Source organism: Micromonospora sp. WMMD737, assembly GCF_049179055.1.
In the GTDB taxonomy this organism is placed as follows: Bacteria; Actinomycetota; Actinomycetes; order Mycobacteriales; family Micromonosporaceae; genus Micromonospora; species Micromonospora reichwaldensis.
The window spans coordinates 1542271-1599781 of the sequence record NZ_JBMHMH010000001.1 but is presented as its reverse complement, the minus strand read 5'-3'; the positions used below and the strand labels follow the sequence as shown (position 1 = coordinate 1599781).

At 74.3% G+C, this 57511-nt stretch carries 50 protein-coding genes (2 of these 50 running past the window's edge); 26 read left to right on the top strand and 24 right to left on the bottom strand.

All coding sequences use genetic code 11. The annotated features are described in order from the left end of the window. Positions 1–272, bottom strand: partial view of an FxsB family cyclophane-forming radical SAM/SPASM peptide maturase gene (locus tag ACN27A_RS06320; protein WP_421450323.1) — the start only. The gene continues 1027 nt to the left of window position 1, outside the view; only the first 272 of its 1299 coding nucleotides appear in the window; the start codon lies at positions 270–272; its stop codon lies off the left edge, out of view. Between the two features lies 1 nt (position 273). Continuing rightward, positions 274–465 (bottom strand): FxSxx-COOH cyclophane-containing RiPP peptide, encoded by a 192-nt coding sequence (gene fxsA, locus ACN27A_RS06315; RefSeq protein ID WP_421450322.1) that lies wholly within the window; start codon positions 463–465, stop codon positions 274–276. A 456-nt stretch (positions 466–921) separates the two neighbouring features. On the opposite strand from fxsA, the gene ACN27A_RS06310 reads away from it, so the two are divergent. From ACN27A_RS06310 to ACN27A_RS06275, 8 genes are all read left to right on the top strand, one after another. After that, positions 922–1428: a hypothetical protein gene (locus ACN27A_RS06310; RefSeq protein ID WP_132234858.1), complete on the top strand. Its 507-nt coding sequence runs from the start codon at positions 922–924 to the stop codon at positions 1426–1428. Next, positions 1428–2834 carry a hypothetical protein gene (locus ACN27A_RS06305; protein ID WP_421450321.1) on the top strand — a complete coding sequence of 469 codons (1407 nt, stop codon included), beginning with the start codon at positions 1428–1430 and terminating at the stop codon, positions 2832–2834. The genes ACN27A_RS06310 and ACN27A_RS06305 overlap by 1 nt, the downstream gene beginning before the upstream one ends. Then, a complete protein-coding gene (locus ACN27A_RS06300; protein ID WP_421450320.1) occupies positions 2831–4198 on the top strand; it encodes a VWA domain-containing protein in 1368 nt (455 codons plus the stop codon). The genes ACN27A_RS06305 and ACN27A_RS06300 overlap by 4 nt, the downstream gene beginning before the upstream one ends. 14 nt (positions 4199–4212) lie before the next feature. After that, on the top strand, positions 4213–5322 hold the full coding sequence (locus ACN27A_RS06295) for an ATP-binding protein (protein WP_121398790.1): 1110 nt from the start codon (positions 4213–4215) through the stop codon (positions 5320–5322). After that, entirely contained in the window at positions 5319–8153 is a 2835-nt protein-coding gene (locus tag ACN27A_RS06290; RefSeq protein WP_421450318.1) for a hypothetical protein, read from the top strand. The genes ACN27A_RS06295 and ACN27A_RS06290 overlap by 4 nt, the downstream gene beginning before the upstream one ends. A 116-nt stretch (positions 8154–8269) precedes the next feature. Beyond that, positions 8270–8620, top strand: coding sequence for a YciI family protein (locus ACN27A_RS06285; RefSeq protein ID WP_421450317.1), 351 nt, complete (start codon positions 8270–8272; stop codon positions 8618–8620). Positions 8621–8622: 2 nt separating this feature from the next. Further along, positions 8623–9834: an RNA polymerase sigma factor gene (locus ACN27A_RS06280; protein WP_421450315.1), complete on the top strand. Its 1212-nt coding sequence runs from the start codon at positions 8623–8625 to the stop codon at positions 9832–9834. A 101-nt stretch (positions 9835–9935) separates the two neighbouring features. After that, positions 9936–11069, top strand: a complete 1134-nt coding sequence (locus ACN27A_RS06275; RefSeq protein ID WP_421450314.1) for a carboxylate-amine ligase — start codon at positions 9936–9938, stop codon at positions 11067–11069. A gap of 10 nt (positions 11070–11079) precedes the next feature. On the opposite strand, the gene ACN27A_RS06270 is transcribed toward ACN27A_RS06275, so the two are convergent. Next, on the bottom strand, positions 11080–12864 hold the full coding sequence (locus tag ACN27A_RS06270) for an N-acetylglutaminylglutamine amidotransferase (RefSeq protein ID WP_421450313.1): 1785 nt from the start codon (positions 12862–12864) through the stop codon (positions 11080–11082). Positions 12865–13044: 180 nt separating this feature from the next. Next, positions 13045–13470: a MarR family winged helix-turn-helix transcriptional regulator gene (locus ACN27A_RS06265; RefSeq protein ID WP_421450312.1), complete on the bottom strand. Its 426-nt coding sequence runs from the start codon at positions 13468–13470 to the stop codon at positions 13045–13047. A gap of 78 nt (positions 13471–13548) precedes the next feature. Between ACN27A_RS06265 and ACN27A_RS06260 the strand changes: the two genes are divergently transcribed. Next, a complete protein-coding gene (locus ACN27A_RS06260; protein WP_421458384.1) occupies positions 13549–15342 on the top strand; it encodes an ABC transporter ATP-binding protein in 1794 nt (597 codons plus the stop codon). Between the two features lie 68 nt (positions 15343–15410). Here the strand turns inward: ACN27A_RS06260 and ACN27A_RS06255 are convergent, their stop codons facing one another. Together ACN27A_RS06255 and ACN27A_RS06250 are read right to left on the bottom strand one after the other, a co-directional pair. Further along, entirely contained in the window at positions 15411–16241 is an 831-nt protein-coding gene (locus tag ACN27A_RS06255; RefSeq protein WP_421450311.1) for an RNA methyltransferase, read from the bottom strand. A gap of 73 nt (positions 16242–16314) precedes the next feature. Continuing rightward, positions 16315–17148, bottom strand: a complete 834-nt coding sequence (locus tag ACN27A_RS06250) for a phytanoyl-CoA dioxygenase family protein (RefSeq protein WP_421450310.1) — start codon at positions 17146–17148, stop codon at positions 16315–16317. Between the two features lie 293 nt (positions 17149–17441). Between ACN27A_RS06250 and ACN27A_RS06245 the strand changes: the two genes are divergently transcribed. After that, the gene (locus ACN27A_RS06245; protein WP_421458383.1) at positions 17442–18770 is read left to right on the top strand and encodes an NAD(P)/FAD-dependent oxidoreductase; all 1329 of its coding nucleotides are present in this window, start codon (positions 17442–17444) and stop codon (positions 18768–18770) included. 23 nt (positions 18771–18793) lie between these two features. Beyond that, on the top strand, positions 18794–20347 hold the full coding sequence (locus ACN27A_RS06240; RefSeq protein ID WP_421450309.1) for an aminotransferase class I/II-fold pyridoxal phosphate-dependent enzyme: 1554 nt from the start codon (positions 18794–18796) through the stop codon (positions 20345–20347). 158 nt (positions 20348–20505) lie between these two features. On the opposite strand, the gene ACN27A_RS06235 is transcribed toward ACN27A_RS06240, so the two are convergent. Further along, the gene (locus ACN27A_RS06235; RefSeq protein ID WP_421450307.1) at positions 20506–21417 is read right to left on the bottom strand and encodes a TetR family transcriptional regulator; all 912 of its coding nucleotides are present in this window, start codon (positions 21415–21417) and stop codon (positions 20506–20508) included. A gap of 107 nt (positions 21418–21524) precedes the next feature. Here ACN27A_RS06235 and ACN27A_RS06230 point away from each other — a divergent pair, with 107 nt between their 5' ends. Continuing rightward, entirely contained in the window at positions 21525–22496 is a 972-nt protein-coding gene (locus ACN27A_RS06230; RefSeq protein ID WP_421450306.1) for an ATP-binding cassette domain-containing protein, read from the top strand. Continuing rightward, complete coding sequence (locus ACN27A_RS06225) at positions 22493–24118, top strand: ABC transporter permease (protein ID WP_421450305.1); 1626 nt, start codon at positions 22493–22495, stop codon at positions 24116–24118. The genes ACN27A_RS06230 and ACN27A_RS06225 overlap by 4 nt, the downstream gene beginning before the upstream one ends. 221 nt (positions 24119–24339) lie before the next feature. On the opposite strand, the gene ACN27A_RS06220 is transcribed toward ACN27A_RS06225, so the two are convergent. The 8 genes from ACN27A_RS06220 to ACN27A_RS06185 all read right to left on the bottom strand — a co-directional run bounded on the left by ACN27A_RS06220 (position 24340) and on the right by ACN27A_RS06185 (position 29806). Then, complete coding sequence (locus ACN27A_RS06220) at positions 24340–24882, bottom strand: hypothetical protein (RefSeq protein ID WP_421450304.1); 543 nt, start codon at positions 24880–24882, stop codon at positions 24340–24342. Positions 24883–25072: 190 nt separating this feature from the next. Next, positions 25073–25201: a hypothetical protein gene (locus ACN27A_RS06215; protein ID WP_421450303.1), complete on the bottom strand. Its 129-nt coding sequence runs from the start codon at positions 25199–25201 to the stop codon at positions 25073–25075. Between the two features lie 88 nt (positions 25202–25289). After that, a complete protein-coding gene (locus ACN27A_RS06210; protein ID WP_421450302.1) occupies positions 25290–26198 on the bottom strand; it encodes a hypothetical protein in 909 nt (302 codons plus the stop codon). 50 nt (positions 26199–26248) lie between these two features. Then, positions 26249–26851, bottom strand: coding sequence for a hypothetical protein (locus ACN27A_RS06205; RefSeq protein ID WP_421450301.1), 603 nt, complete (start codon positions 26849–26851; stop codon positions 26249–26251). Next, positions 26851–28023: a hypothetical protein gene (locus ACN27A_RS06200; protein ID WP_421450300.1), complete on the bottom strand. Its 1173-nt coding sequence runs from the start codon at positions 28021–28023 to the stop codon at positions 26851–26853. The genes ACN27A_RS06205 and ACN27A_RS06200 overlap by 1 nt, the downstream gene beginning before the upstream one ends. Positions 28024–28030: 7 nt before the next feature. Next, complete coding sequence (locus ACN27A_RS06195) at positions 28031–28459, bottom strand: hypothetical protein (protein WP_421450299.1); 429 nt, start codon at positions 28457–28459, stop codon at positions 28031–28033. Positions 28460–29306: 847 nt separating this feature from the next. Continuing rightward, positions 29307–29570 (bottom strand): hypothetical protein, encoded by a 264-nt coding sequence (locus ACN27A_RS06190; RefSeq protein ID WP_421450298.1) that lies wholly within the window; start codon positions 29568–29570, stop codon positions 29307–29309. Further along, complete coding sequence (locus ACN27A_RS06185; RefSeq protein ID WP_421450297.1) at positions 29567–29806, bottom strand: DivIVA domain-containing protein; 240 nt, start codon at positions 29804–29806, stop codon at positions 29567–29569. The genes ACN27A_RS06190 and ACN27A_RS06185 overlap by 4 nt, the downstream gene beginning before the upstream one ends. Positions 29807–30179: 373 nt before the next feature. Between ACN27A_RS06185 and ACN27A_RS06180 the strand changes: the two genes are divergently transcribed. The 3 genes from ACN27A_RS06180 (at position 30180) to ACN27A_RS06170 (ending at position 32056) form a co-directional block, all read left to right on the top strand. Further along, on the top strand, positions 30180–30419 hold the full coding sequence (locus ACN27A_RS06180; protein ID WP_421450296.1) for a winged helix-turn-helix domain-containing protein: 240 nt from the start codon (positions 30180–30182) through the stop codon (positions 30417–30419). A gap of 47 nt (positions 30420–30466) precedes the next feature. After that, positions 30467–31042, top strand: a complete 576-nt coding sequence (locus ACN27A_RS06175; RefSeq protein ID WP_421450295.1) for a hypothetical protein — start codon at positions 30467–30469, stop codon at positions 31040–31042. Positions 31043–31123: 81 nt separating this feature from the next. After that, a complete protein-coding gene (locus tag ACN27A_RS06170; RefSeq protein WP_421450294.1) occupies positions 31124–32056 on the top strand; it encodes an HNH endonuclease in 933 nt (310 codons plus the stop codon). Between the two features lie 43 nt (positions 32057–32099). On the opposite strand, the gene ACN27A_RS06165 is transcribed toward ACN27A_RS06170, so the two are convergent. From ACN27A_RS06165 to ACN27A_RS06150, 4 genes are all read right to left on the bottom strand, one after another. Beyond that, entirely contained in the window at positions 32100–32828 is a 729-nt protein-coding gene (locus ACN27A_RS06165) for an HD domain-containing protein (protein WP_421450293.1), read from the bottom strand. Positions 32829–32936: 108 nt separating this feature from the next. After that, positions 32937–37124 carry a SpoIIE family protein phosphatase gene (locus tag ACN27A_RS06160; protein WP_421450292.1) on the bottom strand — a complete coding sequence of 1396 codons (4188 nt, stop codon included), beginning with the start codon at positions 37122–37124 and terminating at the stop codon, positions 32937–32939. 381 nt (positions 37125–37505) lie between these two features. Beyond that, a complete protein-coding gene (locus ACN27A_RS06155) occupies positions 37506–38207 on the bottom strand; it encodes an alpha/beta hydrolase (RefSeq protein WP_421450291.1) in 702 nt (233 codons plus the stop codon). Positions 38208–38394: 187 nt separating this feature from the next. Beyond that, on the bottom strand, positions 38395–39381 hold the full coding sequence (locus tag ACN27A_RS06150) for a LacI family DNA-binding transcriptional regulator (RefSeq protein WP_421450290.1): 987 nt from the start codon (positions 39379–39381) through the stop codon (positions 38395–38397). Between the two features lie 157 nt (positions 39382–39538). Here ACN27A_RS06150 and ACN27A_RS06145 point away from each other — a divergent pair, with 157 nt between their 5' ends. Together ACN27A_RS06145 and ACN27A_RS06140 are read left to right on the top strand one after the other, a co-directional pair. Further along, complete coding sequence (locus tag ACN27A_RS06145; RefSeq protein WP_421450289.1) at positions 39539–40759, top strand: MFS transporter; 1221 nt, start codon at positions 39539–39541, stop codon at positions 40757–40759. A 188-nt stretch (positions 40760–40947) separates the two neighbouring features. Continuing rightward, positions 40948–41283, top strand: coding sequence for a hypothetical protein (locus tag ACN27A_RS06140; protein ID WP_210835071.1), 336 nt, complete (start codon positions 40948–40950; stop codon positions 41281–41283). Positions 41284–41305: 22 nt separating this feature from the next. On the opposite strand, the gene crcB is transcribed toward ACN27A_RS06140, so the two are convergent. Further along, positions 41306–41668 (bottom strand): fluoride efflux transporter CrcB, encoded by a 363-nt coding sequence (gene crcB / locus ACN27A_RS06135; protein ID WP_132234770.1) that lies wholly within the window; start codon positions 41666–41668, stop codon positions 41306–41308. Further along, positions 41665–42162 carry a fluoride efflux transporter FluC gene (locus ACN27A_RS06130; RefSeq protein ID WP_421450288.1) on the bottom strand — a complete coding sequence of 166 codons (498 nt, stop codon included), beginning with the start codon at positions 42160–42162 and terminating at the stop codon, positions 41665–41667. Before ACN27A_RS06130 ends, crcB begins: the two co-directional genes overlap by 4 nt. 147 nt (positions 42163–42309) lie before the next feature. On the opposite strand from ACN27A_RS06130, the gene paaI reads away from it, so the two are divergent. The 3 genes from paaI to ACN27A_RS06115 all read left to right on the top strand — a co-directional run bounded on the left by paaI (position 42310) and on the right by ACN27A_RS06115 (position 44578). Then, the gene (gene paaI, locus ACN27A_RS06125) at positions 42310–42762 is read left to right on the top strand and encodes a hydroxyphenylacetyl-CoA thioesterase PaaI (RefSeq protein ID WP_421450287.1); all 453 of its coding nucleotides are present in this window, start codon (positions 42310–42312) and stop codon (positions 42760–42762) included. 70 nt (positions 42763–42832) lie between these two features. Then, a complete protein-coding gene (locus ACN27A_RS06120; protein WP_421450286.1) occupies positions 42833–43939 on the top strand; it encodes a nucleotide disphospho-sugar-binding domain-containing protein in 1107 nt (368 codons plus the stop codon). Between the two features lie 72 nt (positions 43940–44011). Continuing rightward, positions 44012–44578, top strand: coding sequence for a dienelactone hydrolase family protein (locus ACN27A_RS06115; protein WP_421450285.1), 567 nt, complete (start codon positions 44012–44014; stop codon positions 44576–44578). A gap of 35 nt (positions 44579–44613) precedes the next feature. Here ACN27A_RS06115 and ACN27A_RS06110 read toward each other — a convergent pair whose 3' ends face one another. Both ACN27A_RS06110 and ACN27A_RS06105 read right to left on the bottom strand, forming a co-directional pair. Beyond that, on the bottom strand, positions 44614–45507 hold the full coding sequence (locus ACN27A_RS06110) for an aldo/keto reductase (protein WP_421450284.1): 894 nt from the start codon (positions 45505–45507) through the stop codon (positions 44614–44616). 140 nt (positions 45508–45647) lie between these two features. Then, positions 45648–47909: an AAA family ATPase gene (locus tag ACN27A_RS06105; protein ID WP_421450283.1), complete on the bottom strand. Its 2262-nt coding sequence runs from the start codon at positions 47907–47909 to the stop codon at positions 45648–45650. 184 nt (positions 47910–48093) lie between these two features. Here ACN27A_RS06105 and ACN27A_RS06100 point away from each other — a divergent pair, with 184 nt between their 5' ends. From ACN27A_RS06100 to ACN27A_RS06080, 5 genes are all read left to right on the top strand, one after another. Continuing rightward, positions 48094–50988, top strand: coding sequence for a helix-turn-helix transcriptional regulator (locus ACN27A_RS06100; protein ID WP_421450282.1), 2895 nt, complete (start codon positions 48094–48096; stop codon positions 50986–50988). 111 nt (positions 50989–51099) lie between these two features. Further along, positions 51100–51870: a DUF5995 family protein gene (locus ACN27A_RS06095; protein ID WP_421450281.1), complete on the top strand. Its 771-nt coding sequence runs from the start codon at positions 51100–51102 to the stop codon at positions 51868–51870. 328 nt (positions 51871–52198) lie between these two features. After that, positions 52199–52600 (top strand): hypothetical protein, encoded by a 402-nt coding sequence (locus ACN27A_RS06090; protein WP_421450280.1) that lies wholly within the window; start codon positions 52199–52201, stop codon positions 52598–52600. Between the two features lie 84 nt (positions 52601–52684). Next, positions 52685–54778: an amino acid transporter gene (locus ACN27A_RS06085; protein WP_421450279.1), complete on the top strand. Its 2094-nt coding sequence runs from the start codon at positions 52685–52687 to the stop codon at positions 54776–54778. A gap of 172 nt (positions 54779–54950) precedes the next feature. Beyond that, complete coding sequence (locus ACN27A_RS06080; protein ID WP_421450278.1) at positions 54951–56495, top strand: hypothetical protein; 1545 nt, start codon at positions 54951–54953, stop codon at positions 56493–56495. Between the two features lie 117 nt (positions 56496–56612). Here the strand turns inward: ACN27A_RS06080 and ACN27A_RS06075 are convergent, their stop codons facing one another. Continuing rightward, positions 56613–57511 carry the 3' portion of a TIGR03557 family F420-dependent LLM class oxidoreductase gene (locus tag ACN27A_RS06075; RefSeq protein WP_421450277.1) on the bottom strand. Its footprint extends 61 nt past the window's final position, so only the last 899 of its 960 coding nucleotides appear in the window; its start codon lies off the right edge, out of view; its stop codon occupies positions 56613–56615.

Genomic DNA, 57511 nt, shown 5'->3' with positions numbered 1-57511 from the left:
CCGAGGCGCCGCGCGACCTGGGCCACGGTGCCCGGCGCGATTACCCGGGGCCGCTCCCGCCACCGCTGGTCGGCGCTGCGGTAGACGTAGCAGTGGTCGCACGCCAGGTTGCAGCGGCTGTGCACCTTGAGCACGAGTTGCCGGACCCGGGCCGGCGGCGCCGGTCCGGGCCCGCAGGACCCCGCCGCCGGCGCCAAATGGTCGTGCCGGGCCGGCGGACGGGCGTGGTCAGGGTGGGGCGGGGCGGCCGACGTCGGGGCGTCGGCGGACACGTCAGAAGCTCGACTCGAACGCCGACACGTCGAGCTGCCGGCCCGGCTCGTCGCCGGCCACGAGCGTGCCGAGCACGTGGGCCAGGACGCCGTCGCCGGCGCCGGCGAGCAGGTCGGCCAGCGGTACGTCCCCCAGCCGCACCAGGGCGGCCCCCGCGTTCACCGACGGTGGCGGCAGCTCGGTCTCAGCCACGGTGGACCGTCCGGCGACCGTGTGTCCTGCCGCGCGTCATCGCTGCGCTCACCCCGCCTTTTCTACACCATCGGGTGCCTGCCCCGACGGCCCGACACCGCACCCCGGGGTGGGCGTCGGCGGCACCCCGACGGCCAGGGCCGAGCGACCCGCCGCCGGTGTGTCCGGCGACCCGGACGCGTCCGGCGGCGCGCGGTGGCAGGTGGTGGACCCGGGTGGCACCGGCACTGCCCGGGACCGCGATGACCGGTGACATCCCGCCTCCCGTCGGCGTCGGTGTCGGTGTCCGAAGCATAGGGGCGTGGCGGCCTCCGCAGCGACCACCGTCCGTAAACCCGACTCAGGGTCTGTCGTACCCGTGGTCCATGATCCTTGTCGTCACAGCGACGCCGGCGACCCCTCCGGCGTGCGGATGGTCATGGGCGGCGCCGGGAGCGGCGGACGGGAGGTCGGACAGTGGCTGACGCGGAACGGACCGCGTGGCGACGGCGCAGCACGGTGCGGGTGGTGCCGCCCGCGCGGCCCCGCAAGCTGGCCAAGGTGCCCTTCCTGGAGTTGGCCGACGGGCGGTTGCAGGGCGTGGTCTCCAGCGGGTCGGACGTCGACCGGGTCTACGTCTCGTCGATCGCCTCCGGCACCCACGCCTACCACTGCAGCACCAACAACAACCGCCCCTGCGGCGGGCTGCGCGGCGCGCCGTGCAAGCACCTGCACGCCCTGGCCGACGAGGCACTGCTCCAGTACGGCGCCGACCGCGTCGCCCGCTACCTGCGGGTCGACGTCGGCGCGGGGGTGGACACCGCCCGGGAGCTGCTGGCCGCCCTCGCCGGGCGGCACGAGCCGACCCCCGCCGCCGTCGTGTTCAGTCGCTTCCTGCGCCACCTGTCCTACCTGGAACTGCCCGGCAGCGCGGTCCCCCTGCCCGAGCTGCACTGGTTCCCGGCCACCGGGGCGGGGCGCTGATGCTCGGCACGCAGCTCACCGTCCTGCGCGACGGCACCCCGACCGGCCTGACCGACGCCCTCGACCTGGTCGCCGGCCTCGACGACGCCCTGCTGCGCGGCCTCGCCCGGGTGGGTGAGGACGACGCCGCCGCGCTGGCCGCCCTGGCCGGCGCGCTGAGCGCCACCCCGCTCGGCGACCGGCTCGCCGAGGCGGTGGCCAAGGTGACCGCCGGCTCGGTGGCCGAGGAGCACCTGCTCGCCCTCGCCGGCGCCCGGTGCGCGCTGCTCGGCGCCGCCCACGACGCGCTGCTCGGGCAGCTCGACACCGCGCTGGGCCGGGCCCGCGCCCCCTGGGCTGCCGGCCCGGCCGAGTCCCCGGGCACCGGGTCCGGGGCCCGCGCCGGCGCCCGCGCCTGGCTGCACGAGGTGGCGGTGACCGGGTGGGGCGGCGTCGACCACGAGCTGGTGGCCGCCGCGGGGGCACCGGTCGAGGCCGCCCTCGCCGAGCCCGGCCTGCGCCGGCTGGCGGTGCTGCTCGACGGGCTCGCCGCCGAGCTGCGCGCCAACGTGCCGGTCGCCACGATGGCGCAGCCGCCGCTGCGGCGCTGGGCCGACCTCTGGGCCCGGGGCGTGCTGCTCGCCCAGGACGCCGCGGCCGGGTCCGCCCCGACCGTCGTCGAGGAGGTCTCCGGGCGGCTGCTCGTGCTCGGCGTCGACGTGCACGAGCACGACACCGCCGTGCAGGCGCAGGTGCACGCGATCCTCGAACCGGCCGACGGCGGGCCGCCGCGGCTGGTCCGCTGCGCGGTCGGCGCGGTCAAGGTGGAGACGATCGTCGGGCCCGCGCTGTGGCGGCTGCTGGACGCCCATCCCGTGCTGCTGGCCGCGCTGGCCGAGCGGCGCAGCCTCACGGTCACCGGGCTGCCACTGCACGGGGCGGACCTGCTCTGGCACGACGACCGGGTGCGACCCGGCGAGCCGGCCGACCCGTTCGCCACCGCCCGGGTCCTGTTGCCGACAGCCGTCGCGGCGGCGTCGGCGCCCCTGGAGCGGCACCCCGTCGGGATCGCCGAGCCCGTGCTGGTGGAGGGCTACACCGTACGCGACGACGACGGCACGACGACCTTCGACATCGGCGGCCAGCCGATCGCCGTCGAGGTCGACCGGCTGCCGTCCTGCGGCCCGCTCACCCCCGGACTGGTGGCCGCCTCGTCCGCGTGCCTCGGCCTGATCCGGTGGGACGACGGGCGGTGGTCGCTGCAACCCCTGGCGGTGCGGGCCACCGTCAAGCGCCAGCCGGTCGAGGCGCACACCGGCGACTGGGCGGGCGGGGTCACCGACCCGAAGATCGCCAAGGCCGAGGCCAAGGCGGGCGACGCCGTGGCGGTGCTGCGCGAGCGCGCGGGACGGTTGCTGCGCCGATGAACGACGACTCCCCGACCCCCGTGGACCTCGCCGACGCCAACCGGCGCCAGGTGCTCTACTGGCGGCTGCTGGCCCGGCTCTTCGACCCCGACGAGCAGCCCACCCTGGAGTCGGCCAGCATGGCGGTCGTCGAGGACCTCGGGCTGCCGGCCGCACTGCTGGACCCGGCGGTGTCGGTGGACACCGTCGTCCAGCGCTTCCCGGCCGTCGCCGACGAGCTGCGCGGCCTGCTCAGCCCGACGCCCGACGTCCCCGCGGCCGCCGAGGCGGGTGGCGACGGGCCGTCGGGTGCGCCCGGCGCCGCCGAGGTACGCCGCGCCGCGCTGGTGTCGAAGCTGCTGCTCAACGTGTTCGCCACCGGCCACGGGGCGGTCGACGCCGGCCAGTTGGCCCGGTGGCAGTCCGACGCCGGCTGGTTCGAGCAGGCCCTCGGGATGGAGCCCGGCGGGCTGCGCCGGCAGGGCGGCGGCGACGGTCTCGGCGGGGTGCTGGCCGGCATCGAGGGCGACCTGGTCCGCCGGATGCACCTGCGGGAGGTGCTGGCCGACCCGGTGCTGGCCAGCCGGCTGACGCCCAGCATGTCGCTGATCGAGCAGCTGCTGCGGGACAAGGCCAACCTCTCCGGGGTGGCCCTGGCCAACGCCAAGGCGCTCATCCGCCGGTTCGTCGACGAGGTCGCCGAGGTGCTGCGTACCCAGGTCGCGCAGACCAGCGTCGGCGTCGTCGACCGGTCCGTGCCGCCGAAGCGGGTCTACCGCAACCTCGACCTCGACCGCACCATCTGGCAGAACCTGACCAACTGGAGCCCGGAGGACGAGCGCCTCTACGTCGACCGGCTCTACTACCGGCAGACCGCCCGCCGGGTCACGCCGGCCCGGCTGATCGTGGTGGTGGACCAGTCGGGCTCGATGGTCGACTCCATGGTCAACTGCACGATCCTCGCGTCGATCTTCGCCGGCCTGCCCAAGGTGGACGTGCACCTGATCGCGTACGACACGCGGGCGCTGGACCTCACGCCGTGGGTGCACGACCCGTTCGAGGTGCTGCTGCGTACCAAGCTGGGCGGCGGCAACGACGGCCCGGTCGCGATGGCGCTGGCCCGCCCCAAGATCGTCGAGCCGAAGAACACGGTCATGGTGTGGATCTCGGACTTCTACGAGTTCGACCGCTCCCAGCCGCTGTTCGACGGCATCGAGGCGGTACACCGCTCCGGGGTGCGGTTCATCCCGGTCGGCTCGGTCAACAGCTCGGGCCAGCAGAGCGTCAACCCCTGGTTCCGGCAACGCTTCAAGGACCTGGGCACGCCGGTCATCTCCGGTCACATCCGCAAACTCGTCTTCGAGCTCAAGAGCTTCCTCACCTAGGAGAACAACCCCTCATGTCCGAGATGCTCCGTGCCCCCGCCGAGGTCAAGTACGCCGAGGAACTCGACTTCCTGGAGTCGGTCGACACCGATCCGAAGCCGTTCTCGTGGCGGCTGAGCCCGCGGATGGTCCGCCTGTTCATCCTCGGCTCGGAACGGGCCGACGGGCTCGACCGGGAGATCCCGCAGAAGTGGTTCGGCGACCGCACCTTCGTCGAACGCAGCATCGTGACCCTGGCGTCGGACCGGGGCCTGCTGCTGATCGGCGACCCGGGCACCGGCAAGAGCTGGCTGGCCGAGCTGCTGGCCGCCGCCGTCTGCCGCAACTCGACCCTGGTGGTCCAGGGCACCGCCGGCACCACCGAGGACCACATCAAGTACTCGTGGAACGTCTCCATGGTCATCGCGCGGGGCCAGTCCCGGGAGTCGATGATCCCCTCGCCCATCATGACGGCGATGGAGCAGGGCACCGTCGGCCGGTTCGAGGAGCTGACCCGCTCCACCAGCGACGTGCAGGACGCGCTGATCTCGATCCTGTCGGAGAAGTACGTCTCCATTCCGGAGCTGGACCACGACAACATCGTCTTCGCCAAGCCCGGCTTCTCGATCATCGCCACCGCGAACAGCCGGGACCGGGGCGTGAACGACCTCTCCTCCGCGCTCAAGCGGCGGTTCAACTTCGTCCGGATCCCCGTGGTGACCAACAAGCGCAGCGAGGCCGAGATCGTCCGCTTCCGCACCGAGGAACTGCTGCGCCGCCACCAGATCACGCTGGACGTCCCGCCCACCCTGCTCGACATCCTGTTGCAGAGCTTCGCCGACCTGCGCGCCGCCGCCACCTCGGCGACCAGCGACGACGAGAAGCTGGAGTCGGCGCTGTCCACCGCCGAACAGATCGGCGTCCTGGAGGACGCCATCCTGCACAGCCAGTTCTTCGGCGACCGCACCCTGCGCGCCGCGACGCTGGCCGGGTCGCTGGTCGGCTCGCTGGCCCGCCGCAGCCCCGAGGACCTGGCGATCCTCAACAAGTACCTGCACGGGGTGGTCGAGCCGCGCGCCAAGCAGGACGACGGCTGGGAGGGCTTCCTCGACGGTGGCCGCCAGGCGATCGCCGCCCTGTCGTGACCGCCCTCACCACCGGGCCGTTCGGCGCGCTGCGCGAGCAGCTCACGGCCGCCGCCGGCGCCTTCGCCGGCAACTCGGGCGCCGTCGCGGAGATCCTCGCCGGCATCGTCGACGACGTTGACCGGGCCCTCGGCGAGGAACTGGAGATCTTCCCGGTCTGCCACCACTCCCCGGCGTCCGCGCTGGCCATGGTCCGCAGGCTGCGCGCGAAGCAGCCGAAGGTGATCTACCTGGAGCTCTGCGAGGACCTCCAACCGCTGCTGGGCGAGCTGCGCAACTGCAGCCTCCCGGTGGCCGTGCAGGCCTTCGCCTCGGAGCTGGACGGCTTCCCGGCCGACTGGGGGCCGCTCAGCGTGGTCGCGCCGATCACCGAGGCCAGCGCCGAATACCAGGCCATCGCGTACGCGCTGAAGACGCCGGGCGTCGAGCTGGTGCTGGTGGACCGCTCCACCGACCACGTCTTCCAGTGGTCGCCGCGCCGCCCGGCCGACGCCGGCGACGAGGCCCCGGTCGGCGGGGACGTCGAGGCCGCCGCGCCGGCGGGGGAGGAGGCTGCCCTGCACGGCGACGCGGTCGGGGTCGAGATCGGCGACCTGCGGCCCCGCTTCGCGGAGCTGGAGGCATACCTCCTGCACCACGGCAAGGTCCGGCACTGGTCGGAGTGGTGGGACCAGTACGTCGAGCAGCCGCTGGTCGACGCCGACCACGACACCTACCGGCAGGTGATGGTGCTGATCGGCAGCCTGTTCCGGCGGCTGCGCCCGGCCGGGGCGGAGCGGCAGGACCGCGACGAGGACCGCGAGCGCTACATGTGGACCCGGATGCGGCAGCACCTCGCCGCCTCCGGGGCCGACCCCGCCGACTGCCTCTACGTCTGCGGCGCGTTCCACGCCGCCAGCCGGGTGGAGCAGTTCGGGCTGCGGTCCGACGCCCCCTTCGAGATCGGCCCGCGCACCGGCACCCGGTGGCACTACGGGCTCATCCCGTCCAGCCACTCCGCCATCGAGGCGCAGTTCGGCCTCGCGCCCGGCTCGGTGTCGATCGCCTCCGCCACCTGGACGAAGGCGGTCGCCCGCACCAAGCTGAGCCCGTTCCGGCTGGAGGGGCAGCGGGGCGGCCGGACCCGCACCGGCGGCCGCCGCCGCGCCACCCCGGCGCCCGTGCCCGCCGCCGGGGTCGCCGACCGGCTCTCCGGCTACCTGGCGCAGCCGCCGGCGACGCAGGGCCTGGACGAGGCGGAGCTGCGCGGCTGGTGCGTCGACATCGTCCGGCTGGCCCGGCGCAACGGCTACCTGGCCAGCACCGCCGACGCGATCGCCGTCTTCGAGACCTCGATCCTCCTCGCCGGCCTGCGCAACCGCGCGCGCCCCACGCCGTACGACTTCGCCGACGCGGCGGTCACCTGCATCGAGAAGGACGTCGTCCCGGGCCGCCGGGACGTGCGCCGGCTCTGCGAGATCCTGTTCGGCGGCGACCGGGTCGGCCAGGTGGGCTACGAGGCCCTTCCGCCGCTCGCCCGCGACGTCCACGACCGGCTCGCCCCGCTCGGGCTGGACCTGGAGAAGCGCACGATCCAGCGGGCCCTGGTGGACCTGCGGGCCAACCCCGAGCTGGTGCCCTGCTCGGATCTGCTGTGGCGGCTGCGGCACCTGCTGCCCCGCGACGCGGTCCGGCCCATCATGGGCGAGCGCCGGCTGGGGCAGCGCTCGATCCAGGAGAGCTGGGACCTGGCCCTCGGCCGCAGCCAGCGGGCGCTGATCGAGCTGGGCTACGAGGGGGTAACCGTCGAGCAGGTGCTGGAGCAGCGCCTGCGCCGCGCCGTACGGGGCCCGGAGGCGACGGCCTCGGTCGCGCTGAAGGCCGTGGAGGACGCCATCCGGCTGCTCGACAGCCCGCGCCTGGTCGACGAGCTCGGCGCCCGGGCGGTGGAGCTGCTCGCCGCCGAACGCACCGTCGACGACGCCCCCGAGGTGCTGCGCCGGATCCGGCGGCTGCTGGCCCACCACCGCGCCACCGGGCCGCTGCCGGCCTGGTGCGAGGCGTTCGTGACCACCGGGTACGCGCACTACTGCACCCTGCTGCCCACCGCCTTCCTCGACGAGGAGAGCGGCGTGCGGCAGGTCGGCGCCATGCTGGGCTTCCTGTTCGGCATGGAGAGCCTGGCGCTCTCCCTGGGCTGCGACCGGTCCCAGCTCGAACTCGCCGTCGCGCAGTCGCATCCGGAGACGCCGGCCAAGGTGGCGCTGCTCTGGGCCGCCCGGCACCAGTTGGGCCTGCTGCCCCTGGCCGAGTTGCGCGAGCGCTGCGCCGCGCTGCTCGCCAACCCGCTGGTGGTGCCGGCCTTCCCGCAGTACCTCAGCGGCTTCGTGCAGGCCCTGGAGCCGGTGCCGGGGCTCGCGCCGTTCGTCGTGGAGGTGATGTCGTCCGCGTTCGCCCGGCTGCCCGACCCGGTCCTGCTGCCGTGGCTGCCCACCCTGATCACCACGCTGCGCGAGCACGGCGCGGAGCTGGTGCCGCTGCTGGTGCGGGAGGCGGGGCGCACCTTCCCCGGCTCGCTGGCCGCGCTGGACGCCTGGGTGCCGCCGTGGTCGGCCTCGCCGCCGCCGTCGACGCCGGCGCTCCCCGCCGCCGTCTCCGGGCCGGTCGCTGCCCTGCTGGCGGCCAACCCGCAGAGCGTGGACGCCGTCGCCGCGCTGCTCGGTTGCGACGGCGGCTGGCACGAGGTGGACGCTGCCACCACCGCCGTTCCCGCCAACCTGACCGCGCTGCTGGCGGCGCATCCGGAGACCGTCGACGCCGTGGCCGACCTGCTGGCGGCCACCCCGCGCTGACCGGCGCCGGCCGTCGTCGGAGCAATCTTCCGGCGGGTTGTCGATCCTGGCCCGCTCCGTTCGTGTGGAGGATGAGAGGCCGGTGGCGCCGCCGGCCGCCGACGCGAGGAGGGGCCATGAAGCAGTACCTGCTCAGCATCCACCAGCCCGACGGTGACGGGCTGCCGGACCCGGAGTTCCTAACCGGGGTGATGCGCGAGCTGGGCGCCATCCGGGAGGAGCTGGAGGCGTCCGGCTGCTGGGTGTTCGGCCAGGGGCTGCACGCGCCCGACACGGCGACCGTGCTGCGGCCGTCCGGCGGCGAGGTGCTGGTCACCGACGGGCCGTTCGTCGAGGGCAAGGAACACCTCGGCGGGATCACCATCCTCCGGGCGCCCGACCTCGACGCCGCGCTGGCGTGGGGCCGCCGGTACGCGCTGGCCACCACCCTGCCGATCGAGGTGCGCCCCTTCCAGGGCGGGAGCTGACCATGCCCGACGTGGAGGCGGTGTTCCGCGCGGAGTACGGCCGCGCGGTCGCCGTCCTCGTCCGTCTCCTCGGCGACATCGACCTTGCCGAGGAGGCGGTGCAGGAGGCGTTCACGGTGGCGGTGGCGCGGTGGCCCGAGACCGGGCCGCCGCCCAGCCCGGCCGGCTGGATCATCACCACCGCCCGGAACCGGGCCGTCGACCGGCTGCGGCGGGAGGCCTCCCGCGCCGACCGGCACGCCCAGGCCGCCCTGCTGCACGTCCGCGACGTACCGCCCGAGGAGGGACCCGTGCGCGACGACCGGCTCCGCCTCATCTTCACCTGCTGCCATCCGGCGCTCGGCCCCGCCGCCCGGGTCGCGCTGACCCTGCGGCTGCTGGGCGGGCTGGGCACCGCCGAGATCGCCCGGGCCTTCCTGGTGCCGGAGGCGACCATGGCCCAGCGGATCGTCCGGGCCAAGGCCAAGATCCGCGATGCCGGGATCCCGTACCGGGTGCCCGGCGACGCCGACCTGCCGGACCGGCTCCCCGCCGTGCTGGCCGTGCTCTACCTGATCTTCACCGAGGGGCACACCGCCAGCTCCGGCGACCGGCTGGTCCGCGACGACCTGTGCGCCGAGGCGATCCGGCTCGGCCGGCTGCTGGTGCGGCTCATGCCGGACGAGCCCGAGGCGCTGGGGCTGCTGGCGCTGATGCTGCTCACCGAGGCGCGCCGCCCCGCCCGCACCACGGCCGACGGCGCGCTGGTGCCGCTGCCCGAGCAGGACCGCCGCCGGTGGGATGCCGGCCTCGTCGGCGAGGGGCAGGCCCTGGTCCGCCGCTGCCTGCGCCGCGACCGGCCGGGGCCGTACCAGATCCAGGCCGCGATCGCCGCGGTGCACAGCGACGCGCCCGACGCCGCCGGCACCGACTGGGCGCAGATTCTCCGGCTGTACGACCAGCTCACCGCGTACGTCCCGGGGCCGGTGGTGGCGCTGAACCGGGCCGTCGCGCTCGCCGAGGTGGCCGGGCCGGCAGCGGGGCTGGCCGCCGTCGAGCGGCTCGACCTGGCCGGGTACCACGTGTTCCACGCCGTCCGGGCGGACCTGCTGCGGCGGCTCGGCCGGGCGGGGGAGGCGGCGCGGGCGTACCGGACGGCCGCCGAGCTGACGGACAACGCGGCCGAACGCGCCTTCCTGGACAGCCGGGCGACCTCGGTGCTGACGGGCGGTTGACGCCCGCGACCCGCGCGTTTGTCCAGCCGGTGGGCCGGGAACTCGGGTCGTCCGGCAGCGCGGCGCCCGGCGCGCCGCCCGACGAACGGACGCGAGCGCCCATGACGTACCGTCCGGCACTTGCCACCGCCTCCGACCAGACCACGCTGACGCTCGGGGTCGAGGAGGAGTACCTCCTGCTCGACCCGCGGACCGGGGAGAGCCTGCCGGTCGCCGACCGGGTGCTCACCGCCCTGTCGGGCAGCGCGCGGGACCAGAGCCGGCAGGAGTTCCGGCACAGCATGGTGGAGATGGTCACGCCGGTCACCGCCGACCTGGCCGAGCTGCGCGCGCACCTGGTGGCGCTGCGCCGCTCCGTCGGCGACGCGGCCGAGGCCGCCGGGGCCCGGCTCGTCGCGGTCGGTGCCACGCCCGTGCACGAGCCGCACCGGACGGTGCCGGACAAACCGCGCTACCACGCCATGTCCCGGCGGTTCGGGCCGGTGGCGCACGACCCCGCCGTCTGCGGCTGCCACGTGCACGTCGGGATGCCCGACCGCGAACTGGCCATCCAGGTCTGCAACCACCTGCGCTCCTGGCTGCCGGTGGTGCAGGCGATCACCGCCAACTCGCCGCTGCACGACGGACGCGACACCGGGCACGCCAGTTGGCGCTCCATGCAGCTGGAACGCTGGCCCAGTATCGGGCCGACCCCGCACTTCGAGTCGGTCGCCGACTACGACGCGACGGTGGCGGAGCTGATCGACGCCGGGATCATGCTCGACGCGGCGATGGTCTACTGGTACGCGCGCCCGTCGGCCGCGTACCCCACCGTGGAGGTGCGGGTGGGCGACGTCTGCCCGGCGGTGGACGACACCGTGCTGGTCGCCGGGCTGGTCCGCGCGCTCGTCGCGACGATGGCCGACGACGCCCGCGCCGGGGTCCCCGCCCGACGGATCCGGGACTGCCTGGTCTCCGCCGCGCACTGGCGGGCCGCCCACGACGGGCTGGAGGGCGACCTGATCGACCTGCGCGCCGGCGTCGCCCGTCCCGCCTGGGACCTGGTCGGCGAGCTCGTCGACACGGTCGCGCCGGCGCTGGCCCGGCACGGCGACCTCGATTACGTACGCGACCAGCTGGTCCGGCTGCGGCGCGACGGCAACGGGGCCACCCGGCAGCGCCGGGTCATGGCCCGCACCGGCGACGACGTGCGCGCCGTCCTGGACCACCTGGCCGCCGAGACCCGCGCCGCCTGACCCGCCCCGGTCAGCGGATGTCGTGGGACTGGAGCCAGAGTTCCAGCAGGCCGAGCTGCCACAGCTTGTTGCTGCCGGCGGCGGCCTGCGCCCGGTCCGGCTCGGCGAGCAGCTCGGCGACGTACTCGCGGCGGAACAGGCCGCGCTCGCGGGCGGCGGGCGCGGCGAGGGCCTCGGCGACGAGCTGCCGCACCGGCCCGTCGACGTTGCGCAGCGCCGGCACCGGGAAGTAGCCCTTCGGCCGGTCGACCACCTCGACGGGCAGCACCTGGCGGGCCACCTCCTTGAGCACGCCCTTGCCGCCGTCGGCGACCTTGTGCTCGGGTGGGCAGGCCGCCGCCAGGGCGACCAGGTCCTGGTCCAGGAACGGGGTGCGCACCTCCAGCCCCCACGCCATGCTCATGCTGTCCACCCGCTTGACCGGGTCGTCGGGGAGCATCAGGTGGGTGTCCAGGCGCAGCACCGCGTCCAGCGCCGTCTGCGCGCCCGGCGCGGCCAGGTCCGCCGCGAGCAGCTCGCGGCTGGCGTCGCGGTCGCAGGCGTACGCCGGGTCCACCACCCGGCTCAGCTCGGCGTGGTCCCGGTCGAAGAACGCGTCGGCGAAGGTGGCCGCCGCGTCGTCGCGGGGCACCCGCATGAGGGGCTGGTGGTAGCCGTAGCCGGCGAAGACCTCGTCGGCGCCCTGGCCGGACTGGGCCACCTTGACGTGCCGGGCCACCTGCTCGGAGAGCAGGTGGAAGGCGACCACGTCGTGGCTGCCCATCGGCTCGGTCATGGCGTGCACGGTCCGCCGTACCGCCGGGACCAGGTCCTCGTCGGCGAGCCGGATGCGGTGGTGGTCGGTACCGAACGTGCGGGCGACCAGGTCGGAGTAGTGGAACTCGTCGCCGGCCTCGCCGCCGCGGCTGTCGAAGCCGATGCTGAAGGTCTGCAGGTCCCGCTGCCCGGCCTCGGCCAGCAGCGCCACGATCATGCTGGAGTCCAGGCCGCCGGAGAGCAACACGCCGACGGGTACGTCGGCGACGAGCCGCCGCCGTACCGCTTCGCGCAGCGCCTCCCCGACGGCGGCCCGCCAGTCCCCGGCGTCCATGTCGGCGTGGGCGGGGTCGCGGGCGTAGTCGGGCCGCCAGTAGACGTGCTGGCGGCTGCGCCCATCGGCCTCGACGACGCGCACGGTGGCCGGGGGGAGCTTGCGGATGCCGCGCAGGACGGTCCGGGGCGCCGGCACGATGGAGTGCCAGGAGAGGTAGTGGTGCAGCGCCACCGGGTCGATCGAGGTGTCCACGTCGCCGGCGCGCAGCAGCGCCGGCAGGGTGGAGGCGAACCGCAGCCGGCCGGGTGATTCGGCGAGGTAGAGCGGCTTGATGCCGAGCCGGTCGCGGGCCAGCACGAGCCGGCGCCGCCGGCGGTCCACCAGCACGACGGCGAACATGCCGACCAGGTGGTCGACGAACTGCTCGCCCCACTGCGCGTACGCCACCAGGACGACCTCGGTGTCGCTGGTGGAGTGGAACGTGTGCCCGGCGCCGCGCAGCTCCTCGCGCAGCTGGGGATAGTTGTAGACGCAGCCGTTGAAGACCAGCGCCAGGCCCAGGTCGTCGCGGACCATCGGCTGGGAGCCGGCCTCGGTGAGGTCGATGATGGTGAGCCGGCGGTGCCCGAGGACCACCCAGCCGTCGTCGAAGAGGCCCTCCCCGTCGGGGCCCCGGGAGCGCATCGCCTCGGTCATCCGGGTCACCGCGCCGGCGTCCGGCGTCGATCCGTCGAACCTCGCCTCGCCACTGATGCCGCACATCGTCAGCGGTCACCGGGCTTCCGGGGCATCCGACCCACCGTGATCACTCCTGTCGGCGTCGCAGGTGTGCCGGGCCGCCCGCTCGGGGGACCCGGTCCCGTCGGCAGGACGGGTGGCTGGGCTACCCGCCGCCGGGGGCGGCAAACCCCGCGCCACGCGCGTCGGGCGGACGCCGGGCGGTCAGTCGCGCAGCGTACGCAGGATGCGGGCGAGCTGTTCCCGGTCGGCGGGTGCGAGGCGGCCGAACAGCTCCTCGGCGGCGGCCCGCCGGGCGGCGTGGATGGCGGCGCCGACGCGCGTGCCCTCCCCGGTCGGCGCGACCAGGGTGGCGCGCCGGTCCGCCGGATCGGGCCGGCGCCGCACGAGCCCGCGCGCCTCGAGGTCGTCCACGACCTCGGTGGCCGAGCGCGGGGCGATGCGCAGGTGCTCGGCGAGCACGCTGAGCCGCAGCGCGCCGTGCCGCATCAGCACGCCGAGCGCCCGGGACTGCCCGGGCGTGACGTCCCAGGGCGCGAGCGCCTCGCGGGTGCGGTGGCGCAGCCGCCGGGTCACCGCCCAGAACGCCTCGGCGAGGCCGTCCCCGGCGTCGTCCGTGTCTGCCGTCACGGGAATACGGTAGCAGCAGGAGCTGTTGTTCCCTCATGTTGAGGCAACCTCAGCATTCCCGACGTGAGGAAGTACCCCTTGGAACCCCTCCCCTCCGGCCGCGACCGCGGCCCCCGCAAGGTCAGCGCCGCCGAGAAGGCGCAGGCCCGCCAGGTGTCCCTGCGGCGCATCGGCGCGCTCTTCGCCCGGCACCGGGCGGCGCTCGCCACCGTCACCGCGATCATCGTGGTCTCCTCGGTGCTCGCCATGGCCTCGCCCTTCCTGCTGCGCGCCGTGATCGACCGGGCCCTGCCCGAGCGCGACCTGCCGCTGCTCGTCTGGCTGGTGGCCGGCATGGTTGCCGTCGCCGCCGTGACCTCGGTGCTCGGCGTGCTCCAGACCTGGATCTCCACCCGGGTCGGCCAGCAGGTCATGCACCGGCTGCGCACCGACGTCTTCACCCACCTGCAACGGCAGTCCCTGGCTTTCTTCACCCGCACCCGCACCGGCGAGGTGCAGTCGCGCATCACCAACGACATCGGCGGCATGCAGAGCGTGGTCACCTCGACCGCCACCTCGATCGCGGCCAACCTGACCACCGTCGTCGCCACGGCGGCGGCGATGGTCGCGCTCTCCTGGCGGCTCTCGCTGGTCTCGCTCGTCGTGCTGCCGCCGGCCATCTGGCTGACCCGACGCGTCGCCCACCTGCGCCGCGAGATCACCGCGCAGCGCCAGCGCGAACTCGCCGACCTCAACGTCACCGTCGAGGAGGGGCTGTCCGTCAGCGGCGTGCACCTGGCCAAGACGCTGGGCACCGGTCCCGCCCTGGCCGCCCGCTTCGCCGCCTCGTCGGACCGCCTGGTCGACCTGGAACTGCGCTCCGAACTCGCCGGCCGCTGGCGGATGGCCACCATGAGCGTCGTCTTCGCCGCCATTCCGGCGGTCATCTACCTCAGCGCCGGGCTGCCCGGTGCCGCCGGCACGCTCAGCATCGGCACCCTGGTCGCCTTCACCGCGTTGCAGGGCGGGCTGTTCCGCCCCCTGATGGGTCTGCTCAACGTGGGCGTCTCCGTGACCGCCTCGCTCGCGCTGTTCGCCCGGATCTTCGAGTACCTGGACCTGCCGGTCGAGGTGGACGACCCCGCCGAGCCGGTCGACGTCGACCCGCGCCGGATCCGGGGCGAGCTGCGCCTGAGCGACGTCACCTTCCACTACCCGGGCAGCGACACCGCCGCCGTCGCCGGGATCACCCTCGACGTGCCGGCCGGCAGCGGCTTGGCGCTGGTCGGCGAGACCGGCTCCGGCAAGAGCACCCTGGCCGCGCTGATCAGCCGCCTGCACGACCCGACGAGCGGCCGGATCACCGTCGACGGCGTCGACCTGCGCAACCTGCGCCTGGCCGATCTGGCCGCGATCGTCGGCGTGGTCAGCCAGGAGACGTACCTGCTGCACACCACCGTGCGGGAGAACCTGCGCTACGCCCGCCCGGACGCCACCGACGCCGAGATCGAGACCGCCGCCCGCGCCGCCCAGATCCACGACCTGATCGCGGGGCTGCCCGACGGCTACGACACCATGGTCGGCTCGCGGGGACACCGCTTCTCCGGCGGCGAGAAGCAGCGCCTCGCGATCGCCCGTACGCTGCTGCGCGACCCGCGCATCCTGATCCTCGACGAGGCCACCAGCGCGCTGGACACCGAGACCGAGCGCGCCGTGCAGCGGGCGTTCGACGAGGTGGCCCGGGGGCGTACCACCATCACCATCGCACACCGGCTCTCCACGGTGCGGGGCGCGGACCGGATCGCCGTGCTCGACCACGGCCGGATCGTCGAGTCCGGCAGCCACGACGGCCTGCTGGAGCGGGCCGGCCGCTACGCCACCCTGGCCGCCTGACGTGTCGGAGTCCGAACTCCTGTGCGGGCCGCCCACGTGGGGCCGCTCGGCCGCCTGCCACCGGTGCGCTACCGCCGGGCGACAGCGGCCCGCTGGCGTGCCGTTTCGTACAGCACGACGGTCGCGGCGGTCGCGGCGTTCAGGGAGCTGGCGGATCCGGACATGGGGATCCGGACGAGTTGGTCGCATGCCTCGCGCCAGCCGGAGCTGAGGCCGGTGGTCTCGTTGCCGATCAACGTCAGGGTGGGTTGTGTGAAGTCGTACTCGGCGGCGTCCAGACTGCCGTGCTCGTCGGTTCCCACGATGCTCATGCCGATGCCGTCGGCGCGGACGTCGGCGACCCAGGACAGCACGGCCTGGTGGGAGGGCACCCGGACCACGGGCAGGGCGAACAGCGAGCCGGTGCTCGCCCGGACCGCCTTCGGGTCGTACGCGTCGGCGGCGTGGCCGGTGACGATGACGCCGCCGGCGCCGAAGGCGTCCGCCGACCGGACGAGGGTCCCGATGTTGCCGGGGCTGGTGGGCCGATCGAACACGACGGTGAGCATGGTCGGGCCGACCGGGATGCGGCGTAGGTTGTCCTCAGGCAGCGCGACCACGGCCAGCAGCTCTGGAACCGTGTCGGCCTTACCTCCCAGTTCGTGGATCAGTTCACGCGAGACGGCGAACTTCTCGGCCCGGACCGTGTCCAGGGCCTCGCGTGCCCAGCCGGACAGTTGAGCGCTGGTGTCGTAGAGCAGTTCCCGGATCTGCCAGCCGTGTTCGACGGCCATGGTGATCGGGCGCACGCCCTGCACGAGGAACTCGCCGCGTCGCTGCCGCTTGGTCCGATTGTCGAGGAGAGCTTTCCACTGCTGGAACCGCGCATTGCGGCCACTCACCCGCAGAACCACTGCCACCCCCGCCTCCGTCGCACGTAGCCCGCTGATGCCCTGTCCCTGCCACACACCGGCAACCCCTTCGGCCAGGCGCTCAGCAACGGACGGGGCACGTCGCCCGGGCGTCGTGGTCGGTGCCGTCCCCGTCCGGACCGGGGGCGTCCCGTCCGAGACCGCGACGGATCGCGATCTCCACGGGTGAGTAGGCGCCGTCGGCCCGCTTTAGTTCGTACGGTGCGGCTGGCATCAGCGGCGGTTGGGCCATGAAGCGAGGCCGCGCTCCGTGGTGCGGTTGCGCCGCGTGCACCAGGAACGGGTGGCACAGGAAGACGTCGCCCGGAGATCCGGTGGCGAGGGCGAGCGGCCGGTGCGCGGACGCCGCCACCAGGTCGGGCGCGAGGGCCAGCCCGCTCGCGCCGTTCTCCCCGTACTTCTCCAGCACCTTCGGCACGTCGAGGTGGGAACCGACCCGGATCCGGGTCGGGGCGTCCTTCTCCCCGACCTCGCTGAACAGGAACAGCATCAGCAGCGCCCGGCCGCGGGAGCGCACATTGGTGAAGTACCAGCTCTCGCCCTGCGGCAGATAGCTGCCCTCGATGTGCCAGCCCGCGTCGTCCGGCTCCTGCTCGTGCGGGAAGCGCAGCGGGAACGTGCCCAGCGAGTAGCGCGGCTCCCAGCGTCCCGCGCCGACGAGCAGGTCGTACGCGCGATGGAGGAACCGGGAGTTGGGAGCGGCGGCGAACGGCCCCTGCGCCAGGCCGGGCACCCAGTGCACGGGCTGCGTCCACGTCGCTGGATCGTCCGGGTCGCAGCCCGTCTCCCGCCACAGCAGCCGCGCGCAGTCCGCTGCCACGCGCGGCGCGACGGCGCCCTCCAGCTTCACGAAGCCGTCGCGAAGAAAGCGGGACACCAAGGTCGTGTCATCCATACCCCCATCGTGCGGCGGCCCCGGTCCCGATCACCCGACATCTTCCGCGCGGCTTCTATCGGGTGCCTCGGACGTTCACTCCGAGCGGTTTCGATCCACTGTGGACATAAGCTACGCTCTCCGCCGGGCCTGCGGGCTCGATCGGTAGGTGCGGCAGAGACAGCCACCGGCAACGGTGGCCGACGCCGCACGCAACCCGGGTGACCTGCGCGATCCGCGGACCCCGGGGCCGCTCCTGGGTGGGTCTTCCGCCGCCGCCACCTGCGCCGCCACCGCCACATCAACGAAGGATCATTCAGTTGTACGACGCGATCGTCATCGGCGCCCGCTGTTCGGGTGCGTCCACCGCCCTGTTGCTCGCCAAGCGTGGACACCGGGTGCTCGTGGTGGACCGCTCCTCGTTTCCCAGCGACGTCATCTCGACGCACTTCCTCTGGCCGCACGGGATGTCCTACCTGAACCGGTGGGGACTGCTGGACGAGGTCCTGGCGGTCACTCCGGCGCACACCACGGTCGAGGTGGTCAACGACGGCATCTCGTTGACCGGCTCGGTGCCGCCCGAACTGCTGCGCGAGTACTTCCGGGACCTGCACGGCGACGACTCGGGCGTGGTGCAGAGCTACGCGTCCGTACGGCGCCGGGTGCTCGACGAGATCCTGGTCGGCGCGGCCGCCAAGGCCGGCGCCGAGGTGCGGACCAACTTCACCGTTCGCGAGCTGATCGTCGAGGAGGGGCAGGTCACCGGCATCCGGGGGCGTGCGGCCGACGGAGAGCTGGTCGAGGAGCGGGCCCGGATCGTGGTCGGTGCCGACGGCCGGAACTCGTTCGTCGCCCGCACCCTCGCGTTGCCGAAGTACGACGAGCGGCCCCGCTGCACGTTCGCCTACTGGAGCTACTGGTCCGGCTTCGACCTTGGGCCCGCACAACTGCACCGGCGCGGCCGGTTGGCCTGCGCGGTGGCGCCGACCAACTTCGACCAGAACATGGTCCTGGTCTGGGGGCCGAGCGAGTGGTCGCGGGAGTTCCGCGGTGACGTGCCGGGCAATTACCAGAAGGCGCTGGACTTCGTCAGCCCGGAGCTGGGCGACGTGGTGCGCAGCAAGGGGACCAGGGAGGAACGCATCTACGGCACCCTGGACCAGTCGGCCTTCCTCCGGCCACTGCACGGGCCCGGGTGGGTGCTCGTCGGTGACGCCGAGTCGGCCAAGGACCAGTGCACCGCGATCGGCATCACCCACGCCTTCCGCGACGCCGAGCTGGTCAGCGCCGCACTCGACCGGTGGCTCCGCGGTGACGCGTCGATCGACGAGGCGATGACCGCCTACGGGGACCGTCGCCGGAGCCAGAACGCCGCCGCCTACCACGACTACGTCTGCACCCTCGCCGAGATGCGGCCGTACCGGCACGACGAGTTGCAACTGTTCGTCGCGTTGCGGGGCAACCAGCAGGAGACCGACCGGTTCATCGCCACCCACGCCGACGTCGCGCCGGTGTCGGAGTTCTTCCAGGCCTCCAACCTCTTCCTGCTCAACGACGCCGCGAAGGAGTCCTCCGCGGACCACGCGGTCTTCGAGGACTTCGCGGAGACCTCCCGCAGCTACCAGCAGAACCTCTTCGCCTGATGATCCACCAGGGAGATGACACCGTGACCACCGAGCTGGACCAGCGTGAAGACGGCGAACTGATCGGGATCATCCTCAAGGCGGCACACTGCCGGGACTTCGAGACCATGACGCGTACCGCGGCCGAGGTCTCCGAGATGACCCGCAACTGGGCCACCCACATCCCGTGGGACGACCTCGCGTCGCTCGACTGCGCCGACGACGAGCTGGCCCAGGTCATCGCCGACCTCACCGAGATGTGGGAGCCGGCTCACCTGCGCAACCCCGTCGACCCCGACGAGGAGTACGCCCTGGACAAGAACGCGTACGACTTCTACCGGCCCGCCGGCCGCAACCTGCTGACCCGCACCGAAGACTTCTACGGCTGGGTGCAGGCCCGTCGACGCACCCAGACGTGGCAGTACTCCCGGGTGCTGGAGGCGGCACCGGACAGCGTCGCCCAGATCACCAACGACCTGGGCCGGCGCGCCCGCGGCATCAACTTCAATTCGCAGGACTACCTGTCGTTCAACACCCACCCGGCGATCCGGGAGGCGGCGGCCAGGGCGATGCACGACTACGGGCCGCACAGCGCCGGCTCGCCGATGGTGCTCGGCAACACCCGCATCTCCGACGAGCTGGAGGCTGCCCTCGGCGACCTGCTCGGGCTCGACCACGTGACGCTCTTTGCGACCGGCTGGGCGGCCGGCTTCGGCGCGGTCGTCGGTCTGGTCCGGCAGTCCGACCACATCCTGATCGACCGGCTGGCCCACTCCTGCCTCCAGCAGGGGGCACGGGCGGCCACCCGGAACGTGGTCCGCTACGAGCACCTCAACGTCGAGGCGGTACGCCGGCACCTGACCGAGATCCGGGCCACCGACACCCGCAACGGCATCCTCGTGGTCACCGACGGGCTCTTCTCGGTGGACGCGGACTGGCCGGACCTCGTCACCCTGCAACGCGTCTGCCGGGAACACGACGCCACGCTGCTGGTCGACGTGGCCCACGACCTCGGCTCGATGGGGCCCGGCGGCACGGGCGTGCTGGGGATGCAGGACCTGCTCGGCAGCGTCGACATCGTGATGGGCGCCTTCTCCAAGACGTTCTGCTCCAACGGTGGCTTCGTCGCATCCAACTCACCGGCGTTGAAGCAGTACATCAAGATGTTCGGCGGCTCGCACTTCTTCTCCAACGCGCTGTCGCCGGTGCAGACCGCGGTGGTGCGGGAGGCCACCAGGATCATCCGGTCGGCCGAGGGGGACGCGCTGCGGGCCCGGCTCTTCACCGCGATCCACGCCCTGCGCGACGAGCTGACCGGCCGGGGCCTGACCTGCATGGGCGAGCCGTCACCGATCGTGCCGCTACTGATCGGCAACGAGAAGCTGGCGCGGACGGCGAACCGCCTGCTCTTCGACCGGGGGGTGCTGGCATTCATGGTCGAGTTCCCGGTGACCCCGACCGGCTCGTCCCGGTTCCGGCTTCAGGTGCAGGCCGGGCACCGGCCCGAGGAGGCCCGCGAGGCGGCCCGGATCATCGAGGGTGCCATCGCCGACTCCCGGGCGTACCTCTCCAGCGCCTTCGGCAGCGCTCCCCGCTGAGAGGCGTCCCGTAACTCGATGAGGGCGGGATGCCCGGCGCCCGGACTGGACCGTCCGCCCACCATCGGATCAACGCAGCAGGAGGCACCCTCGGATGAGGGTGCCTCCTGCTGATCGGGTCGGCTCTCGTTCTCAAAACTGTCGCAGAATCAGTCTCATTATTCCGTGACGGCCAGGTCGAGGTGGCGGTAGACGGTGGCCCGCGAGACCCCGAGCGCGGCGGCGATCTCGTCCGCCGAGTGGTCGCCCCGGGCGTGCATCCGCCGGGCGGCCTCGACCTGCTCCGCGCTCATCGCCCGAGGCCGCCCGGGCCGGCGCCGGCCCTTCGTCACCCCACCGGCCGCCGGGGTGCCCGCACCGCCACCGCCGTCGGCCGCCGTGCCCGCGCCGCCGCTGGTCGCCGCCGTGCGGGTGTACGCGCCGCCGGCCGCGCTCTCGCCGCCCGCCGTGCCTGCGCCGCCGGCTCGGTCGGAGCCGCCCGCCGTGCCCGCGCCGCCGGCCTGGTCGGAGCCGCCAGCGGGGTCGGTCGGGTCGCCGAGCAGGCGGCGCACGCCGTCCAGCATGTCCGCCCGCAGCACCGCGTCCGGCACGTCGACGAAGAAGACGACCGGGTCGCTGCACGCGGCGACCGCCTGCACCGCCCGGACCCGCTCCCGGCGCCCCGCGTCGGGCCCGGCGATCAGGTCGTTGGCACGCATCGCGATCCGGATCAGGCGGTGGTAGGTGTCGTCCCGGCCGACGAGCGCGATGTCGTGGAAGAGCATGCCGAGCGGTCGGCGGTGGCCCAGGACGATGTCCACCCAGCCTTCCAGCACCGTCCACCGGGCCCGCTCGGCCGGCCCCTGCTCGGCCGCGTCGAGCAGCGCCTCGAAATCGGCGACCATCGGCTCGACCAGGGCGGTGAGCAGGTGCTCCTTGGTGGGGAAGTGGTAGAGGATCGCGGCCTTGGTCAGCCGCAGCCGCTCGGCGATCTGGCGCAGCGGGGTGCGCTGGTAGCCGTGCTCGGCGAACAGGTCGAGCGCGGCGCGCAGGATCCGGGTACGCGTGTCGTCGGGCGCCTCGGCGGTCATGGCGGCAAGCCTAGCGGCGTCTGACCGATGGCAGGCAGCCCTGTTGATTCGACTGACCGTCGGTCAGTACAGTGTGGTCGTCGGCACCGCCAGCGACAGGAGGGCCCATGCCCGTCATCTCCATCGGCAACCTGGTCAAGACGTTCGGCAGCGTCCGCGCGCTCGACGGGCTCGACCTGACGGTCGCGGCGGGGGAGGTGCACGGCTTCCTCGGGCCCAACGGCTCCGGCAAGTCCACCACCATCCGCGTCCTGCTCGGCCTGCTGCGCCGCGACGCGGGCGACGTGCGGGTCTTCGACGCCGACCCGTGGCGCGACGCGGTCGCCCTGCACCGGCGGCTCGCGTACGTGCCCGGCGACGTGAACCTGTGGCCGAACCTCTCCGGCGGCGAGGCGATCGACCTCTTCGGCCAGCTGCGCGGCGGCCTCGACCGGCGCCGCCGCGACGAGCTGCTGGAGCGCTTCGACCTCGATCCCACGCGCAAGTGCCGCACCTACTCCAAGGGCAACCGGCAGAAGGTCGCCATCGTCGCCGCCTTCGCCTCCGCCGTCGAGCTCTACGTGCTCGACGAGCCGACCTCCGGGCTCGACCCGCTCATGGAGGCCGTGTTCCAGGACGAGGTCCGCCAACTCAAGCGCGACGGCGCCACCGTGCTGCTCTCCAGCCACGTGCTGGCCGAGGTCGAGGCGCTCTGCGACCGGGTCAGCATCATCCGCGAGGGCCGCACGGTCGAGTCCGGCACCCTCACCGAGCTGCGCCACCTCACCCGTACGGCCGTGACGGTCGAGACCGCGCGGCCGGCGACCGGCCTGGCAGCCCTGCCCGGCGTGCACGACGTGCGCGAGGTCGACGGTCGCACCCATCTGGAGGTCGAGCCCGCCCACCTCGACGAGCTGCTCGGGCACCTGGTGCGCTTCGGCGTGCGCGCGCTGACCAGCGCCCCGCCCACCCTGGAGGAGCTGTTCCTGCGCCACTACGGCGACGAGCGCGCCGCCGTCCCCGCCGGCGCGTCCGCCCCGGCGGCGGGCCCGACCGACGGTGACCGCCCCGACGCCGACCGGCCGGCGGGTGCCCGGTGAGCGCGTTCACCGGCACCGGGCGGCTCGCGCGCCTCGTGCTGCGCCGCGACCGGCTGCGGCTGGCGATCTGGGTGCTCGGCACGCCCCTGCTCGGCTACGCCCTCGCCGGCAGCGTCAAGGAGTTCTACCCGGACGAGGCGTCCCGGGTCGGCTACGCCAGCACGTCGGCGTCCAGCCTGGTCGCCCGCGCGTTCAACGGGCCGATCGCCGGCACCGACCTCGGCGCGGTGGTGACCGCCGAGACGTACGTGACGCTGGCCCTGCTCGCCGCGCTGCTGAGCACCTTCGCGGTCATCCGGCACACCCGGCAGAACGAGGAGACCGGCCGGGCGGAACTGCTGGGCGCCTCCGTCGTCGGCCGGTACGCGCTGCTCACCGCCGCGCTGCTGGTGGTCGTCGCCGCGAACGTGGCCGCCACCGCCCTGCTCGCCGCCGCGCTGGCCGGCGCCGGACTGCCGCTCGCCGGGTCGGTCGCCGCGGCCGCCGCCATCGGCGGCGTCGGCCTGGCGTTCACCGGCGTCGCCGCCGTCGCCGCCCAACTGTCCGTCACCTCCCGGGGCGCCAACGCGCTCGCCGCCGCCGCCGTCGGGATCTCCTTCCTGCTCCGCGCCGCCGGTGACGTGCTGGGCGAGCAGGCCGACGGCGGGCTGCGGGTGGTCAGCGCCTGGCCGTCCTGGCTCTCGCCGCTCGGCTGGGGCAACCAGGTCCGCGCCTTCGGCGGCGAACGCTGGTGGACGCTGGCGCTGCCCGTCGCGCTGCTGGTCGCCGGGGTGGCGGCGGCCTACGCCCTCGCCGAGCGGCGGGACATCGGCGCCGGGCTCGTCGCGCCCCGGCGCGGGCCGGCCACGGCCGCACCCGGGCTGCTCAGCCCCGCCGGGCTGGCCTGGCGGTTGCAGCGCGGCGCGCTGCTCGGCTGGGCGGTCGGCGTGGCGGTGCTCGGGTTCTCGATGGGCATCGCCGGCGACGAGTTCAACGCCATGATCGAGGAGAACCCGGCCGCCGCCGAGGCCATCAGCGCGATGGGCGGCGGCGCGAAGCTCATCGACGCGTACCTGGCGGCGATGCTGGGGCTGTTCGCGCTGACCATCGGGGCGTACGTCGTGCAGGCGCTGCTGCGCACGCGCAACGACGAGGCCGACGGGCTGCTGGAGGCGGTGCTCGCCACGGCGGTCAGCCGTACCCGCTGGCTGACCACCCAGGTGGTCGCGGCGACGCTCGGCGCGCTCGCCCTGGTGCTGCTGGGCGGGCTCACCACCGGCCTCGGCTACGGTCTGGTCGCCGGCGACCCCCTCGGCCGGGCCGTCGGGCTGGGCGGGGCGGCGCTGGTACGACTGCCGGCCCTGCTGGTGGTCGCCGGGGTGGTGACGGCGCTGTTCGGCCTGCTGCCCCGCTGGTCGGTGGCGCTGTCCTGGGCGGCGCTGATCGTGTTCCTGCTGCTCGGGCAGCTCGGCGCGGTGCTCGACCTGCCGCAGGCGGCGCTGAACCTGTCGCCGTACACCCACGTGCCGTCGGCCCCGGCGGTCGACCCGGCGGCGCTGCCGCTGGTCGTGCTGACGGGGGTGGCGGCGCTCCTGCTGGCGGCCGGGACGGCCGGCTTCCGCCGCCGCGACGTCCCGAGCTGACGGGGGCGCGCCGACGTGTTCTCGGCCGCTTGAACGGGCACCACTTGGCCAGCTTCCCTCGGCAGCACCTGCGGGACGCAGGCTCCGGTGCGGGGTCTGAAGGGGCCGGCTCTGTGCGGTGATGAGACGCGGCGGCGTCGGGACGAATTGTCCCGACGCCGCTGTTCGTCGTGAGGGGCCTGGGAGCGGCAGGCCAGGGGTGCCCGGTCGAAGTACGGCGGTCAGGACTTCTTCGGTAGTTCCTCGGGCCACCGCTGGCGAGCGACGCTGTCCTGCCACTCGGCCACCGGGCCCGACCCCCCGGCACGGGCCGCGGCCCGGTCGACGACCGGGAAGTCCGCCCCGCCCACCAGTTGATGTGTCTCGCGCCCCCGCTCCGTCTTCGCCGCCAGCACGTAGGTCGTGCCGGGCCGCAGCAGCGGCTCGCCTTCCACCCGCCAGGTGTCCTTGCCGAGGGTTCCACCAAGCTGGACCACCCGCAGCGTCTTGACCGGCTCGCCCTTGAGGGACTTGTCCACGGTCACCTCGAAGACGGTGTAGGGCGTGTCGTCGCGCTCCTGCACCTCGACGACACGGTCCACCGTCGCGACGACGACGTAGTCGGCGAAACCGGCCACCTTCGTCTCATCCTTGACGTCGAACGCGTAGGACGAGTGCACCGAGTGCGTTTCGCCCGGGCGCAGCGAGTCATAGGCCAACCACCCGCCAGAAGCCACCACGACCATGGCGGCGCCTGCGACCAGCGGTCGAACAAGGCGGTTCATTGTCAGCACCCCCTACGCGGTGGTACGAGCTGATGCGACCCCCGGTGGCAACCAGCGTCGAGGCCACCACAAGGGCAGCCAATCGCGCCGATCGAGGCCTGTCACCTGACGTCCATTCTCCACGTGACCGATGCTTGTCAAGCTGCCGGACTGGAGCCCGTTCAAGGTGCCGAACTCACGCCGGCGGGTGTCACGGTGCGGCGAGAGGTTCCCGGGACCCGGCGTCGAGCAGCGCGCCCACCCGTGCGATCGCCTCGCGGATCATCGTGCCGTACCCGTCGTCCGGCAACTCGGCGGCCAGCGGTGCCGCCACCGTCACGTGGCTGCTCTGCCCGATGGAGGATCCCGCTCTGCTGCCCAAACTGGATGGCGGGGTCGTGCGGGTGGGTGACAACGATTGGATCGCCCTACCGGACGCCCGGGTCGTCAACGCTCACCGCAGCGCAGTCACCGCGTGGCGCACGAGCGTCCGCCATGGCCTCGGCGGCTCGGACCGCGTCGTTGCCCGGAGCCTGGAACGTGAGGCCCGCGTACGCGGGAGCCTCGTGCGCGAGGGCTGCCATGTCTTCCGGCTCGCGGGCCACGGCGAGAGCCGGTGAGCCCCGCAGGTCCCACAGGCCGGCCTCGACCCAGCAGAGCTGGCGGTACTTCTCCGGTGCCATGGCCTGCGAGCCGAAGTCCCACCCGACGGCCGAGACGGGCTTGCCGGCGAACTGCCGTCGGGCCCGCTCGCGGTAGGCGTCCCTGGTGATCGTCGCGGGGTGCAGGAAGGACAGGTCGAACCCGTTCTCGGCGAGCCCGAACGCGGCCAGGCCGAAGAGCATGGTGCACTCGATCCCGCTGCCGGCGCAGTAGTCGGCAACGCGGGCCGCACCGTGCAGGGCACCGGCGTACGACAGCACGTACAGGCGGCGGACCGGGTGGAATCGCCGGTACTCCCGCAGCGCCGCCACGATCGTCGCGCCGGAGGCGACGGTGTCGCCGATCAGCAGCGTCGAGCCGCCGGCGTCGAACCGCGCGTAGGACACCTCGACCGTGGCGTCGTCGGAGGCGACGGCTACCCTGCTCGTGGAGACCAGGTTCGCCGGCAGGTTCCGGCCCGCCTCGGCGGCGACCGCCTCCGCGAGTTGGTAGACCAGGCCCTTGCTCAGGATGATCAGCTCGGCGAGATCGGCGCCGTCGAGTTCGTCCCGGATGTGCCGGAGAAACTCGCGGCTGCTGGCGAGGCACGCGCGCCGGAACGGCAGGTCCGTCAGGTTGCGGTTGAACAGCAGCGTTTCCAGGTGGCGGTTGTGCACCAGGTGGAGTCCCGTCACCCCCGTCCTGCCACCGATCGGCTCGACGGTACTGGACCCCGTGTCGGCGATCATGCCGTCGTGCTGCGCACTCGCGCGGCGCCGGCCCTGATCCTTCGGAGCGCGTCGAGCATCGGTGCGTCGATGCCGAGCACGTTGTTCTCGTACTCGTCCAGTGCGGCGGACAACCAGGCAGGGCGCGGTTGGGCCGCCCTGGGTCGGTCGGCCAACGCCACGAGGGCACGACCGGCGGCGGCGAAGTCGTCGACCACCTTGGTGGCGAGCGCCGCCACGTGCGGGTGCACGTAGTCGGTCACCCGCACCCCGCGATATTCCAGGACGTCACTGCGGTACTGCGAATTGCGGGGAGCAACCACGATCACGGGCGTTCCCAGCGTGACCGCTGCCGCCATCTCGACGCCGATGCCGATGCCGCGGCGTACCCGCGCGTCGACGACGACCGCCGTCGCCACCATCACCTGGTACATGTCCCGGCCGAACTGGCCCAACGTGTTGCCCGCGTCCGGAATGGGGTCGTCCGGATTGAGGAAGACGACGCCGCAGGGAGCCGCCCCGCCCGCGACCTCCCCCCGCTCCACATCCGTCCAGCAGAGACGCTGCTGATCACCAGCGCCCTTGACGATCGATCCGGAACAGTAGACGGAGATCAGCATCATCGTGCCCTTCGGTCGGGATCTGTGTGGTTCAACGTGACATCGAGCCTGTTGGCGACGACGGCCACCACGGTCAACGCCTCCTGGACGGTCGCCGCGTTCTGGAACCTGATGCGCTTCCGCCCCCGGATCACCGCCTCGCGGAGCCGGGCGCGGAGCACCGGATGCTGTGTGGCGGTGGCGACCGTGCCGAATTCGGGAGTCGAGCGCAGGGAGAGCAGATCGGGCCAGCGGGCGCTGCGGTGGACGAAGCCGTGGATGCCGAGCCATCGCAGGCCGAGGTCGAACGAGCGGGCGGACAGCACGCGGTCCGCGAGCGACGTCCGCATCTGGCGGACCCCGCAGGAGAAGTCGCCGAAGTCGAAGTCGGCGACGATGGCGGCGTCGAGGTCGCACAGGTAGCTGGCGAGGTATTCGCGGGACAGGAACATGTCGATCCTGGTCCGTTCCTCGGCCCCCAGTGTCACCGGCACCGTGGCCCGGACGAACCGGCTGATGAAGGCCTGCCCGTCGAGTCGATCGGGCACCTCATGCAGGTGCGTCTCGACGTCACCGGCCAACGGGGGCCAGCGCCCGGCGATGCTGGCGAGCGTCGTGGCCAACTCGCCGTCCGGCTGTAGGGCGGTGCCCCAGCTCTGGCCGATGTCGGTGGCGGTGTTCTGCGCGTAGCGGGGCCGCCAGACGAGGCCGTCGGTGAGACTGCGGTGCGGGGTCAGCTCGTAGGGATTGCGGGCGTCGCGGCGGTATTCGACGGCCTTGTGCTCCACGTAGGAGTCGAGGTCGGCGATGTGCGAGGAGTAGTGGACCACGCCCCGAACCACGAGTGGCCTGATCCGGGTGAGGAAGACCGACAGGCTCGGCACCTCGAACAGGTACGACGCGGGAAGGATCAGTTCCTCGTCGGTGGCGAGCACGGCCAGCCGCGTCGCGTGCAGCGCCTGGGACAGATCCGCCTCGGTGAAACGGGCCGTCGGTGGGCGGCCGTAACAGGACCGGATCTCCGGATTCAGGTACTGCAGGAAGATCGGCCGTTCGCGATCATAGGTCAGCGGCGCGGCAAAGCGTTCCTCCGGATAGAGGCTGAGCTGCTGCCCCGTCACGTGCAGGTGCAGGTCCCGGCCTGCGACATAGCCGTCGCGCCGTGCGCTGACATCCTGCTGGGGCACGGTCACGCGTCACTCATGGCGCCCGGTCGGGGCGGCCCACGGTGAGATCGCGGCCTGCGGTGTACGAATCCCGGCCGGCGGTCACATTCTGCTGCACGGCGGTCGACAGGTCGACGCCTCCGCCGGCCGCCCGAACTGCGGCGACCAGGTCCCGTACCGCGACGGCGAAGCCCGGATCCTCCTCCAGCCGGGCTTGCAATCGGCCCTCCCACCGGGCGGCCTCCAGGGCGGACGCCGTATCCCTGCGGTCCGGTGATGCGGCCAACATCCGTTCGCGCGAATCCTCCAGGACCCGGTCCGCGCGGGCCACCGACTCCGTCCCGTCGCGACCGAGAATGCGTGCCGCGTGTTCCTTCACATTGAGCCACACGTCCGAGGCCATGGCCTGGATCAGAGCCGCGCTCGCTGCGGCGGCCAGGCCTGCTGCCGACAGGTCGTCCATGGATCACCGCATCTGTCGTGATGGCGCACACCGGGAAACGGGCAACGCCCAGTATGCCAACGAGAATATGCTTGTCAAGGACAGGCTACGCCTTCCCGATATTGGTCCACTACTTCTGGAAGCCGTCGTTTCCAATGGGAAGCCGTCTATTGCTTGTGTAGGGGGTGTGTCGAAGCTGATCTCGTTGCGACCCGCGTTGTCGGCATCACGACAGTCCGCTCCGGTCGCCACGATCTCTTACCGGCGCAGCCTGTGGCCGTCCGGCCGAAGAGCGGTGGCAGCGGGCAGAAAGGCCTACGTGAACAGCGACAACAGCGCGGTCTGCTCTGGCGTGAGGCGTATCGGGGCGTCTGCCCCCGACGTGGGAAAGACCTGGGCCACCTGAAGGTCGCCTCTGCGGATGCTCGTCGCGATCCCGATCTTCACACCCCTGGCCTTGAGTGTCTCGAGCAGGCGGCGACTGTCGAGAAGGTACGCCGCAGAGATTCGCCACCTGTGGTGTCGGACTGCGCCAGGGGGTCGGGCCGGGCCGCTGAGCCAATTGGCGCAAGGGTTCGGTCACGAGGTTGATTCTTCGCGTTGCGTGCTGGTCTGACCAGTCACGCGTCGCTCACTTTTGTCTTACGACCTTCGCGCGGCAGCGCGTCGCGGCCTTATGGGATTCTCACATCGAATCCTGGTTGAATGGCGAAGATCGAATGTCGCTCACCGCGATCGTGGGCCGTCGTCATATCGCACCGCACCCTGAGTGGGGGAGAATCGCCGGCGTCGACACGCTCGTCGCCTTCTTCAACCCACCCCTCCTCCTGCGGTTGACCTACCACCGGGGGCGGCTGACCAGCGTTCCCTACCTGCACGCAACGGTCGTGCCGACGATCAAAACCGGGCCGGCGATGGGTCGGAGGCCGTCGAGTTGGACGTATATCTCACGCTTGTCGGTCGCCTCGCCGCGCCGGTTCAGGACGTAGCCGGTCAGCCAGATCCAGCCGGCGTACGTCGGTTGGTCGCAGACCGAGACGACGCGGAAGGTCAGGGTGCGGTCCCCGGCGAACTGCACCGAGGCCCGGCCATCGACGATCAGCAGGTCGCCGGGGGAGGGCCGCGCGGTCACCAGTGACCGGAGTTGCGGTGGTGCTCCTCCGGCGGCCGGCACTCCCGCGCGTGCATGGTCTGCCAGTCGCGCAGCGCCCGCCTGATCCGGTCGTTCTCCTGGGTGAGCAGCCGTACCGTCTCGTTGAGCATGGCCAGCTCGTCGGCGACCCGGGCCTGGAACTCGCGTACCTCCACCTGGTCGACGCCGCGTCGGCGCGCGGCGAACTCGCGGGTCCGCACCTCGTGGGGCGTCAACCGGCCCGGGTAGCCGGCGGGATGAGGCTGAGCGCCTCGGTACACCTGAGCCACGACGATCCTCTCCAGGGCAGGCGGGAGCGCGGAGGCTCCGCGCGGTGGGTCTGGAAGGGCGGGCCGTCCGCGTGGGGGCTGCGGACGACCCGCCCGCTCGGCCGCCGCAGCCCGATTCGGCGGTACGACAGCAGAGCAGCCGGTCAGGGCCGGAACGGGCACGGACACCGGCCCCGACCAGGGGGGATGAGCCGAACTCGTTGCCACGCGAGGAGCGGCCCGTCGCCAACACTAACGACTTACTCGTGTATGTCAACCACTGGTTGTTGTCGCGCGTGGGCGGTTCGTGATCGAATTGGCGAGCCACGCAAGGAGCGCCATGCCTACCACACCCGATTACATCCGCATCGCCGACGACATCGTCGCCGGTGTCAGGGCCAAGAGGCTCAAGCCGGAGGACAAGCTGCCGCCGATCGCGCAGATGGCGACGGACTACCGGGTCGGCACGTCCACCATCCAGATGGTCTACGTGCGGCTTGAAGCGCTGCGCGTCATTCGCCGGCATCAGGGCAAGGGCATCTTCATCACCGACCCGAAGACCTGGATGCGGGAGCCGTAGGTAGCGGGCCGACGAGTCCGCTTGCCGCTGACTGGCAGGCTCCAGCCATGGGAAGCATCGTCACGCAGTTGCCCGCCCTCATCGGCGTGCTGGTCGGTACCATCGGCACGATCGTCGCCACCTCGCTCGCCGATCGCAGCCGGTGGAAGCGGAACCAATCCGTTCGCTGGGACGACCGGCGGTTCGACGCGTACGTCGAGTTCGCGCGGGTGATCAAGGAAATCCACGCCGTCGCCGGGCGCATGCTCGTGGATGAGCGACCTCACTCGCGCGGGCACCGGATGGACCGGGAGGAAGGCCTCACCCGCCTGGCCGACGCGGACGTCCGGCACACGTTGGCCTGGGAGAGCGTCCTGCTGCTCGGGGACGCCTCGACCGTGTCGGCGGCACGTGAGTGGCGGAACGCCGTGTGGGAGATCGAGCGGGTGGCCCGCGGGCTCACTCGGGGGAACGACAATGACCTCGACGACCTGCTGCACCGGGCCAACGAGGCGCGGGACGCCTTCTACCGGGTGGCCCGTGGCGGCCTCAGCGTCCGTGGCGGCTCGGTCGCCCAGGCCGAGGTGCTCGGAGCGAGGCTGGACGAGATCCGGGCGAGCAGGGCGTCACGGCAGACGCCGTAGACAGATGGGCTGTGCCACTTGTGGAGGCGTCGGCTGTTCGGGGGGTGGCGCGGAGATCGACGTGACGGCACGCTTGTCGGCGTGAAGGCCTTCGTGGGGGTCACGGACGAGAAGTGGTACCGCTTCCTGGCCGCCCGTCCCGAGTTGAACGAGGTCAACTTCTGGCGGCCTTCGGGCGGCGGTTTCCGCGCGCTCACCGCAGGCGAGCCGTTCTTCTTCAAAGCACACCATCCTCTGAACCGCGTCATCGGTGGTGGCTTCTTCAGCGGCTTCACTCAGCTGCGAATCTCGGAGGCATGGGAGCTTTTCGGGGAGGCCAACGGCGCGGCGAGCATCGACGAGATGCGCCGCAGCGTCGGCCGCTACCGCAGGCAGCCGATCGCACCCGACGAGGATCCCGTCATCGGCTGCATCTTCGTGCGTGACGCCAACTTCTTTCCGAACGAATCCACCGTCGGCCCGCCGCCGGAGTTCAAGTCGAACGTGGTGCAGGGCAAGACGTACGACCTTGCGGACGCCGCCTGGGGCGACTACTTCGAACTGCTGATCCATCGCCTGATCGGCACGACTGTCGAACTCGACCTGAGTGAACCCTGGCATCGGCCCGGCCCGGTCTACGGAGATCCACGGCTGATGCCACAGCGGCTGGGCCAGCAGTCGTTCAAGGCCGTGGTGCTCGGCGCGTACGGCCGACGCTGCGCAATCACCGGCAACAGGGTCCAGCCGGTGTTGCAGGCTGCGCACATCCGACCGTTGCCGAAGGGCGGTGAGCATCGCCTGGACAACGGCCTGCTCCTGAAGTCGGACGTGCACATCCTCTTCGACAAGGGCTACCTGGGCGTGGATCCCAAGTATCGGCTCGTGGTCAGCCCTCGACTTCGTAGCGAGTTCGGCAACGGCGACCAGTTCTATGCCAAGGCGGGCGAGCAGATAGCTGTTCCAGATCGCCGGGCCGACCGACCGAATTCGGAGTTCCTGGAATGGCACCTCGACACCGTCTACAAGGCGGCCTGATCCATATCCGGGGTTGAGCGTCAGTCGACCAGGCCGACGGGCGTCAGTTCGGGTGGGGTGGTTCGTCGAGGATGGCGCTGAAGCGCTCCTCGGCGAGGTCGAGTTGGCCGAGGATGTGCTCCTTGACCGGCGCCGACAGGGGAGTGTCCGGCCGGGTGACGAGGTCCCGGTAGACCGGCACGAGCGGCCGGTACTTGCGGGCCGACGAGGTCACCTTCGGGCCGACGGTGTGGATGACGCCCACCCCGTTGTCCGTGAAGTCGGAGATCTTGATGACCCGCGCCCACGGCTCCCGGTCGAGGCTGGCCGCCACGTGCTCCCGGTACTGGACGTGCTTGTCGCGCCCCGGGTCGTACGCCGGATTGGTGACCGCGCCGACCAGGCGGGCCACCCGCGGCCCGAACCGCGCCGCGAGCACCGCCAGGGCGGCGGCGGTGGCGTCCTCGCCGTCGTGCGCCCCGGCCAGCTCGGCGGGGTGGTCCTCCACCGCGTCGTGCAGCAGGCCGGCGACGATCACGTCGACGTCGCGGACCTGGTAGTGGTGCATCATCCGGATCGCCACCCGCAGCAGGTGGTTCAGGTAGGGCTCGCGTACCCGCCGGTCGTCGCGGTGCAACTCGGCGGCCAGGTCCAGGGCCTCGGTGAGTCGTTCCCGGGCGGCCTCGTCGAACGCGCGCAGCTCCAGCCGGAACCGGGCCAGCAGGCCGGGCTCGCCGTGGATCTCGGTGATCGCGTGCATCGGCATGGTGGCCAGGTAGGCGGGAAACTCCATCCGCCACTTATAGCCGATCTTCACCCTGCCGGGGGTCCCTGCCGTCGGCCACCCGACGCCGGCACCCCCGGCCGAACGCCACCGCGGCGTCCGGCCAGGGGCAGCCCGTCAGGTGCCGGAGACGCGCTTGACCAGGCGTACGGTGGTGCCGTCGGCGCTGCCGGCGACGGTGGCCTCGTCCATCAACCGGGTCATGATCAGCCGGCCACGGCCGCGCTCGCTGTCGTCGGGGCCCGCGTCCCGCCACCCGCCGGTGTCGCTGACCACCATCTCCAGCCGGTCGGCGCGCAGCCGCCCCCGGACGGTGACCGACGCGTCCGGGGCGAAGCGGTAGCCGTGCTCGATCGCGTTGGCGCACGCCTCGCCGGCCGCGATCAGCACCGCGTCGACGTCGGCCTGGCCGATGCCGAGGCCGGTGAGCCACTCGCGCAGCGCCTCCCGCGTCGGCGCGAGCTGCCCGGCGTCGGCGGTCAGCGCCGCAGCGAAGACCGCCGGCTCACGATGCCGGTAGACCAGCACCGCCACGTCGTCGTTGCGGGTGTCGGGCAGCAGGTCCCGGACCATCCGGTCGGCCAGCGCGCCCTCGGGCAGCTCGCGGCCCTGGGTGAGCGCGGCGACCGCCCGGGAGATGCCGGCGTCGATCAGTTCGCGGCGCCGCTCGATCAGCCCGTCCGTGTAGAGCAGCAGCGTCGAACCGGCTTGCAGCCGCGCCCCGGCCTCCGGCCGGCGGGGCACCGTGACGCTGGCCAGCGGCACCGAACCGGCGCGGGTCAGCAGTTCGGCGGAGCCGTCCGGATGCACCAGGATGCCCGGCGGGTGGCCCGCCGAGGAGTAGCGGAGCACGCCCAGCGAGCGGTCGATGATGGCGCAGAAGACGGTGGTGCAGGCGCCGCCGGGCACCATCCGGGCGAAGTCGTCAAGCGCGGACAGCACCTCGGCGGGGCTCTTGGCCTGCAGGAGCAGGGCGCGCGAGGCGCTGCGCAGCTGCCCCATCACGGTGGCGGCGGGCAGGCCCCGCCCCACCACGTCGCCCACCACCACGCCGACGAGGTCGCCGGGAAGCTGGACCACGTCGTACCAGTCGCCGCCCACCTCGAGCGGCGCCACCGCCGGCTGGTAGCGGGTCGCGAACCCGGCCGGCAGATCGACCGGGCCGAGCATCGCCCGCTGCATGGCCAGGGCCACCGTCCGCTGCGTCTCGAAGGCCCGCGCGCGGACCAGCGCCTGGGCCAGCGCCGCGCAGAGCTGTCGTACGAGCGGCCGGTCCACCGTCTGCACCGACCGGGGCGGGTCCAGCTCCAGCCACACCCCGCCGGGCGCCCCTCCCGGCTCGACGCGTGCCCCGAGCGCGGTCGCCCGACCCGCGTCGTCGACGACCAGCAGCGGCTCGCCCTCGGTGGGCAGCCCGTCGAGCGCCCGCTGCACCTGCCCGGTCAGCGTCAGGCCCTGGCTCACCGCGAACGGCGTGCCGGCGGCGTCGGCGCAGACCGCCAGGCCGCGGGCGCCGTCCAGCAGGGTGCGCAGCTCGGACAGGCCGGCGTCGAGCACCTCGGCCACGTCGGTGGCACGGGCGAGCCGGCCGGAGAGAGCGGCCAGGGCGGACTGCCGGGCGGCGGCGCGGACGTCGGCGGTCACGTCGCGCAGGGTGGCGACCCAGAGGCGGCGGCCGGTACGCGGCTCCCGCAGCGAGTTGTAGACCGCCTCGGCCCAGATCCGGTGCCCGTCGGCGTGCCGCAGCGGCAGGGTGACCCGGCCCCGGCCGGAGCCCCGCGCGCTGCGCAGCACGTCGATCAGCAGGCGCCGGTCGGCGGGCGCGGCGTCGGCCTCCGGCCACCACGGGTGCGGCGGCGCGACCGGCGCCGCCAGCTGGGTGGCGCCGACCAGACGGCAGAACGCCTCGTTCGCCTCGACCAGAGCGCCGTCGGCGTCGACCACGGCGAACGCGTCCTGCAACGACTCGATCAGGGCCGCCCGCCAGGTCGCCTCCTCGTTGCGCAACCGGGCCAGCTCCAGGTGCGCGCCCACCCGGGCCAGCAGCTCCTCCGAGGAGAAGGGCTTGGCCAGGTAGTCGTCGGCCCCGGTCCGCAACCCCTCCACCGCGGCCTCCTCACCGGCGCGCGCGGAGAGCACGATGATCGGCAGCCCGGCGGTACGCCGGTCGGCGCGCAGCGCCCGGACCAGTCCGAAGCCGTCCAGGCGGGGCATCATCACGTCGGTCAGCACCAGATCGGGCACCCGCTCGGCGATCCGGTCGAGGGCCTCCCGGCCGTCGGCCGCGACGACCACCCGGTGGTGGGGTGCGAGCAGGCTCGCGAGGAACGCGCGCAGGTCGGCGTTGTCGTCCACCACCAGCACCGTCGCGGCGTCCCGGGCGTCGTCGTCGGTGGCGTCCGCCTGGGCGGGCGCGGCCTCCGGCAGCCAGTGCAGGGCCTCGGCGACGTACGTCTCGTGGGCCCGCTCGCGGGCAGTGGCCGAGGCGGTGGGCCGGCCGTACGGCAGGCGGACGGTGAACGTCGAGCCCTCGCCCTCGACCGAGCGCACGCTGACCTCGCCGCCGTGCAGGTGGACCATCTCCTGCACCAGCGCCAACCCGATGCCGGTGCCCTCGTGCGACCGGCCGCCGGCGCCGCGTACGCGGTGGAAGCGGTGGAACAGCAGCGGCTGCTGGTCGGCGGGGACGCCGACGCCGGTGTCGTCGACGGTCAGCGTGACGTGCGCGTCGTCGCCCCGCAGCCGCAGCCGCACCGCGCCGGCCAGGGTGTACTTCAGGGCGTTGGAGAGCAGGTTGACGACCACCTTCTCCCACATGTCGCGGTCCACGTACGCGGTGCGCGGCAGCGCCTCGACCTCGACGCGGTAGGTCAGCTCGGCCTGGCGCATCGCGTACGCGAACGACTCGGCGACCCCGGCGGTGAGCGCCGGCAGGTCGGTCTCCACCCGCTCGGGATCCAGCCGGCCGCCCTCCAGGCGGGCGAAGTCGAGCATGTCGTCGACCAGCTTGCGCAGCCGGCCGGTGTTGCGGTGCACCAGCTCCAGGCGTTCACGCTGGCCGGCGGGGAGCGGCTCGCGCCGGTCGGCGAGGCTCTCCCGGACCGGCCCGGCGATCAGCGTCAGCGGGGTGCGCAGCTCGTGGCTGACGTCGGTGAAGAACTCCGTCTTCGCCGCGTCCAGCTCGGCCAGCGCGGCGGCGCGACGCCGCTGTGCCTCGTACGCCAGCACGTCGCCCAGCGCCGTCGAGACCCGGCTGGCCACCAGGTCGAGGAAGCCGCGGTACGCCTCGTCCAACTCGCGGAAGGGGCTGATGCCGACGACCAGCACGCCGACCGGGTGGGTCTGCCCGGTGGCCAGCAGGGGCAGCACCACCACCTCGTCCACCGGCACGCCGACGACCGCCCCCGCCCCGGCGCGGGGGTCGCCGGGCAGGGCCACTCCGCGGACCCGCGCGGGGCGGCCGGTGCGGGCCACCTCGCCGATCTGCGGCAGCCACCCGGGAGCTGCGGCGGCGTCGTCCTCGGGCACGCCGACCGAGGCGGCCAGGACCAGTTCGTCGTCGGACTCCCGGTTGCCGCCCGACCCGGGGCCGGTGCGGTGGCTGCCGTCGTCCGGCGTCACGCCCCCGGGACGTAGGTAGATCATCGCGGCGGGCAGGTCGGCCGGGCTGCCGGTGAGGACGCGGGCCGCCGCCCGGACGGCGTCGCGGGTGGTGTCCGCCGCCGCGATGGAGATCGAACCCAGCTCGCGCAGCGTCTCCAGCCGCCGGTCACCGAGCACCCGGGCCGTGACGTCCGTGGTGGCCACGAAGACGCCGGGAACCCGGCCGTGCCCGGCGCGTACGGGGCTGTAGGAGAAGGTCCAGTACGTCTCCTCGAGGTAGCCGTGCCGGTTGAGCAGGAGCAGTTGGTTCTGCGCGTAGGTGGCGCCGCGGCCGGCGAGCACGTGGTCGGTGAGTGGGCCCAGCTCGTCCCAGACCTCCGCCCAGCACTGCGCGCCCGGCTGGCCGATGGCGGCCGGGTACTTGTCGCCGAGCACCGGCGTGTACGCGTGGTTGAAGATCTGCACCAGCTCGGTGCCCCACCACAGCAGCATCGGGATCTTCGACGGCAACACCGTGCGCACCGCCGCGTACAGCTCCGGCGGCCAGGTCTCCACCGGGCCCAGGGCGGTGGCGGCCCAGTCGGTGGCCCGGTGCGCGGCGCTGGTCGGGTCGTCGTCGGCGAAGAGGTCGTCGGCGGACGCCCCGGCGCCCGCCGGTCCTGCGGCGCCCCGGTCGTCCCGGTCGCCCAGTGGGGCTGCCACGCGCTGCTTGGAATCCACGTCCCGGCCCCCTGTCCCCGCGTCGGTCTCCGGGTCGCAAGCAGCCGCCGTGTCCTGCCCCTCATCGTCCCGCCGGAGTCACTTTCCCCAACCGGTCACGCCCGAACCGTCGATCGACGTGACCCGACCCGCACCCCGACCACCACCTCGCCGAGCGACTCACGCCCGATCCACGTCCGTCCCCACCGCTCCCCGGGGTCGCCCCGTCGCCCGCCGTCGCCTCATCGTCGATCATGCAGTCGTGGTGCCTCGCGAATGCCGCAAAACACTCCACACCGCCCGCCAGAACTGCATGATCGGCAGCGCCAGCGGGCAGCGCCAGCGGGAGCGGCAGCGGCAGTGCGGGCGGGGGCGGGGATGGGGTCAGGTGGTCAGCCAGGTGGTGGCGCGGGTGCGGATGGGGGCGGGGATCTCGTGGGGGCCCGGGAACTCGTCGTAGGTGACGTCGTAGCCGAGCGAGCGCAGGCGGGGGACCAGCCGACGGCTGCACACGTCCACCGGCAGGACGGGGTCCCGCGTGCCGTGCGAGACGTAGACCCGGGGTCGGCCGTGGGTCACCAGCGGCGCGGCGAAGCCGGGGGAGAAGGCCAGCACCGCGTCGACCAGGTCGCCGTTGGTCAGGCCCAGGGAGAGGGCGTACGAGGCGCCGTCGGAGAACCCGCCGAACGCCACCCGCGCCACGGGGTAGCCGGCGAAGGCTGTGGCCAGCAGGCCGTCGATGCGCCGTACGTCCGTCCCGAAGCCCTCGCCGCCGATCAGGTCCCAGCTGCTCGCCACCGCCTGCGGGGCGACCAGCAGCAGCCGGTGCGCGTCGGCTTCCGGAAGCAGCAGGTCCAGCCCCTGCCGGGCCGAGCCGCCGGCCCCGTGCAGGAGCAGCACCAGCCGGTACGGCGGCCCGTCGACCGGCTCGGGGGCGTACACCGTCGCCAGCGGGGCACCCCGCGGGTCGGTCAGCGACGCCAGCCCGGCGGCGGCCAGGGCGGTCGGCGGCGCCGGACGCGCGGCGAGCCGGCCGTGCCGGGGGTTCTCCTCCGGCTGCCGGTGCGGTGGCGCGGGCTCGGTCACCGGATCACCGCTCCTCGTCCTGGGCGGGCATGCGCCGGCGGTTACCCGTCAGCCAGACGCCCAATCCCACCGGCGCGTCCCGCCACGGGCGTGATCTGCGAGCGACGCACCCGCTACGGCGCGGTCGGCGAGCGACGCGATCGTGCACCGGCGCGACCCGCCGGCGCGGTTGCGGCCGGGGGCCCGCTCATCCGCTGACGCGGCGGACCAGCCGGGACGGGAACATCGTCGCCGACGGCACCGGTCGCCCGTCCAGCACGGCCGTCGCCGCCGCCGTGGCGATCTGCGTCACCGGATGCGTCGCCGTGGTCAGCGCGGGGGTGGTCATCGCGGCGAGCGGGATGTCGTCGAAGCCGGTGACCGCGACGTCCCCGGGCACCTGGACGCCGTCGCCGCGCAGCCGGTCGATCACCCCGAGCGCGGTCGCGTCGCTGCTGCCGACGATCGCGTCGGTGTCCGGCCAGCGCTCCAGCACCTCCCGGGCCGCCGCCCGGCCGCGGTCCGCGCTGAAGTCCCCCGGCACCAGCCGCTCCGGCAGAGCGGCGTCGCGCACGATCCGCCGGTACGCGCCGACCGACCGGCCGGCGCAGGACAGCCAGCGCGGCCCGGTCACCATGGCGATGCGGCGGCGCCCGGTGGCGTACAGGTGCCGGACCACGGCCTCGGTGCCGCCGCCGTTGTCCACGTCGAAGGCCGGGACGAGGGCGGAGCCGATGCCGATCGAGGCCACCCGACCGCGCAGCCGCGCCGGGATCGCGTCCAGCACCCCCTCGGTGGTGTTGATCAGGACGACCCCGCCGACGCTACGGTCCCCGGCCAGTCTGCGCACCTCGCCCGGCGACCGGGTGGGCAGCCAGTGCAGCGCCACCCCCAGCCCGTGCGGCGCGCAGACCCGGGCGCACGCGCCGAGCACCCGGTGGACGTACGGGTCGTCGAGGACCGTCGCGGCGGTGCCGGTCACCGCCACCACCAGCCGGAACCCGGTGCCCTGGACGAGCGCGCGGGCGGCCGGGTTCGGCGCGTAGCCGAGCCGGTCGGCGGCGACGTTCACCCGCTCGCGGGCGGCGGGGGAGGCGTAGCCGGTGCCGGCGAGCACCCTTGAGGCGGTGGCCCGGGAGACGCCCGCCGCCTGGGCGACGTCCTCCAGGGTCGGTGGTCGGTGTGTCGTCGCCATTCCGGTCCTCCCCGTCGTCGGCCGTCGCGGCGTGGACGGTCGACCGAATCATCCCCCTCCGGCGCGTCCACGGTAAGGGGTGGGACCGGGTTGTCCTGAGAGCGCTCCCAGGTGTGGGATCGGGCGGTAGACCACCCGAGGCGAGAGGACCGCCACCGTGAGCCGCACCATTGCCCCGCCCGCCGCGCCGCGCCCGGCCGTGCCCCGGGCGGTGCTGGCTGCCCGTACCGGCGTGGCCGTGGTCTTCGCGCTCAACGGCCTGGCCGTGGCCACCTGGTTCTCCCGGGTGCCCGCCGCCCGGGACGCGCTCGGGCTCAGCGCGGGCCGGCTCGGGCTGCTGCTACTGGCCATGTCCGTCGGGGCGCTGCTCGCGATGCCCACCGCCGGCCTGGTGGCCCAGCGGCTCGGGGCGGCCCGCACGGTCGCGCTCTCCACCCTGCTCCTCGCGGCCGGGCTGACGGTGACCGGGGTCGCCGCCGTGGCCGGCTCCCTGGTTGGGGTCGCGGTGGGGCTGTGCGCCGTCGGCTACGGCTCCGGCCTCTGCGACGTGGCGATGAACGTCGAGGGCGCGGCGGTCGAGCGACGGCTGGGGCGGACGATCATGCCCCGCTTCCACGCGGCGTGGAGCCTCGGGTCCGTGGCCGGTGCCGGGCTCGGCGCCGGGGCGGCCCGCCTCGACGTGCCGGTCGCCGCGCACCTCGCCGCGCTGGCCGCGGTGGTGCTGCTCGGCACGCTGCTGGCCGTCCGGTCGTTCCTGCCGGTGGCCGAGAGCGGCACCGCCTCCGCGTCGGCCGCTCCGGCCGAGCGTCGCCGTGAACTGCTCGCCGCCTGGCGGGAGCCCCGCACCCTGCTCGTCGGCCTGCTGGTGCTGGTGTCGGCGTTCGCCGAGGGCAGCGCCAGCGACTGGCTGGCGGTCGCCTTCATCGACGGCCACGGCCTCAGCGAGGCGGCCGGGGCCGCGGTCTTCGGCGTCTTCGTCGTCGGCATGACCCTGGGCCGCACGGCAGGCACCGTCGCGCTGGACCGGTGGGGCCGGGTGCCCGTCCTGTCCACCACGATCCTGCTCGCCACGCTCGGCGCGGGCGTCGCGGTGCTCGCCGACTCCGGGCCGGTGGCGATCGCCGGCGTCGCGCTCTGGGGGCTCGGCGCGTCGCTGGGTTTCCCGGTGGGGATGAGCGCGGCGGCCGACGACGAGCGGCGGGCGCCGGCCCGGGTCAGCGTGGTCGCCGTGATCGGCTACACGGCGTTCCTCGCCGGCCCCCCGCTGCTCGGCCTGCTCGGCGACCGGGTCGGCACCCTGCGGGCCCTGCTCGTGGTGCCACTGTTGCTGCTGCCCACCCTCGCCCTGGTGCCGGCCACCCGCCCGCCGGCCCGCTGAGCGGTCACCTGGGGCCGTGCCCGTCCGCCGCCCCGCCGGGGACTGGCCCGCGCGGCGACGACCGGCCCGCGCGGCGACGACCACCCGCGCGGCGGCGACCGGCGTGCGCAGAGGGCTCCCAGGCGCTGCGCAGGGGATTGCCAGGTGGCGGTGCTGCACTGGGGGGACGCCGAGGAGAGGAGCCGGGCATGGGCTGGTTCAACCGGCGGCCGCGCGCCGCCGACGCGACCCCGACGAAGCTCGACCGCGAGGCGACCCGGGAGGACCTGGCCGCGCTGGAGGCGTTCGTGGCCAGCCGCCGGGGCGTGGAGTTCTACCTGGAACCGGAGACCACGGCGACCGACACCACCGTGGTCGCCATCGCCCACGACGGCGAGTGGATCCGCCGTCGTACCGGCTCGCCGCGCGCCGCCGGCTCCATCGCCCGCAAGCACGCGGTGCCGCTGTACGAGGCTGCCCGCACCGGCTACCCGGAGCGGATGCGGGTGTGGAACCGGGCCCACCCGGAGCGCCACGCCCGCTGAACCGCCTGCTGGAGCCGCCCGTTCAGCCGGCGACGGCCCGGGCCAGGGCGAAGCCGACGGTGGCGGCGCCGAGGCCGGCGGCCACGCTGGACAGCACGTTGACCAGCGCGAGGAACCGCCGGCCCCGGCGCGCCAGCCGCAGCGTCTCGTACCCGAACGTGGAGTACGTGGTCAGCGCGCCGCAGAAGCCGGTGCCGAGCAGGGCGCCGGCGGTCGGGCCGACGGGCAGCCCGGCCAGGAGGCCGAGCAGCAGCGACCCGGTCACGTTGACGGTCAGCGTGCCCCACGGGTAGGCGCTGCCGAGCCGGGCCTGCACCGCCCGGTCGGTGAGGTAGCGCAGGGGCGCGCCGACGGCCGCGCCGAGCGCGATCAGCAGGACGGTCACCGGCCGGCCCCGCGCTGCGGCCGGCCGTGGCGGCCGGCGTCGAGCAACCGGCCGGCGACGGCGTCGCCGAGCCAGACCGCGACCAGCGCCCCGAGCAGGGTGGCGGCCAGGTAGCCCAGGGCGACCTCCGGCGCGCCGGCGTCGAGCGCCAGGCGGACGTCCACGGCGTACGTGGCGAAGGTGGTGTAGCCGCCGAGGACACCCACGCCGAGGAACGGACGCAGCAGCGGTCGGCGACCACCGGAGCGCTCCAGCGCCGCCATCAGGACGCCGATCAGCAGGCACCCGGTCAGGTTGACGGCGAAGGTCGCCCACGGGAAGCCCGTCGGGCCGTGCGGGACGGCGTGCTGGAGACCGGCCCTGGCCAGTGCGCCGAGCGCGCCGCCGGCCGCGACGGACCCGAGCACCGCGCCGGGACGGGTGGTCAGCTCGCCCCGGTCGGCGGGTACGCGCAGGTCGACGTCGGGGTCGACCCGCGGATCCGGTCCGGTCACCTCGCCCTCCCCGCCGGTGCCACGGAGGTGACCTCGGCGCGCCCGCCAGCCTAACGTCCGGGTGCGTCGGTCCCGGGCGCGCGGGCCGGCGTACGGTACCGGGACCGGCGGTCGAGGGGGCCGCCCCGGGCGGGCGTGGAGCGGTCGATGGGCGGGACGGGGCGGTCGTCGGGCGACGGCGGGACGGCTGAGGTGGCCGGGCGCGACGCCGCGTACGCCATGTTCGCCGCCGACGTCGCCAGCCGGGGGCTCGGCATCGAGCTGGTGGAGGCCGCCGGCGGCGCGGCGGTGGCCCGGATGCGGGTGACCGGCGCGATGGTCAACGGCCACGCCATCGCCCACGGCGGGTACGTGTTCCTGCTCGCCGACACCGCCTTCGCGCTGGCCTGCAACAGCCACGGCCCGGCCACCGTCGCCGCCGGCGGCGAGATCAGCTTCGTGCGTCCCGCCCGCGAGGGCGACCTGCTGACGGCGCACGCCACCGAGCGCACCCGGTACGGCCGCAGCGGCATCTACGACGTCACCGTCACCCGGGACGACGGCGCGGTGGTGGCCGAGTTCCGGGGCCGCAGCCGCACCCTGCCCCCGACCGCCGGCTGAACCCGCCGCCGCCCGGGCCGCGTCTCCCGGCGCCCCCACCACGGGCTCCGGCGCGGCTAGCATCGGCGCGGTGCGAGTACTGGTGGTCTCCGCGCCGTTGATCGGGCACGTCGCTCCGCTGCTGCCGCTGGCCGCCGCACTGCGCGACGCAGGGCACGAGGTGCTCGTCGCCACCGCCGCCGACGGGCTGCGGGCGGTGCGCCCCGGGCTGCCGGTGCGCGACGTCGCGCCCGCGTTCGACTTCGGCCGCATCGCCCGTCGCGTGCTGCTGCGCCACCCGCTGACCGCGCGGGCCGAACTGGCCGGCACCGCCGGCACCCGGGGTGCCGGGCTGCTCTTCGGCGCCGTCAACGACCAGCTCGCCGATCCGGTGGTCGCCCTCGCCGGGCAGTGGCGACCCGACCTGGTGGTGCACGAGCCGTTCGCGGTGGCCGGCGCCCTCGCCGCCGCCACGCTCGGCGTGCCCGCCGTACGCCAGGAGAACGCCCTCTTCGACGGCCGCGAGTTGGCCCGGGCGACCCTGGCGCGGCTGGGCCCGGCGCTGCGCCGGCACGGCCTGACCGAGCTGCCGCCGCCGGCCGCCGCGATCGCCGTCGCCCCGCCCAGCGTGCTGCGTCAGGACGGCTGGCCGATGCGCTACGCCACCGAGGCGGGCGGCGAGCTGCCGGACTGGCTGCGCGAGCCGGGGGAACGCCCCCGGGTGCTGGTCAGCCGCAGCACCGTCGCCGGCCCCGGCAGCGCCGGACCGATGCCGGCCGTCGTCGCCGTCGCCGACCGGGTCGACGCCGAGTTCGTGCTGGTCCGCCCGGAGGCGCGGCTGGCCCGCCGGGCGCTGCCCGGCAACGTGCGTACGGTCGACTGGATCCCGGTCCCCGCGGCCCTGCCGGCGAGCGCGGCGCTGGTCCACCACGGCGGCGCGGGCAGCGTCCTGAGCGCGCTGATCGCCGGGGTGCCGCAGCTGGCCACCGTCGGGGCGGGCGACCGGCGGCACAACGCCGAGCTGGTGGCCGCGCGCGGGGCCGGCATCGCCGCCCGCACCCGCGACATCACCGCCGACACCCTGACCCGGCTCGTCGCCGACACCACGCTGCGCGACGCGGCGCGGCAGGTCAGCGCCGAGATCGCCGCCATGCCGGCGCCGAGCGAGCTGGTGCGGCGACTGGAATCGCTGGGCTGACCGGGCGCAGGCGTCGGCGGCGGGTCAGCGCGGCGGCCCGGCCCTGTCGCATTCGTCAGACAGAATGTCCCGATGGGACACGTCGTGCTGTTTCATTCCGTCTACGGGCTGCGACCCGCCGTGCTGGCCGCCGCCGACCGGCTGCGCGCCGCCGGCCACCACGTCGTCACCCCCGACCTCTACGGCGAGCCGGCCGTCGCCACCATCGAGGAGGGCTTCGCCCTGCTCGAGCGGATCGGCGAGCCGGCGGTGATGGGGCGGGCCCGGGCCGCGCTGCTCGAGGCGCCGCCCGACGCGGTGCTGGCCGGGTTCTCCATGGGTGCCGCGGTGGCCGGCGCGTTGCTCAGCGAGCGGCGCGAAGCCGCCGCGTTGCTGCTGTTGCACAGCGCCGGAGGAGTACCGGAGGCGGTCCGCCCGGGCCTGCCGGTGCAGCTGCACATGGCAGACCCGGACGAATACCCCCCGGAGCCCGAGCTGAGCCGGTGGCAGCGGGCGATGTCCGGGGCGGGCGCGGACCTGAGCGTCCACCGCTATCCCGGCGTCGGGCACCTCTACACCGACCCCGACCTGCCCGAACACGACTCGGCCGCCAGCACCCAGACGTGGGAACGGGCGCTCGCCTTCCTCCACGGTCGCTGACCGGTCACCACGCCGTGCGGGCGGGGCGCCCGCGGTCAGCCGAGGCGGGCCAGGTCCTCGGGGGTGAGCCGGATCGCCCCGGCCGCCACGTTCTGCGCCAGGTGCGCCGGGTCGCCGGTGCCGGGGATGGCCAGCACGTGCGGCCCCTGGTGCAGCGTCCAGGCCAGGCGGATCTGGTGCGGGGTCGCGCCGTGCGCCCGCGCCACCGCCCGTACGGCCTCGTCGTGGTCGCCGCCCGCGCCCGCCTCCCGCCCGGCGCCCGCGATCGCGAAGAACGGCACGAAGGCGATTCCCCGCTCGCCGCAGACCCGCAGCAGCTCGTCGGCCCACCGGTTCACGTCGAGGGCGTACGCGTTCTGCACGCACACCACGGGCGCGATGTCCCGCACCTCGTCCAGGTGGTCCACCCGCACGTTGGACAGGCCGAGATGCCGGATCAGCCCGGCGTCGCGCAGCTCGGCCAGGGCGGCGAACCGCTCCGCCACCGAGTCGTGCCCGGGTCGCCGGACGATCCGCAGGTTCACCACGTCCAGGTGGTCCCGGCCGAGCCGGCGCAGGTTCTCCTCCACCTCCCGGCGCAGCTCCGCCGGGCCCAGTTCCCGGTGCCGGGTCGCCTCGTCGAAGGACGGCCCGACCTTGGTGGTGACGACCAGGTCGTCCGGGTACGGCGCGAGGGCCTCGCGGATCAGGTCGGTCGCGTACCGGGGCGGGCCGGTGCCGACGCCGAGCGGTCCGCCCGGCGAGACGTAGAAGGCGGCGGTGTCGATGTGGTCGACGCCCAGCTCGACGGCCCGGCGCAGGACGCGGACGGCACGTGCCCGGTCCGGGTCGACGGTGAGCCGCATGGAGCCGAACCCCATCCGGTGCACGGTGCGGTCGCCGAGCGTCCAGGTGCCGGCGGCGGAGGCGGTGGTCTCTTCGACAGGCATCGGGCGAACCTAGCCAGTCGGCCCCGAGGCGCGCACTCGGTCGGCCGCCCGATACCGCCCGGATCGGGTATCGGCTAGCTTGGATCGTGGGGAGATCCCCCGGCCGCCCCTCCTCCCGCCGCGACCGGCACACCGCCCGCTCACGCCGCGACGGGCGTGCCGCGCGGCAGGGCCCGCCTCGGCCGCTGCCCGCGCCCCTGCCGCCGCGCCGAACCCTGCGCCCCGAGGGCTTCCGGCGCAGCGGGGCCGGCCGGAGGCGCGGCGAGGCCGTTGGGCGTGACGGCGGTGGGCCTGCCGGTCTCCAGGTCGATGACGACGCGGTCGCGCGCGGTCGTCGGAGCGGGGCCGGCCGAGGGGCGGCGATCGCGGGCCGCGACCCAGCCGCGCAGCTCCACCACCCGGCCGCTTCCGGCACGTGCCGCGGGGACGGCGACCAGCGGACCGGGCGCGGAACGCGCCGCCGGCAGCGCCGCGATCCGGGGCACGTCGGCGACCTGGACCGCCCGGGCGACCCGGGGCGCGGCGGCGGGACGGGGCGCGGCGGCGGACCGCCGCAGTGCTGCCGGGTGTGACCCGCGGGCGTTCCGGGCCGCCGGGCGGTCGTCGTCGACGCGCGCCGGCCGCACGTCAGCGCTGGGGGCGTGCACGACCACGAGCGCCGAAGGGGCGTCCGACTCCGCCGGCCGCCCGGCCTGGCGGGCGAACGCGGCACGCGCCGCCCTCGGCAGCCGGGCGTACGCGACCTCGCGGACCACCGGGTCGGCGACGGCGTACCGGCCGTCGGGGCGGGTGACCAGCAGACCCGTCGCGGCCAGGTCGCGCAGCACCGGGGCGGCCCGCCCGGGGGCCCAGTCGAGCAGGCGCGCCACCGTCGCGGCGGTGATCCCCGTGCCGACGGTCGCGACGGCCATCAGCACGGCCCGCCGCGCCCCGTCCAGGCGGTCCAGCCGGGCGTCGACCTCCCGGCGTACCGCCTCCGGCACGGACCGCCCCGCGTCCGGCGACGCCACGTACGCGACGGCCCGCCCCGGATTGCCGCCGACCAGCGGCAGCAGCCGGGCGACACCCGCCGTCGGCCGGCCGGCCCGGCCGAGCAGGTGGCGCAGCAGCCGTCCGGTCTCCACCGGGCGCAGCGGCGGCACCGCCAACCGGTGCCGCCGGTCCCGCGGGCCGGGCAACGCGTCCGTCCACTCGGAGCGGTGCAGGGTCACCAGCACCAGCGGCAGCGACCGCGCGGTGGCCGCCGCGAAGAGCCGGTGCAGGAAGCGGTGCAGCGTCGCGGTGGCCCGGTCGAGGTCGTCCACCGCCACCGTCACCGGCTGCCGGGCGGCGAGCCCCAGCAGCGCCTCCCGCGCCACCTCGGCGCCCCGCGCCGCGTCGCCGGAGCCGTCCCGCGTGCCCAGCAGCGCCTCCAGCGCGTACACCGCCTCGGACAGGCCGGCGGGCGGCACCAGGTCGGTGAGGGCGGCGGTGAGCCGTCGCCGTACCGTCGCGGGCGGCTCACCGGCGCGGAGGCCGGCGAGCCCGCGCACCAGGTCCGCGACGGGCGCCAGGGGCTCCGGGTACGGCGGGCAGTGCGCGACGCACCAGCGCACCGGCACCCCGTCCACGGTCCGTACCGCCCGGGTCAGCTCGTGCAGCAGCCGGCTGCGCCCGCTGCCGGCGGGACCGACCAGCGACAGCCAGCGCGGGTCGCGGCCCCGCACGGCCCGGACGATGAGGTCCCGGGCGGCGGCCAGTTCCCGTCGCCGCCCGACCAGCGGCCCCTCGTGCCGGGTCGGGGCCGGTCGGGTCGTGCCGGTGGCGTGCCACACGTCGACCGGCAGCGCCTTGCCGGCCAGGGCCACCGGCGGTACGCGGCGCTGGTCGACCAGCCCCACGGTGGCGCGGTGGGTGGCCGCGCAGAGCGCCACCCCGCCCGGCGGGGCGTACTCCTGCAACCGCGCGGCGGTGGTGATCACCGCGCCGCTGGCCACGCCGTGCCCGCCGTCGCGCGCCGCGGCCAGGTCCACCAGCGCCTCACCGGTGGCCACCCCGGCCCGGACCCGGAGGCGCGGCGCGCCGGGCGGCGGTCGCCGGTCGAGGGCCCCCTGGATCTCCAGCGCCGCCCGCACCGCCCGGTACGCGTCGAACCCGTCGGACCGGCGGGCCCCGAACAGGGCCATCACCGCGTCGCCGACGTACTTCTCGACCACCCCGTGCCACCGGCGCAGCACCCCGCCCACGGTGTCGAAGTACGCCCGTTGCAGGATCCGCACGTCCTCGGGGTCGAGCCGCTCGACGAGCGCGGTCGAGCCGACGATGTCGACGAACAGCACGGTGACGAGGCGTTTCTCCTCCGGTACCGGCCAGCCTGCCGAGGTGGACCGCTGCGAACCGGCGACGATGGTGGCCATGGGCATCGCACCCGCCTTCCCCACGGTGCTGACGACGCCTCGGACACTGTCACCGATGGGCCGACGGGGGATCTGCCGAACGACGTATGTCCACCCTGCGCAACCGTCGGTCGCGATGTCGACGCGAGGAGTACCACAGGCGCGAAAGACCCGTAGAACGGTGCGGGGGCACTTGACTAGGCTGCGTGCCATGGCCAGCGACGTGGACACCGCACCACTCGTCGGCCGGGCCGACCTGGTGACGACAGTACGGTCCGTGCTGCTCGACGACGTCACGCAGGGGAGCACCGCCGCCGTCTTCCTCACCGGCGAGAGCGGCGTCGGCAAGACCCGGCTGCTGCGCGAGGTGGGCACCCGGCTGCGCGACGCCGGGGCCCTGGTGCTCACCGGCTCCTGTCTGGACATCGGCGACGCGTCGCCCCTGCACCCGCTGCTCCAGGCGCTGCGCCGCCTCGACGCCGATCTGACCGGCTCCCAGGCCCGGACGTCCTCGGCCGTCCGTGACCTCCTGGGCGTGTTCGCCGAGGAGACCGCCGGCCCGGACGGCGCCGGCGCGCTGCTGGAGCGGGTCTCGCGGGGGCTGCACCTGATCGCCGAGGGGCGGCCGCTGGTGCTCGTCCTGGACGACCTCCAGTGGGTCGACCGCAGCACCCGCCAGCTGCTGCTCTACCTGCTGGCCGGGTTGGGCGACCTCCAGCTGTCGGTGCTCGCGGCCGTACGGGCGGAGTCGTTGCAGGGCGCGCACCCGCTGCGCCGGGTGCTCACCGAGCTGCGCCGGCTGCGTACGGTGCGGGTGCTCGACCTGGCCCCGCTGGACCGGGCCGGCACCGACCGGCTCGCCGCCGCAGTGGTCGGCCGGGCGCTCACCGGCGAGGCGGCGGAGCTGGTGTGGCGGCGCAGCGGCGGCAACCCGTTCGTGGTGGAGGAGCTGGCCCGCGATCTGCGCGACGGCCGCGACGGGCTCTCCGACACGCTGCGCGAGATCTTCCTGGCCCGGGTGGACGCGCTGCCGCAGCACGCGCACGCCGTGGTGCACGCGGTGGCGGCCGGCGTCGAGCCGGTGGCGCACTGGCTGCTGGCCCGGGTGGTGCGGCTGCCCGAGGACGAGCTGATCGAGGCGGCCCGGGCGGCGGTCGCCCACCGGCTGCTGGTGAGCGCGGACGACGGCTACCGGCTGCGGCACCGGCTGGTCGCCGAGGTGCTGGAGCACGAGCTGCTGCCGGCCGAGCGGGCCGCCCTGCACCGCCGCTACGCCGAGGCGCTCACGGCGGCCCCGGCGGAGCTGCACCAGGCGCGCCTGGCGCACCACTGGCGGCTGGCCGGCGAGCCGGCGCGGGCGTTGCCGGCGGCGATGGCCGCGGCCCGGGAGGCCGAGCGGCTGCACGGCTGGGCCGAGGCGCACCGGCACTGGTCGGTCGCGTTGCAGCTGGCCGCCGCGCCGGGCGTCGCACCGCCGGACGTGGACCGGGTCACGCTGCTCAGGCACGCCGCCGAGGCCGCCCACCACTGCGGCGAGCACGCCCGGGCGCTGACCCTGATCGAGGAGCTGGCCGCCGCCGACGCCGATCCGTCGGCCTGCGCGCTGCGCATCCGCCGGGCCCGCTACCTGGCCGCCGCCGGCCGCTCGGCGCCGGCCGAGGCCGAGTACCAGCTGGCCCTGGAGGCCGCCGACTGCACGCCCCGGGAGCGGGCCACGGCCGCCGCCCACCTGGCCGAGCTGCTGCTGCACCTCGGCCGGTACGCCGACGCGGGCCGGCGGGCCCGGGAGGCGCTGGAGCTGGCCGCCGAGGTGCCGGGCTCCACGTCGGAGGTGGTGCTGGCCAGCGCCGCGCTCGGCTTCTCGGAGGCGTACCTGGAGGACCCGGACGCCGGGCTGGCGGTGATGCGCCGCGCGCTGGAGACCGCGGAGCGTTCCGGTCGCCCGGAGGACGTGGCGTGCGCGTACCTGCACCTGGCCGAGCTGCTGACCGGCCCGCTGAACGTGCTGGAGGAGGGCGTCGTGGTGGCCCGCCGGGGCGCCGAGCGGATGGCCGAGCTCGGCCTGGGCCGCACGTACGAGACCCGGCTGCTGGCCATCGCCACGAACGGGCTGTTCCGGGTCGGGCAGTGGGCCGAGGCGGAGAAGGTCGTCGCGGCGGCGTTGCGGCACCGCCCCTCCGGCGCGGACGCGGTGGAGCTGCTGCTGGCGCGCTGCCGGCTGTCGGTGGGCTACGGCGACGTCGAGGCCGCCGACCGCGACCTGGACGCGGTGGCCACGATGCTCGCCGGCGGCGGGGCGCGGCACGTGATCCCGCTGCTGACCCTGCGGGCGGGGCTGGCCATGTGGCAGGGCCGGCACGACCTGGCCCGGCAGGCGGTGCAGCGCGGCCTGACCGAGAGCCGCTCCGACGACGTGGGCATCCTCGCGGCGCTGGTGTGGCACGGGCTGCGGGCCGAGGCCGAGGCGCACGCCGGCCGCACGGTGGCCGTCGATCCGACGGCGGTGCGGCGGCTGCGGGAGGTGGCCGACCGGGTCGCCCGCAAGAGCGGGCACGCCGCCCGCCCGGTGCGCGACGTGGTGGACGGCTTCCTGGCGCTCTGCGCCGCCGAGGTGAGCCGCCTCGACAGCAGCGACCCGGAGCTGTGGGCCCGCTCGGTGGCGCAGTGGGACCGCCGCCACCACCCCTACCCGGCGGCCTACTCGCGGCTGCGGCAGGCCGAGGCGCTGCTGGCCCGGCGCAGCCGCAGCGCCACGGCGGCCAAGCTGCTGCGCCAGGCGTACGAAATGGCGCAGGGGCTCGGCGCGGTGCCGCTGACCTCGGAGATCCGTACCCTCGCCGGCCGGGCGCGGGTGTCGCTGGAGGAACGCCCGGCCACCGGCGTTCCGGCCGCCGGGGCGGACGGCGACGAGCTGGCGGCGCTGACGGCCCGGGAGCGGGAGGTCCTCGCCGCCGTCGCCGAGGGGCTCACCAACCGGGAGATCGGCCAGCGGCTGTTCATCAGCGAGCGCACCATCGGCGTGCACGTCTCGCACATCTTCGACAAGCTCCAGGTCCGCACCCGGGTGCAGGCCAGCGCGATCTTCCTACGCAACCGGCCCGGCTGACGCGCGGCGCGGATACGTCGTTCTACTGATCCGGTCGGCCGTCGCCGGCTGGCAGGCTGTGCTGCGTCGCCGACGGCACGGGGGTGCCGGGGGAACCACTGTGGAGGAGAGATGACGGAACCGGTGTGGGGGCCCGTGCATCGGGACATCGTCGATCTGCTCGCCGACCATCCGGCCGACGTGCCGGCGGTGGTCGACCACCTCACCAAGCTCCAGGACATGCTGGTCCGGCTGCCTCCGCTGGAGGCGAGCTGCCCGCTGGCCGACTTCAACCGGCTGTACCTGACGATCACCGAGAGCGTGCTGAACGGGCTCTACGACGACCGGTTCGCCGACCCGGTGTTCCTGTCCCGGCTCGACGTGGAGTTCGCGGCCCGCTACTTCGACGCGATGCGGCTGTGGACCGACTCCAGCCCGGGTACGCCGAAGGCCTGGGCCTGCCTGTTCCAGCGGATGCGCGGGCCGGACGCCCGCCCGCTGCCGTCGGCGGCCGCCGGGGTGAACGCGCACATCAACTTCGACCTGCCGTTCGCGCTGGTGACCACGTTCGACAGCCTGGAGTCGGAGCCGGTGGACGGCACCGACCAGCACCGCGACTACCTGGAGATCAACAAGATCTTCGCGGACAAGATCCCCGGTCTGCGGCGCGGCTACCTGGAGCGGTGGCAGCTGCTCATCGACATGCTCAACGGCGACATCGACGACTGGTACCAGGGGGAACTGGTCGAGTACACCCGCGACGTCGCCTGGCGCAACGCGCAGAAGATCTGGCGGTGCCGGCACGACCCGGCCGCCCACGAGTGCGAGCGCGCGCGGCTGGACGACACCGCTGCGGCGCTCGGTCGGTTGCTGCTTTCGCCCCTCGGGGCGTTCCTGCAGTAGCCGTGACGGGGGGTCCCCGCGCTCCGCACCCGGCACCCGGCGGAGCGCGGGGACGCGTCCCCGCCGGACCAGGGCTCGTTCGTCGGGGGGCGACGGGCCCGGGTCGGGCAACGGTCCGCGCGGCCCGGGGGGTCCGCGCGGCCCGGGACGGGACGAGGGGTTCGCGGGTCGGCCGGCCCGGGGGGTGTCGGCCGGCCCGCACCGGGTACGCCCGCGCCATGAGTCACCCGGCCCGTCGGCCCGCCGCCCGACCCCGACCCCGTCCCGTCGCCCCGGCCCGTCCCGCCCGACCGGGCGACGCCCGACCCACCGCCCGGGGCGGCGCGCGATGACCGGCGAGGCGCACCGGTTCGCGTTCCGCTTCGACCCGGTCTTCCGGCCGGCGCTCGCGCTGGTGGGCGTCCGGCCGGCGACCGCCTGGGTCGGCGTCGACCGGGCCGAGTTGGTGGTCCGGTTCGGCCCGTGGCAGCTGCGCACCGCCCGGGGCAACATCGTCGACGTCGCGCCCACCGGGCCGTACCGCTGGTGGCGGGGGATCGGCGTGCGCCTCTCGCTGGCCGACGCCGGCGTCACCTTCGCCAGCAGCACCGCCGCCGGTCTCTGCCTGCGCTTCGCCGAGCCGGTGCCCGCCCTGCTGCCCGGCGGGTGGCTGCGGCACCCCGGGGCGACGGTCACCGTGGCCGATCCCGACGGCCTGGCCCGGGTGCTGGCCGCCCGCGACGGCGACTGAGCCGTCCCGGCTTCACCGTTCGGGCGGGCGACCGGCCGGCGACCGCCTACGGTCGGGTCAGGACGGCTGAGGGTGGGGAGGGGCATGCGTGACGAGCACGGGCCGAGGTCGCGGCGCACGCGTGGTCGTCGGCCGCCGCCCGCCGGCCCCCCAGGGGACCTGCGCGCCGCCCGGGACCCGACCCGTCCCGGCGACCGCGCCGGACGCCCGGTCGCCGTCCCGGAGGCGCAGGCCAGCCCCGCCCGGCCCGCCGCGCCGCTGAGCCCGCTGCGCCGGTGGCTGTTCGCGCACCAGGTGCAGCCGGTCGGGCCCGAGGCGGCGGAGGGGCAGGCCCGCTCGCACCCGTGGTGGCAGGTCATGTGCCTGACCGGGGTGGACTACTTCTCCACCCTGTCGTACCTGCCCGGGATCGCGGCGGTGGCCGCCGGGGCGCTCTCCCCGCTGGCCACCCTGCTCATCGTCGCGCTGACGCTGTTCGGCATGCTGCCCATGTACCGCAGGGTGGCCCGGGAGAGCCCGCACGGGCAGGGCTCGGTGGCGATGCTGGAGCGGCTGCTGCCGTTCTGGCGCGGGAAGATCTTCGTGCTGGTGCTGCTCGGCTTCGTGGCCACCTCCTGGATCATCACGATCACCCTCTCCTCGGCCGACGCCACCGTGCACCTGCTGGAGAACCCGTACGTGCCCGAGGGGGTCGGCGGCACGGGCGTCGCCGTCGGGGTCACCGTCGTGCTGCTGCTCGTCCTCGGCGGGGTGTTCCTGCTCGGCTTCCGGGAGGCGGTCGCGGTGGCCGTCCCGCTGGTGGCGGTCTTCCTGGCCCTGAACGCGCTGATCGTGGCGGACGGGCTGGCCGGGATCGCGGCGGACCCGCGGCCGCTGTCGGACTGGACCGCGGCGCTGACGGCCGGTGGTGGCCCCGGGGAGGTGGCGGTGACCGCCGTGCTGGCGTTCCCGCTGCTGGTGCTGGGGCTCTCCGGCTTCGAGACGGGGGTGAGCATGATGCCGCTGGTGGCGGGCGGGGGCGCGGACCGCGAGGCGCGGCTGGCGGCGCGGATCCGCAACACCCGCCGGCTGCTCACCACCGCCGCGCTGGTCATGTCGGTGTACCTGGTCTCGACCACCCTCGTGACCACCGTGCTGATCCCCGCCCGGGAGTTCGAGCCGGGCGGGGCCGCGAACGGCCGGGCGCTGGCGTACCTCGCCCACGAGCGCCTCGGCGAGACCTTCGGCACCGTCTACGACGTCAGCAGCGCGCTGATCCTCTGGTTCGCCGGCGCCTCCGCGATGGCCGGACTGATCAACATCGTGCCCCGCTACCTGCCCACCTACGGCATGGCGCCGGAGTGGGCCCGGGCCGTGCGGCCAGTCGTGATCGTCTACACGCTGGTCAGCGTCGCGATCACGGTGGTGTTCCGGGCCGACGTCAACGACCAGGCGGGGGCGTACGCCACCGGCATCCTCGCCATGATGGTCTCCGCCGCGGTGGCGGTCACGATCGCGGCGGCCCGCCGCCGGGAGCGCGTCGCGGCCGGCGGCTTCGCCGTGCTCACCGTGGTCCTGCTGTACGCCCTCGTCGAGAACGTCATCGCGAAGCCGGACGGCATCGCCATCTCCGCGCTGTTCGTCCTCGGCATCGTGGCCGTCTCGCTGGTCTCGCGGGTGACCCGCACCACCGAGCTGCGTACGGAGCGGATCGAGTTCGACGAGCCGGCCCGCCGGTTCATCGCCGAGTCGCTGGCGCACGACGGCCGGCTGCACCTCATCGCCCACAAGCGGGCCGGCGGCGCGGTCAAGGAGTACACGGTCAAGGAGCGGGCGCAGCGGGGGATGAACCCGGTGCCCGGCGAGGGCGACATTCTCTTCCTGGAGATCGAGGTGGTCGACCCGTCGGAGTTCAGCCAGGTGCTGCGGGTGCACGGCGTCCAGGTGGGCGGCTTCCGGGTGCTGCGCGCCGCCAGCCCGGCGGTTCCCAACGCCATCGCGGCGATCCTGTTGGCGCTGCGCGACGCCACCGGCGTACGCCCGCACGCCCACTTCGAGTGGTCGGAGGGGAACCCGCTCGCGCACCTGCTGCGCTACCTCATCCTCGGCCGCGGCGACACCCCGCCCGTCGTGCGGGAGATCATCCGCAAGTCCGAGCCGGACCCCGCCCGTCGGCCCGGCATCCACGTCGGCGGCTGACCGCGCTGCGCTCCCTCGCCCCCGTCGAGGTGAATAGTTTGCTTATTCACGTTTGACGGACTTGCCCGGTTCTCGTCCGTATCGTGACCTCCGGTGGCTGTCGCGACGTCAGCCGCCCCGCGTCCCGTTCGACGCGGCCGTGTCACGCACGCACGAGAGGCAGGGAAGCCTGATGACGACGTATCAAGGGGGCCGGCGGGCGGCACCACTCAGGCGGCGGTCGAGGTGGTTCTTAGCCGGCGGCTTCGTGGCGGGCAGCCTGGTGGCGGGGGCGGCCGGGCTCACGGACGGCGCCGCCTTCGCCGCCGACCGGGACCTGCCGACCGCCGCACCGACCGCCTCGCCGTCGCCGTCGCAGTGGGCCGGCGACCACTCCGGTGGCCCCCGCGGCGACGCTGTCGAGGACCGTGACCAGGCGCGCGAGGAGCGGCGCGGCGGGCAGCGGGAAGAGCGCCCCGGACGGCCGGGCCAGGGGAACCGCGCGGAGGTCACGGTGCCGTGTGACTCGACGAAGCTGATCTCGGCGCTGGTCCGGGCCAACGCCGAGGGCGGCGCCGACCTACGGTTGGCGCCGAAGTGCACGTACGAGCTGACGCACGCCTTCCAGCAGCCCGACGAGTACGACGGCGGTATCCGCGACGCCCGGGAGACCGCCGACAGCGCCGAGAACCCCGGCGACGCCGAGGCGCCCCCGCGCAACCCGCAGCACGACCGGGCCGGGCTGCCCGTCATCTACCACCCGATCTCCGTCCGGGGCGAGGGGGCCGCCATCGTCCGGAACGGGCACGCCGAGGCGTTCCGGTTCTTCACCGTCCGCGACGGCGGGGAACTCACGCTTTCCGACGTCGTGCTCCGCAACGGCCTCTCCGCCGCCGAGGGTGGCAGCATCCACGTCGTGCACGGCGCGTCCGCGAAGGTCGAGCGCACCACGATCGTCGACAGCACCTCCCTCTCGGCGGAGGGGGGCGGCGGCGGGATCTTCAACGACGGGCACCTGGTGGTCACCGGGAGCACGTTCGTCGACAACCACGCCGCCGGCACCACGGGCAAGGGCGGGGGCCTGCTCAACGGTGGCGTGCTGAGCCTGGAGAACTCGCAGTTCCGGGGCAACAGCGCCGTCGCGTACGGCGGCGGCTTCGCCAACTACCGGGGCGCGGCAGAGGTGCACTCGAGCACCTTCGCGCGCAACAACGCGGCGCAGGGCGGCGGCCTCGCCAGCTTCTCGGCCCGTACCCGGGTCGCCGACACGAAGGTGGTGGGCAACACCGCCCAGACCGGCGGCGGCATCGCCAACTCGGACGCGCTGATCTTCCTGCGCGGCCTGGAGGTACGCGACAACACCGCCACGGGCAACGGCGGCGGCATCTCCACCGTCCAGGGCCTGCTCCCGCTCGACGACAGCGTCGTCTCGGGCAACACGGCGCGCGGCTCCGGCGGCGGCATCCACGCCCAGAAGTCGAACGTCCTGCTGCGCCAGAGCGAGATCCACCGCAACCACGCCGTCGGTGCGAAGTCCACGGGCGGCGGCGTCTTCGCGTCGCAGGGCCGGCTCTCCCTGTACTCCAGCAGGGTGACCGGCAACGTCGCCACCGTGAAGCCGAGCGGGCTCCTCGTCGACAAGGCGCAGGTCAAGGTCGACGACGAGACCGACATCGTCGACAACGAGCCGACCAACTGCGAGGGCAGCCGGGTGCCGGTCGCGAACTGCTTCCGGTGACCCGCCGTGGGCCGTCCCGGCCGGGACGGCCCGCCCCGCCCGGGGCGCGTCCGGCACCGCCGGCGATCATCGCGATCGCAACGGAGGGTGCCGGACGCGCCCCGGGTGGCGGACGGCTCAGCCGAGGGCGCGCAGCCGGGCGGCGAGGTCGCCGGCGAAGAAGTCGAGGAAGCCGTCCGGGTCGGGGCCGGCGTTCTGCAGCACGACGTGGTCGTAGCCGGCCTCGACGTACGGGCGGACGGCCGCCACGTGCGCCTCCGGGTCCGGCCCGACGGAGAACAGTTCCCGGACGTGCCGCTCCTCGACGTACGCGCTGGCGGCGTCGAAGTTGACCGGGTTCGGCAGTTCGCTCATCACCTTCCAGCCGGTCACCATCCACCGGCTGGTCTCCAACACCGCCCGTACGGCCTGCTGGTCGTCGGTGGCCCAGGCCATCGGCACCTCGGCGTAGCGGGGACCGTCGCCACCGGCCTGCCGGTAGTGCTCGACGATCGACGCCTTCGGCTCGGTGACGAACAGACCGTCGCCGAGTTCCGCCGCCATCGTGGCCGAGGACCGGCCGCTCGCGGCGACCGCGATCACCGGTGGGGTCTCCGGCAGGTCGAAGATCCGGGCGTCCTCCAGGTGCAGGTGCTTGCCCTCGAACGAGTGGTAGCCGCCCTGCCAGAGCAGCCGGATGATCTCCAGCGCCTCGCGGAGCCGCTCGTGTCGGCCCCGTACGCTGGGAAAACCCTGCCCCACGACGTGCTCGTTGAGTCGTTCCCCGGCCCCGACGCCGAGAGTGAACCGGCCGTCGGAGATCAGCGCCAGGGTTGCCGCGGCCTGCGCGATGATCGCCGGGTGGTACCGGACGGTCGGGCAGGTCACCCCGGTGGCGAGGCCTATCCGTTCGGTCTTCGCCGCGACCGCCCCGAGCACGCTCCAGGTGAACGATGAGTGCCCCTGCGTGTCGAGCCACGGGTGGAAGTGGTCGCTCATCTCGACGAAGTCGAAACCAGCCTCCTCGGCCCGGATGG

Excerpts from the sequence above, each read along its gene's own strand:
- ACN27A_RS06095 (WP_421450281.1), top strand. The coding sequence starts at position 51,100 with ATGACGGAACCGGTGTGGGGGCCCGTGCATCGGGACATCGTCGATCTG.
- ACN27A_RS06270 (WP_421450313.1), bottom strand. The coding sequence starts at position 12,864 with ATGTGCGGCATCAGTGGCGAGGCGAGGTTCGACGGATCGACGCCGGAC.
- paaI (WP_421450287.1), top strand. The coding sequence starts at position 42,310 with ATGGGCGGGACGGGGCGGTCGTCGGGCGACGGCGGGACGGCTGAGGTG.
- ACN27A_RS06195 (WP_421450299.1), bottom strand. The coding sequence starts at position 28,459 with ATGGACGACCTGTCGGCAGCAGGCCTGGCCGCCGCAGCGAGCGCGGCT.
- ACN27A_RS06285 (WP_421450317.1), top strand. The coding sequence starts at position 8,270 with ATGAAGCAGTACCTGCTCAGCATCCACCAGCCCGACGGTGACGGGCTG.
- ACN27A_RS06295 (WP_121398790.1), top strand. The coding sequence starts at position 4,213 with ATGTCCGAGATGCTCCGTGCCCCCGCCGAGGTCAAGTACGCCGAGGAA.
- ACN27A_RS06180 (WP_421450296.1), top strand. The coding sequence starts at position 30,180 with ATGCCTACCACACCCGATTACATCCGCATCGCCGACGACATCGTCGCC.
- ACN27A_RS06230 (WP_421450306.1), top strand. The coding sequence starts at position 21,525 with ATGCCCGTCATCTCCATCGGCAACCTGGTCAAGACGTTCGGCAGCGTC.
- ACN27A_RS06105 (WP_421450283.1), bottom strand. The coding sequence starts at position 47,909 with ATGCCCATGGCCACCATCGTCGCCGGTTCGCAGCGGTCCACCTCGGCA.
- ACN27A_RS06280 (WP_421450315.1), top strand. The coding sequence starts at position 8,623 with ATGCCCGACGTGGAGGCGGTGTTCCGCGCGGAGTACGGCCGCGCGGTC.
- ACN27A_RS06220 (WP_421450304.1), bottom strand. The coding sequence starts at position 24,882 with ATGAACCGCCTTGTTCGACCGCTGGTCGCAGGCGCCGCCATGGTCGTG.
- ACN27A_RS06140 (WP_210835071.1), top strand. The coding sequence starts at position 40,948 with ATGGGCTGGTTCAACCGGCGGCCGCGCGCCGCCGACGCGACCCCGACG.
- ACN27A_RS06100 (WP_421450282.1), top strand. The coding sequence starts at position 48,094 with ATGGCCAGCGACGTGGACACCGCACCACTCGTCGGCCGGGCCGACCTG.
- ACN27A_RS06205 (WP_421450301.1), bottom strand. The coding sequence starts at position 26,851 with ATGCTGATCTCCGTCTACTGTTCCGGATCGATCGTCAAGGGCGCTGGT.
- ACN27A_RS06235 (WP_421450307.1), bottom strand. The coding sequence starts at position 21,417 with ATGACCGCCGAGGCGCCCGACGACACGCGTACCCGGATCCTGCGCGCC.
- ACN27A_RS06115 (WP_421450285.1), top strand. The coding sequence starts at position 44,012 with ATGGGACACGTCGTGCTGTTTCATTCCGTCTACGGGCTGCGACCCGCC.
- ACN27A_RS06300 (WP_421450320.1), top strand. The coding sequence starts at position 2,831 with ATGAACGACGACTCCCCGACCCCCGTGGACCTCGCCGACGCCAACCGG.
- ACN27A_RS06275 (WP_421450314.1), top strand. The coding sequence starts at position 9,936 with ATGACGTACCGTCCGGCACTTGCCACCGCCTCCGACCAGACCACGCTG.
- ACN27A_RS06085 (WP_421450279.1), top strand. The coding sequence starts at position 52,685 with ATGCGTGACGAGCACGGGCCGAGGTCGCGGCGCACGCGTGGTCGTCGG.
- ACN27A_RS06250 (WP_421450310.1), bottom strand. The coding sequence starts at position 17,148 with ATGGATGACACGACCTTGGTGTCCCGCTTTCTTCGCGACGGCTTCGTG.
- ACN27A_RS06090 (WP_421450280.1), top strand. The coding sequence starts at position 52,199 with ATGACCGGCGAGGCGCACCGGTTCGCGTTCCGCTTCGACCCGGTCTTC.
- ACN27A_RS06165 (WP_421450293.1), bottom strand. The coding sequence starts at position 32,828 with ATGGAGTTTCCCGCCTACCTGGCCACCATGCCGATGCACGCGATCACC.
- ACN27A_RS06305 (WP_421450321.1), top strand. The coding sequence starts at position 1,428 with ATGCTCGGCACGCAGCTCACCGTCCTGCGCGACGGCACCCCGACCGGC.
- ACN27A_RS06110 (WP_421450284.1), bottom strand. The coding sequence starts at position 45,507 with ATGCCTGTCGAAGAGACCACCGCCTCCGCCGCCGGCACCTGGACGCTC.
- ACN27A_RS06150 (WP_421450290.1), bottom strand. The coding sequence starts at position 39,381 with ATGGCGACGACACACCGACCACCGACCCTGGAGGACGTCGCCCAGGCG.
- ACN27A_RS06080 (WP_421450278.1), top strand. The coding sequence starts at position 54,951 with ATGACGACGTATCAAGGGGGCCGGCGGGCGGCACCACTCAGGCGGCGG.
- ACN27A_RS06175 (WP_421450295.1), top strand. The coding sequence starts at position 30,467 with ATGGGAAGCATCGTCACGCAGTTGCCCGCCCTCATCGGCGTGCTGGTC.